This is a genomic window from Streptomyces sp. NPDC048639 (genome assembly GCF_043199075.1).
In the GTDB taxonomy this organism is placed as follows: Bacteria; Actinomycetota; Actinomycetes; order Streptomycetales; family Streptomycetaceae; genus Streptomyces.
The window spans coordinates 170,359-228,029 of sequence record NZ_JBICVP010000001.1 but is presented as its reverse complement, the minus strand read 5'-3'; the positions used below and the strand labels follow the sequence as shown (position 1 = coordinate 228,029).

Genomic DNA, 57,671 nt, shown 5'->3' with positions numbered 1-57,671 from the left:
CTCCAGATAGTCCTTGAGCTGTGCGCCCGTGATCAGCCGGGCCTCGAGGGTGTTCTCGAAGACGTACAGGCCGGCCACGTCCCGGATCGTCACCTCCCCGGAGGGGATCGACGCCGTACGCGAGAAGCAGGCGGCCTGCGAGATCACCGGCAGCTCGGCGTGCTCGGTCCCGGCCAGGGCCTTCTTCACCGTCTCCGCCTGGACGTGGTTGATGAAGTCGATGACCGGAACGTCCTTGTACGGGGCCTCGGTCGCGGCCATGGCGGCGGTGGAGGTGCCGATGACCTGGTTGACGTAGGCCACGACCTTCCGGTGCTCGTCGGTCAGCAGCCCGGTGATCTTCGGGTCTTCCGCGACGGCGTTGGAGTTGAGCACCTTGGCGGAGACCGACTCCACGGTCCAGGCCCCCCGCTTCCACACCAGGCCGAAGTCGAACAGGGTCAGCCGCTGGCCCCACTTGAGCGGTTCGGAGAGCACGACCTCCTTGCCGGTCTCCTTGTTGGTGACGCGGTACTCGGGGATCTCGGTGTGGGCATGGCCGACGAGGATCGCGTCGATGCCCGGGACCTGCTCGGCCACCAGCGCGGCCGCGTTCTCGATGTACGGGAGCTGGTCGCCGTAGGAGGAGGTGCCGCTGCTGCCGGAGTGGGCCGAGACGATCACCACGTCCGCGCCCATCGAGCGCAGCCGCGGCACATACTTCGCCGCCTGCTCCTCCAGACCGGGAAAGGACATCTTCCCCTGGACGTTGGCCTTGTCCCAGATCGCGATGCCGGGGTTGGTCAGACCCAGGATCGCCACCCGCACCGCATGGCCGCACGGAGTGCGGAACTTCTTGAAGACATAGGGCGGGAAGGCGGGGCGGAGCGTCTTGGCATCGAGTGCGTTGGCGCCCAGGAGCGGGAAGTCGCACTGTTCCTCGAACTTCCGCAGCACGGGGATGCCGTAGTTGAACTCGTGGTTGCCGAGGGCCGCGGCGTCGTAGCCGATGGCGTTCATGGCCTGGGCCATGGGATGGACGGGGCCGCCGGCGCCGGTGATCGGGTCGACCTTGGCGTAGTAGTACGAGAGCTGGGTGCCCTGGATGGTGTCGCCCGCGTCGATGAGGAGGGTGTTGCGGCGGCCCTTCTCTTCGCGGACCTGCTCGACGAGCGTGGAGATCTTGGCGAGGCCGACGTCGTTGCGGTCCTTGTCGTCGAACTCCTTGTCCGTGAAGTAGTCCCAGTTGAAGACATTGCCGTGCAGATCCGTGGTGCCCATGACCGTGAAGGAGTAGCGCGTGGAGGACCGCCCGCCGCTCTGTGCGTGAGCGGCCGGCGCGGACGCCGCTCCGGCGAGCGCCACGGCGGCACCGGTCGCCGCGCTGCGGCCCAGGAATTTCCTTCGGTCGAAGGGCATGGGGGGAACTCCTCAATGTTCGGCTGTGGTCGGTCGCGATCGGCGACGCGCGTAGATTCTGGCCCACGGGCGGGTATGCGCAACACCCTTGACCGGTATCCGTTCGATGACCGTGCACGGAGGGTCCGCCGCGCGCCGCGGCCTGAGAGAGTGGCCGCATGACGACAACACCGCAGCCAGCCCCGTACGGCACCCCCGAGGTCCCGCGCGTCGCCGTCCGCGGCGAGGCGCGGCTCGAAGTCGACGCCGAGATCGCCAGGATCGGCATCTCCGTCAGCGCCCGCGGCACCGACCGTCGCGCCGCGCTCGACGACCTGACGCGGCGCAACTCCGCCGTCCTCGAGCTCGTCAAGTCCTACGGGGAGGCGGTCGAGAAGCTGTCGACCGGCGCGTTCGTGATCACCCCGCAGCTGAACGACAAGGGGCGAGGGGAGCGTGTCCGGGCGTATCACGGCCGGGTGCACGTGGGGGCGACGCTCTGCGATTTCACGGCGCTCGGCGAGCTCGTGACCCGTCTCGGCGACCTCGAACTGACCAGCGTGGACGGCCCGTGGTGGGCGCTCCGCCCGGATTCACCCGCCCATCGCGACGCACGGCAACAGGCCGTACGGGAAGCGGTGCAGCGGGCACGCGAGTACGCGGGCGCGCTCGGCGCCGAGTTGACGGCGCTCGTCGAACTCGCCGACGAGGGCGCGGAGGGCGCGGCACCGCCCATGCCGGCGGCTCCGGGCGGCGCGAGGATGCGCGGCTACGCGGGAGGCGGCGCGGACTCCGCGGAGCCGCAGGCACTCGACCTGGAACCGCAGCGCCAGACGGTGTACGCCCGCGTCAACGCACGCTTTACGATGTCGCCGCCTCAGCTCTGACCTCACGCATGGGCCGGCCCCGGCTCGGACGGTGCACGAGCCGGGGCCGGAGGTGACGAGCCCTCGTGGACGCCGAATGCGGCCTACCGGTACTGCGAGCCGAAGTTCTTGGACTCGTCGGTGGCCGTGCACTGGGCGGTGGCGCGGCCGCCGGAGAGGGTGAGTACCAGGTTGTTGGGGTTGCCGCAGTTGTTGTTCTGGCGGCCTTCCTGGGCGGTGTTCTGCTGGAGCAGCTCCGCCGAGCTGCTTCCGCCGTCGGCCTCGGCGCCCCCGCCGGTCCCGGTGATGTGCGCGTTCACCGAGTTGTCGGTCGTCCCGCAGTTCACCTCGTAGCGGCCCCCGGTGACGGCGATCTCGCCCGCGTTGGGGTTGTTGCAGTTGTTGTTCTGCCGCCCTTCCTGGGCGGTGTTCTGCTGCAGCACGTCACCCGCGGTCGCGGATCCGCCGTTGGCCTCGGCCCCGCCGCCCTTGATCGCGACCTTGTGGTTGGACGAGCCGTCCTCGTTGGCGCAGCCACCCGAGGCCGAGCCCCCGCTCGTGCCGATAGCCGTGTCGTTGGGGTTGGCGCAGTTGTTGTTCTGGCGGCCTTCCTGGGCGGTGTTCTGCTGCAGCAGGCGGCCCCCTTCGCTGGAGCCGCCGTTGGCGTTGGCACCGGCGCCCTTGAAGAAGGTCTTGTCGTTGGCCGACGCGTCCGTGTTCGCGCAGTCGCCCCCGACCGAGTCGGAGCCCGCGCTCTGGGGGTTGGCGCAGTTGTTGTTCTGCCGCCCCTCCTGGGCCGTGTTCTGCTGGCGCACCTGGCCCACCTGGAGCCCTGCGCCGGAGCCGCCGTTGGCGCCGGCGCCACCGCCCTTGACGAAGGCTTGGTGATTGGCCGAGTCGTCGGCGTTCGCGCAACTGCCCCCCGGCGCGCTGCCGAAGGCGTTGGGGTTGGCGCAGTTGTTGTTCTGCCGGCCTGACTGGCCCGTGTTCTGCTGCCCGACGTCAAAGATCGTGCTGCCGCCGTTGGCTTCGACTCCGCCGCCCTTGGTCCACGTGCGCCTGTTCTCCGAGCCGTCCTCGTTCCCGCAGGCGCTCTCCGACGAACCCCCGCTGATGTCGATGTCGGAGAGGTTGGGGTTGCCGCAGTTGTTGTTCTGGCGGCCCTCCTGGGCCGTGTTCTGCTGGTCCATGCTCATCGCTGTCGAGGAGCCACCGTTGACGTCCGCAGGGCCGCCCTGAACGAACGCGCCGTGGTTGGACGAGTTGTTCGTGTCCTCGCACTCGGTTTCCCAACGGCCGCCGGAGACCGAGATGACGGAATCGTTGGGGTTGGCGCAGTTGTTGTTCTGCTGGCCGCGCTGCGCCGTGTTCTGCTGCGTCAGACCCGCGCCACTGCTGCCGCCCGCCACATTGGCGCCGCCGCTGCGGAACTCGGAGAGTTCGGTGAAGGAGCCGTCGGTGGTGACGCACCGCCCCTTCGCGCGCGCACCGGAGAGGTCCACCGAATCCGGGTCGCCGTTCTCGCTGGCGCAATGGTTGTTCTGACGGCCTTGCTGGGCCGTGTTCTGCTGGAACACGGCCCCCGTCGTGGACGTGCCACCCGATGCGTTCGCCCCAGGGGTGTCGGCGAATGCCGTCCCTGAGCCCAGGGAGGCGAGGCCGCCCACCGTAAGGGCCACCATGGTGGCGGTCGCCAGTTTCTGCACCTTCACTGCTGCCTCCGGGGGATGTGCTGGACGCCGTTTCAGTCATCCGATCAACGCCCCTGAACGGCAGGAGGCATGGTGGCCGTGGCCTAAATCCCCTGATCGGCGCAGCGCTTGCCGGACACGGACCGGCCCCGGCTCGGAAGGAATCACGAGCCGGGGCCGGAAGTGGCGGTCGACCGGGGAGAGCCCGTACGGCTACCGGTAGTCGGAGTCGATGTTCCTGGACTCGTCGGTGGCCGTGCACTGGGCGGTGGCGCGGCCGCCGGAGAGGGTGAAGGCCAGGTTGTTGGGGTTGCCGCAGTTGTTGTTCTGGCGGCCTTCCTGGGCGGTGTTCTGCTGGAGCTGTCGGCCGGCGCTCGCGCCCCCATCGGCCTGGGCGCCGCCGCTGGTCACGGAGGTCCGCACATCGGCGGAGTTGTCGGTCGTACCGCATGCGACGTGGAACCGTCCGCCGGTGACCTCGATGGATCCCGCGTTGTGGTTGGCGCAGTTGTTGTTCTGGCGCCCCTCCTGAGCGGTGTTCTGCTGGACGATGTCGCCCCCTGTGTTGCTGCCGCCGTTGGCCTCGGCGCCGCCACCCTTGACGAGGGTCCTGTGGCTGAACGAGTTGTCCTCGTGCGTGCAGTCGCCGTCCGCCGAACCCCCGCTGACGTCGAAGGGGAGAACGATGTTGGGGTTGTCGCAGTGGTTGTTCTGCCGTCCTTCCTGGGCTGTGTTCCGCTGGTAGGCGGCCCCTGTGTTGTCTCCGCCGCTGGCTTCGGCACCACGGCCCTTTACGGCGGTCCTGTGGTTGGTCGAGGCGTCCGCGTTCTCGCAGCCGCCCCCCAACGCGTCCTGGGAGTACTGGGGGTTGCCGCAGTTGTTGTTCTGGCGCCCCTCCTGGGCGGTGTTCTTCTGGATTGCCGTGAAGGCCGGGGTGGATCCGCTGCCGGCACGTGCGCCACCGCCTCGGCTCCAGGCATTCTCATTGGACGACTCGTCCCCATTCGCGCAGTTGCCTCCTGAGGCCGGCGTCAGGTGGGGGCTGGCGCAGTGGTTGTTCTGGCGGCCTTGCTGCGCGGTGTTCCGCTGGAACAGCTGGGCCCCTGTGGAGGAGCCCCCGTCGACTTCGGACCCGCCACCCTTGGACCAGGTCAGCTTGTTGTCCGACGCGTCCTCGTTCGTGCACGCCGCCTCGGACGAACTTCCACTGATTGCGACGGACGTGACCTGGGTGTTGTCACAGTCGTTGTTCTGGCGCCCTTCCTGGGCCGTGTTCTGCTGGCCCAGGTCCGACCCGGCCGATCCGCCGTTGGCGTCGGCGCCTCCGCCCTGGGCGAAGACCTTGTGGTTGGTCGAGTTGTCGGTGTCCTCGCACACGGATTCCAGTCGGCCACCGCTCACGATGAATTCCACTTGGTCGGGGTTGGAGCAGTTGTTGTTCTGCTGTCCCCGCTGCGCGGTGTTCTGCTGGATCAAGCCTGCTTCGGAGGAGCCGCCCACCGCGTTCGCGCCTCCGCCGCGGAATTCGGACAGCTCGGTGAAGGAGCCGTCGGTGGTGACGCATTTCCCCTTCACCCGCGCTCCTTGCAGATCCACAGGGTCGGAGTTGTTGGGGGAGGCGCAGTGGTTGTTCTGGCGTCCTTGCTGGGCGGTGTTCTGCTGGAGCGCGTCCGCCGCCGACGAGGAGCCACCGTAGGCGTTGGCGCCGCGAGTGTCGGCGAACGCCGTTCCCGAACCCAGGGAAGCGAGGCCCCCCACCGTGAGGGCCACCATGGTGGCGGTTGCCAGTCTCTGCACCTTCACTGCTGCCTCCGGGGGGAGTGTGTTCGGTCATCCCGACCAACGTCCTTGTACGGGAGGGGGCATGGTCGTGCCGGACGAATCCCCTGATCGGTGGAGCGCTTGGCGGGCATGGGCCGGCCCCGGCTCGGAAGGCATCACGAGCCGGGGCCGGGAGCGGTGGCCGCCGGGGGAGCGACGGGGTCGGCCTACCGGTAGTCGGAGTCGATGTTCCTGGACTCGTCGGTGGCCGTGCACTGGGCGGTGGCGCGGCCGCCGGAGAGGGTGAAGGCCAGGTTGTTGGGGTTGCCGCAGTTGTTGCTCTGCCTGCCCTCCTGCGCGGTGTTCTGCTGGAACAACTCCGCGGAACCGCTCCCGCCGTCGGCCTCGGCACCGCCGCCGATCTCCGTGGCGCGGAGGTTGGCGGAGTTGTCGGTCGTTCCGCAGTTCGTTCACTTCGTAGCGGCCGCCGGTGACCTCCTGGCGATCCTCTGCACCTTCACTGAATCCTCCTGGTCGAGCGCTGCGCTGCCCGATGGGACTGCGTGATCAACCTCACCAACACAACCCGGGCGAACCGGACATGGAGGGGGCGGGTGAATCGCCTGAAAAGCTCGCCGGGAGCCCCGGATGGCCCTTGTCCCAGGCGCAGGGCGAGTGCCGGTGCTCCAGGGGGCACTCCGCCCCCCCCGTGTCGACTCCGCGTGCCGGGGGCCGTCGTTCGTCACCGTCAACGGGTCCGCGCGCGGCCGGACATGGCGCCTGCCGTGCCGACTCTGACCGGCGCACCCTCGCGTCCCGGCCGCGTTTCCGGCCGGGAAAGCGGTTGCCGCCGCCCGCGGGTCGCGCCCACTGCCGTACGCGGCAGGGTGTCGCTGGTCACGGACAGGGGCCCCAGGGTTGGACAGAGCGGACGGGTGCTTTAGGTTAGGCTCGCCTAAGTGGCTGCTGGAATCCTGGCGGCCGGGCAGCCTGACCCTGGGGGATCCATGTCTCAGCCGCAGACAGCGCCCGCGCCGCCGACCGCGCCGCACGCCGTCCCGCAGCCCACGCCCTCTCTCCCCGCCGAGCCGGAGATCCGGGTGTTCGACGGCGCTGCCGTGGGCGCCGCCGCCGACCAGTGGGCGCGCGTCTACGAGGAGGTCTACGCCCAGGCGCTCGGTCTCCCCGACCACAGCGACCCGCCCATATCCGACCGTCTGCTGCGGCACTCCGCCCGCCCCGGCTTCGCCCTCGTGGCGGCGCTCGACGGCGATCACGTGGCCGGATTCCTCTACGGCTACACGCTGCCCCCCGACTCGCTCTGGTGGGAGGGCCTCACGCCCGACCCGGGCCCGGAGTTCACCCGCGAGTACCCGCGGCGCACCGTCGGTGTCTGCGAGTTGCTCGTCCACCCCCGGTGGCGCCGCTCGCGCGTTGCGCTGAGCATGTTCGAGACCTTCCTCGCCGGACGCACCGAGGAGCGCGCCGCCGGTCTGGTGGCCGACGACAACGGCGTCATGCTCGCCACGTACGCCAAGTACGGGTTCGAGATGGTCGGGCGGATGGAGCCGTACCCCGGCTGGCGTCCGCACGTCATGGTCGTTCGTCAACTGCGCTCGCACTGAGCCACCGTCAGCCCGCCCGTCCACCTCCGAGCCCCCGAGGCGAAGCCGTGTCCGTCCAGTTCCCGCCCTCCGCAGCCCCGCGATCCGCCTACCCGGTCGACGCGCTCCCCGAGCCCGTCCGCCGCCATCTGCTCGATCTCACGCAGCAGTCCGAGGCACCCGTGTCGGCATACGTGTACGACGGCGCCGTCGCCGCCGAACGGGCACGGGAACTGAGCGCCGCTCTCCCCGCCTGGGCGGTCGTCCACTACGCCGTGAAAGCCAACTCCTTCCCCGGCATCCTGAACGCCCTGGCCCCGCACGTGGACGGCTTCGAGGTCGCCTCGGTCGCCGAACTCGAACTCGCCCTGGCCGCGCTCCCCGACGCGAGCGGACGAGCCGGCGTGCCCGCGCCCGTCGTCGCCGCGGGCCCGGCCAAGTCCGTACCCGTCCTCACCGCCCTGGTGCGGGCCGGCGTCGAGGCCATCAACGCCGAGAGCCTCCTCGAACTGAGCCGCATCAGCCGGATCGCGGTCGCCGAGGGCGTCACCGCCCGCGTCGCGCTCCGCGTCAACCCGGCCGAGATCCCCGTCACCGGCTCGCTCCTGATGGGCGGTGCGCCCTCCCAGTTCGGAGTCGCCGAGCCCGATGTGCCGGGCGTGCTGCGCGAGGCACAGCGGCTTCCCGGCCTCGACCTCACCGGCTTCCACATCCACGCCGCGTCCAACAACCTCGACGCCGACTCCCAGGCCGCCTATCTGACGTGGTGCGTGGAGTGGAGTGTCCGCACGGCGCGGGAGAACGGCATCGACCTGCGCCATGTCGACATCGGCGGCGGCATAGGCGTCGCCTTCGAGGGGGAAAAGCCCTTCGACGTGGCCCGCTTCGGCGAACTGGCCGCCCGGGTCGAGCCGCCCGAGGGCGTCAAGGTCATTCTGGAGCCGGGCCGTTTCCTGGTCGCCGACTGCGGCTGGTACGCGGCCGAGGTGACCGATGTGAAGCACTCCTACGGCCAGTCGTTCGCCGTCCTGCGCGGCGGGATCAACCACTTCCAGCTCCCCACCTCCTGGGACATCGTGCACAACATCGCGGTCCTGCCCGTCGACCGCTGGACCGAGTCCTGTCCCCGCCCGGTCGCCGAGGACACCCGTGTGACCGTCGTCGGCGAGCTGTGCACTCCCGAGGACACGCTGCTGCGCGACGTGCGCGTGGACCGGGTGCGCGCCGGAGACCTCGTCGTCTTCCCGTACGCGGGGTCCTACGGTTGGGAGTTCGCCATGCACCGCTTCCTCGGCCACCCGGTCGCGGAGCGCCATCTCCTCTGAGCCGACGCACCCGACGCACCGAGCCCGACGCCCCGACGCACCGAGCCCGACGCACCCCGTGCCCCACGCATCCCACCGCGCGCCCCACTCGCCGCACCTCGCCCCCCACGGGCCCGTTCGCGACGCCGCGGCCCGCCACCTCCCCTCCTGCACCCGGAGCCCGATCCATGACCGTGCACACCCCTGCCCGCGCCGGTAGCGACCCGGCCGCCGCGGACCGTGCGGACGCGATCCTCGCCCGCCAGCGTGCCCGCGAGTCCTCCGCCCGCACGTACGCCCGCTCCTTCCCGATCGTCCCCGTCCGCGCCCAGGGCATGGTGATCGAGGCGACCGACGGACGCCGCTATCTCGACTGCCTGGCCGGTGCCGGCACTCTCGCCCTCGGCCACAACCACCCGGTGGTCATCGAGGCCGTCCGGCGCACCGTCGACAGCGGCGCCCCGCTGCACGTCCTGGACCTGGCGACGCCCGAAAAGGACGCGTTCACCGACGAGTTGTTCGCCACCCTGCCGCCCGCCTTCGCCGACCGCGCCCGCATCCACTTCTGCGGGCCCGCCGGGACCGACGCGGTCGAGGCGGCCCTGAAGCTGATGCAGACCGCCACCGGACGCCGCGGGCTGCTCGCCTTCACCGGCGCCTACCACGGCATGACGGCCGGTGCGCTGGCCGCCTCCGGCGGTGTCGGCGCCAAGGAGCCGGTGCCGGGCATCGCCGCCGATGTGACGCGGCTGCCCTACCCGTACGCGTACCGCTGCCCGTTCGGCACCGGCGGCGAGCGCACCGCCGAGCTGTCCGCCACCTACACCGAGCGGCTGCTCGACGACCCCAACGGCGGTGTCGTCCCGCCCGCCGCGATGATCCTCGAAGCCGTGCAGGGCGAGGGCGGAGCCGTCCCCGCACCGGACGCCTGGATGCGCGAGATGCGCCGGATCACCGCCGAGCGCGGCATCCCGCTCGTCGTCGACGAGGTGCAGACCGGTGTGGGACGCACCGGCGCCTTCTGGGCGATCGAGCACAGCGGGATCGTGCCCGACGCGATGGTGATGTCGAAGGCGATCGGCGGCACCCTCCCGCTCGCCGTCCTCGTCTACCACGAGGACTACGACGGCTGGCTCCCCGGCGCCCACACCGGCACCTTCCGCGGCAACACCCTTGCCATGGCGGCCGGTACGGCGACGCTGCGCCATGTCGCCCGCGAGGGGCTCGCCGAGCGCGCCGCCACGGTCGGTGCGCGCATGACGTCCCGGCTGGAGGGGCTGCGTGCCCAGCTGCCCGCGATCGGCGACGTCCGCGGGCGCGGCCTGATGATCGGCGTCGAACTCGTCGACCCGCAGGGCGAACCCGACGCGTGCGGCGCCCGCCCGTTCGCCCCCGAACTCGCCTCCCGAGTCCGCGCGGCGTGCCTCTCCCGCGGCCTCATCGTCGAACTCGGCGGCCGCCACGACTCCACCGTGCGGCTGCTGCCGCCGCTCGTCATCAGCGACGAGCAGGTGGAGGCGGTACTGGACCGGCTCGCCGACGCCATCGCCGAGGTGACGGCCCCTCAGCTCGCGGGACGGTCGGCATGACGGGCCGTACCGGCGCCCTGAGCGGGCCCGCCCCGGCAGGCGGCACGACCGCCGCAGCGTTCGCGGCGGGCGAGGCGCCCGCAGCGCCCGGAACGGCGACCCCGGCCGGTGTCGAGCGCATACAGGAACTCCTCGTGGAAGGGCCGGACTTGAACCAGCGTCACGGCGAGCCGTACAGCGCGGGAGAGCCGCACCCCGACCTGGCCGATGCCTTCGGTGCCTCCCTGCCGACGGCCCTCGCCCTGCTCGCCGAGAGCACCGGCACCGCGGTGCGGGGCCTGCCCGGCCAGACCCGCAACGGGTCCGCGCAGAGCGGCCGGAGGGCCGACGAGCGGGTTGCCGGCGAGGGGATCGTCGACGAGCGCAGCGTCGACGGGGGGATGGTCGACGAGCGGATTGCCGACGGGCGGATCGTCGAAGGGCCGTCCGCCGACGGCCTGCCCGCCGACGGAGCGCCCACTGACGTCGTCCCCACTGACGTCGTCCCCACCGACGGCGCGCCCGCCGAGGACCGTACGCCCGAGGGTGCCGCACGGCGCGCCGCCGCTCCGCTGTCCGGCGGTACGGGCGGCCCCGGCGCGCTGGAGCCGCTGCTGCGCACCGTGCTGGACGCCCTCACCGAGGGCGCGGCCCGTCGCGGCGGGCCGCTTCCCGCCGGGACACCGGGCGAGATCGCCGCCCGGGTCGCATGGGAATTCGCCGCCACGGCCGAGGACTTGGGCACGGGAACGCAGTCCGCCATGGACCCGCGTACCGGCGACCGGTTCGGCACGGACCCCGGTGCGGCCGGGCAGCCCCGCACCGATCTCCGCGCCGGCCTCAGCCCTGATCCCCGTACCGGCCCCCGTACGGACATCGAGCCCGGCGACTCCGCCCTGCACCGCCTCACCGCCCTCCTCGCCCACGGCACCACCGACCCCGCCGACCCCTCCTGCGCCGCGCATCTGCACTGCCCGCCGCTGGCCGTCGCCGTCGCCGCCGACCTCGCCGTCTCGGCGCTCAACCCCTCTCAGGACTCCTGGGACCAGGCACCCGCGGCCACCACACTGGAGACCCTCCTCCTGGAGGAACTGGCTGCGCTCGTCGGCTACGACCCGGCCGAAGCGGCCGGAGTCCTGACCTCCGGCGGGACCGAGTCCAACCTCATGGGCCTCATGCTCGCCCGGGACCGGGTCCTCGGCCGTGCGTCCGGGCAGCAGATCGAGATGCGCGGTGTGCCGGGCGCCACCGGCCCGCGCCCGCGGATCTTCGCCTCCGCCGCCGCCCACTTCTCCGTCCAGCGAGCCGCCGCCCTTCTCGGACTCGGCGAGGACGCCGTCGTCCCCGTCCCCGTCGACCACGAACTCCGCATCGACCCGCAGGCGTTGCGCACCGCCCTGCAGGACTGCGCCGACCGCGGCGAACTCCCGCTCGCCGTCGTCGCGACGGCCGGCACCACCGACACCGGGGCCGTCGACCCGCTGCGCACCTGCGCCGCCCTCGCGGCCGAGTACGGCGCCTGGCTCCACGTCGACGCCGCGTACGGCGGCGGCGCGCTGCTCTCCGACCGCCTCGCACCGCTCCTCGACGGCATCGCGCTCGCCGACTCCGTCTCCCTGGACTGGCACAAACTGGGCTGGCAGCCGGTCGCCGCGGGCGTCTTCCTCGTCCGGCAGGCCGAGACGTACGCCTCCCTCGCCCGCCGCGCCGTCTACCTCAACCCGCAGGACGACGAGGAGGCCGGTTATCCGAGCCTGCTGGGGCTGTCGCTGCGCACCACGCGGCGCGCCGACGCGTTCAAGATCGCTGTCACGCTGCGCACCCTGGGCCGCGAGGGCCTGGGCCGTCTGGTCGACGCCTGCCACGACCTGGCGCACGACGGCGCCAAGGCCGTCACCGCCCACCCGCGCCTGGAACTGCACGCCGAACCCGTCCTGACCGCCTTCCTGTTCCGCTACCTTCCCGCCGGTGCCGACCCCGCGCAGACCGACCGGGTCAACGCCGGACTGCGGCGCAGGCTGCTGCGCGAGGGACGGGCGGTCGTCGGCCGCACGGAACTGCCCGGTGACGGACCCGGGCGCGTACGCCTCAAGCTCACCCTGCTCAACCCGCACACCACGCCTGCCGACGTGGAGCGGCTGCTCCACGCCGTCGCGGCGGCGGGCCAGGCCGAGGAGGACGCGCTGTGACCCCGCCGGCCAATGCCCCGAGCAATGCCCCGAGCAACGCCCCCACCACCGGCGCCGCCGACCCGGTGGGCGGGCACCCGGACCTGCCGGACGCGGAAGCCCCCGCTACCGGCGCGGAACCGCTGGGCCGCGACCCGCTGGACACCCGGGCCCCCCTGGACCACCCCGACCCCCTGGACCACCCCGACCCCCTTCGCGCCGGTGACGCCGCCGCCACGGAGACTCTGCTGCGCGCCTACGTCCGCGAGACCGGCACCGAAGTCCCGCCCGCGGGCCAGGAGCTGCTGCTCGACTTCCCCGCCAGTGGGCTCCGCCTCGCCGTCCCGGTCCGCCACCGTTCCACCACCGGCTGGCACCGCTTCGGCGAACCCTCCGTCCACCCCGCGGACCCTGCACGACGGAACACCGCCGACACCGCCCTCGTCGCCGCGGCCGCGATACGCGAGACCACCGCCGGGCGGGGGCTCCCGCCCCACCTCGGCGGCGACGCCGTCGCGCGCGTCCTCGGCTCCGCGCGGCGCACCGGCGTGCACCTGGCGCGGCGGCGCGCCGAACGCGAGGACACGCACGGCCCCACGCCGTTCCTGGACGCCGAGCAGGCCCTCCTCCTCGGCCATCCGTTCCACCCCGCGCCCAAGAGCCGCGAAGAGGCGTCCGACGCCGAACTCGACGCGTACTCGCCCGAGTTGCGGGGCTCCATCCCGCTGCACTGGTTCGCCGCGCACCGCGACGTCGTCGTCGGCGAGAGTGCCGACGGGCGCCCCGTCGCCGACCTGCTGCGCCCGCTGGCCGCCGGGCTCGACCTGCCCGACGGCATGCTCCCCGTACCCGCACACCCGTGGCAGGCCCGCGAGATCCTCGCCCGGCCCGCCGTCGCCGCGCTCGCCGACGCCGGCCTGCTGCGCCCGCTCGGCCCCGCCGGACCGGCCTGGTACCCCACCTCGTCCGTACGGACCGTGCAGCGCCCCGACGCCGACGTGATGCTCAAACTCTCCCTCGGCATGCGCATCACCAACTCCCGCCGCAACAACCTGCGCAGCGAGATGCGCCTCGGCGTGCAGGCCGCACGCCTGCTGGCCGCCGGCCCCGCCGACTGGCTGCGCGCCGAACACCCCGAGTTCGGCATCCTGCGCGACTTCGCCTGGGTCTCCGTCGGCACCGACGGGCCCGAGACCGGCCTGGAGACCGCGATCCGCGACAACCCCTTCCGCGGCGGCCCCCGGGCCTCCGTCCACGAAGGGCTGTGCGTCGCGGGCCTGCTGGCCGAACGTACCGGCCCCGGCGACGGCACTCCGCCCCGCCACCGCTCCCTGCTCTCCGCCGCGGTCGAACGCGCCGCCCGCGCCGACGGCATCTCCACCGCCGAAGCCGCCGAGCACTGGCTCGTCCGCTACCTCGACGTCCTCGCCGTCCCCCTCATCCGCCTCCAGGCCCGCTACGGCATCGCCCTCGAACCGCACCACCAGAACACCCTCGTGGCACTCGGAAGCGACGGCCTCCCGACCGCCGGCTGGTACCGCGACAGCCAGGGCTACTACCTCGCCGCCTCCCGCGCCGCCGAGGCCGAAGCCCTGCTGCCCGGGGTCGCCGACGGGCTCGACCTCGTCTTCGACGACGCCTTCGTCGACGAACGCGTCGCCTACTACCTCGGCATCAACAACCTCCTCGGCCTCGTCGGAGCCTTCGGCGCCCTCGGCCTCGCCGACGAGACCCGCATGCTGCGCGTCCTGCACCGCGTCCTGGACCGGCTGCGCTCGGCCGAACCCGGAGCCAAGGGCCTGCTCGACCTGCTCCTCGACGCTCCCACCCTGCGCTGCAAGGGCAACTACCTGACATGCGTGGACGGACTCGACGAACTCGTCGGCGACGTCCACACCCAGTCCGTCTACATCGACCTTCCCAACCCCCTCGCGGAGGCACAGCCGTGACCGTGACCGAACAGCAGAACCCCTACGATCTCGTCGGCGTCGGCATCGGCCCCTTCAACCTCTCCCTGGCCGCCCTCAGCGACGGCGTACCCGGACTCCGCACCCTCTTCCTCGACAGCAAGCCCGCGTTCTCCTGGCACCCCGGCCTGCTCATGGACGGCACCGTCCTCCAAGTACCCTTCCTCGCCGACCTGGTCACCATGGCCGACCCGACGAGCCCCTGGTCGTACCTCAACTACCTGCGCAACCACGACCGGATGTTCCCGTTCTTCTTCTCCGAGCGCTTCCACATCCCGCGCCGCGAGTACGACCACTACTGCCGCTGGGTCGCCGAACACCTGCCGTCCTGCCGCTTCGACGCCGAGGTCACCTCGGTCGCATGGGACGACGAGGCAGGCAGCTTCGCCGTCACCCACCGCTCCGCGAAGGACGGCGGCACCACCCGCGTCCTCGCCCGCCAGGTCGTCCTCGGCGTCGGCACCGAACCCGTCGTCCCCGAGCCGCTCCGCCCGCTGCTGACGGAGCATCACACGGGCCGCGTCCTGCACAGCGCCGACTACCGCACCCACCGCGCCCGCCTCGCCGACGCCGACGACGTCACCGTCATCGGCGCCGGGCAGTCCGGCGCCGAAGTCGCCCTCGACCTCCTCCGCCACCAGGACGGACAGGGCCAGGACGGGCCGTACGTCCGCTGGCTCGCCCGCACCAACGCCTTCGCGCCCATGGAGTACTCCAAGATCGGACTGGAGCACTTCACCCCCGACTACATCCGCTACTTCCGGGGCCTGCCCGAGCGCGAGCGCGAGCGCCTCGTCAGCGAGCAGTGGCAGCTCTACAAGGGCGTCAGCGAGGAGACGCTCGGCGACATCCACGACGAGCTCTACGAGCGCACCATCGGCGGCACCGAACCCCGCGCCGCCCTCCACCCGGGCGTAGAGATCGTCGCCGCCGAGGCCGAGGACGACGGCTACGTCCTCACCTGCCACCACGCCCCCCAGTCCGCCACCTTCGACGTCCGCACTTCGGCCGTCGTCATGGCCACCGGCTACACGGCCCGGCGCCCCGCCTTCCTCGACACCCTCGCCGCCCTCGTCGACTGGGACGACCGCGGCCGCTACCAGGTCGACGGCGACTACCGCGTCGCCCTCGATCCGCGCGTCGCCGGCTCCCTCTACGTCCAGAACGCCGAGATGCACACCCACGGCGTCGGCGCCCCCGACCTCACCCTCGGCGCCTGGCGCGCCGCGACGATCCTCAACGCCGCCGCGGGCAGGACAGTGCTGCGCGTACCGGAACGGGCCGCCTGGACCACCTTCGGCGTCCCGCAGCAGACCGCCCCGGAGAACGCGCCCGCGGGAGGCGTATGGCGGGCCCCGGCCCAGCAGGGACGGCGCGCCGAAGCGGGTACGCCGCGGTGACACGCACAGAACCACCGCACGACGCGGCGAGGGGACGGGCCCCCGCGCGCCGCGCCAAGGCCGTGCTCATATCGGCGATAGGACTGCACCTCGTCGCCGAGACCGCGCTCACCCCGTTCCTGCCCCAACTGTTCGACCGGCTCTACGGCATCGACGACCCGGGCGCCACCGGGCTCTACCTGTGGATCTGCCGCATCGTCGGACTCGCCGCGCTGCCCCTGTGGGGGCTCGCGGCCCGGCGATGGCCGCTGCACCGCCTGGTCCTGGCCGGGCTCTGCGGCTCCGCGGTCCTCGACATCCTCCTCGGGCTCGCGCCCAGCTACGCCGCCTACACGGCCGTGTCGACCGCCGTCGTCGCCACCAACTGCGCGCTGCTGCTGGCCTATCCGGCGTTCATCGCCGAGCACGGCGACGCGGACACGGCGGGCGCGGAGCGGGCGCGTCTGGCCGGGATCTGCTCGATCGTCGTCGTCTTCCATCTGTCGACGGTGGTCGCCACCCTGGTGGGTGCCGGAGTCCTCGCCCTGCCCGAACCCCGTATCGGCATCTCGGCGTTCGCCGTCCTGGACGCGGTGCTGGCGGTGCTCACCTACCGGGTGCTCGGCAGGCAGGGGGCCGCTCCCGCCGCCGAGCGCGGCTCCTCCCTCGCCACCGCGCCCGGCGCGGGGCACGACGCCGTGGCGAGTGAAGTGGTCGCCGCCGCCCATCTCCCCGCCGATGCGGCGCCCGCGGCGGACGGCCGAGGCCCCGCATCCGCGGCCGGCAGGTCCGCCACCGCGACATCGGCCCGGGCCGCCGACGCCAACGCCACGGACGGCACCGAGGGCACCACCCGTACGACCCGCGGCACACGCCGCACCGGGCGGCTCGCCGTCCTCGCCTACGTCGCCCTGATCGGCATCGCGTTCGACTTCTCGGTCAATATCGCCCGCCCCTTCTTCACCGAGTTCGCCGACAGCCTCGGCACCGACGGGGCCGGATCCGCCGTGCTGTTCTTCCTGCCGAGCGTCGCGGCGCTGGCGGTCCTGCCCGCGGCACGCCGCTGCCACGACCTGCTCGGCGAACGACTGCTGCCCCTCTCGCTGGCGGTCGGCGCCGCCGGACTGGCCTGGCAGGCCATCAGCTCCTCCCTGACGGGGCTCGCCGCCGGGCGCCTGCTGTTCGGCATCGGCCTCGGCCTCGGCCAAGTCGCCGTCGAACTGCGGATGTTCCGCGCCACCGGCACCGAGGGCCCCGCCTTCACCGGCGTCGAAACCGCCCGCGCGGTCGGCCTCCTGGCCGCGCCCCTGGCGGCCACCGCCGCGGTCTCCCACGACCTCGCCCTGCCCCTGGCCCTGGCCGCCGGGGTACAGGTCGCCGGCATGGCCCTGGCCGCCAAGCGCCTGCGCCGGGCCGCCCCCGCACCGGCCGCTGCCCCGGCGAACCCGGCGCACCCGGCGCACCCGGCCCCCACGTCGGCCACGGCGAAGGACCCGGTACCGGCTGCGGCCGGAGGACGCACCCGGGCGCTCGCCTCCGCAGCACCCGCACCGGACCACGCCACCGCGGGGACCGCATCGGACCCCGCCCTCGTACCGCACGACACCGAACTGCGCGACGAACCGTACGACGACGAACTACGCGACGACGAACTACGCGACGAACCGCACGACGCCGAACCGCAGGACGCCGTCCCGTACCACGCCGAACCGCACGACACCGTACGTCCCACCGTCCCGGCCCTCGCCGGCGACCGCCACGCGGCCCCGCAGGACGGAGCCTTCGCCTCCGCCGCGTACTCCGAGGAGATCCACCGATGAACCCCACCACCCGCGACGCCTGGGCGCAGGCAGGCCACCGGCTGCTCGTCAAGGCGATCGAGGAGTTCGCCTACGAGGAACTCCTCGCCCCCGAGCCCGACACCGGCACCGCCGAACCCGACGCCTACCGCCTCGACTTCGGCGCGGGCGTCCACTGGACCTTCCGCGCCACCCGCGGCACCTTCGGCACCTGGCGCCTGACCGACGGCACCCTCCGCCGCACACCCGAAGCCGACGGCGAGGCCGGGCCCGAACGGTTCCTCCTCGACGCCCGCACCACCCTCGGCTGGGACGGCCCCACCACCGCCGAAGTGCTGCGCGAACTCACCGCCACCCGCCGCGCCGAAGCCGACGTCATCGCCCGTGCCCTCCCCGCCGCACGCCTCGCCGACCTGGACCACCTCGACCTCGAGGCTCACCAGGACGGCCACCCCTGCATGCTGCTCAACAAGGGCCGGCTCGGCTTCTCCGCCTCCGACGCCGCCGCCTACGCCCCCGAGGCCGCCGGATCCGTACGCCTCCGCTGGGCCGCCGTCCACCGCAGCCTCGCCGCCTACGCCGGCGTCCCCGGCCTCGACGCCGCGACCCTCCTCGCCGACGAACTCGACGACAGCACCCGCGAGACCTTCGCCGCCACCCTCGAAGAGGGCTGCACCGCAAGCGGACACAAGGCCGCGCACTACACCTGGCTGCCCGTCCACCCCTTCCACTGGGACGAGGCCGTCGCCACCCTCTTCGCCCCCTACCTCGCCGAAGGAACGATCATCCCCCTCGGCGAAGGCCCCGACCGCTACCGCCCCCTGCAGTCCATCCGCACCCTCGCCAACCTCGACCACCCCCACCGCCGCAACGTCAAGGTGCCCCTCCTCATCCGCAACACCCTCGTCTGGCGCGGCCTGTCCACCGCGCCCACCGAAGCCGCACCCGACATCAGCGCCTGGCTGCACTCCGTACGCGACCAGGACCCCTATTTGCGCGACGAACTCCGCTTCCACCCCCTCGGCGAAACAGCCGCCGTCTCCGTGCACCACCCGCTCTACGAGTCCGTCACCGACGCCCCGTACCGCTACCACGAACTCCTCGGCGCCGTCTGGCGCGAGCCCGTCGCCGCCCTGCTCCACGATGGAGAACAGGCCCGCACCATGGCCTCCCTGCTCAAGATCGGCTCCGACGGACGGGCCCTCGTCACCGAACTCGTCGAACGGTCCGGACTCGCCCCCCGCACCTGGCTGCAGAGCTTCCTCGCCGCCCTCCTCCCCGGACTCCTCCACTACCTCTACCGCTACGGCGTCGCCTACTGCCCCCACGGCGAGAACACCGTCATCCTCTACGACGCCACCGACACCCCCATCGGCATCGCCCTCAAGGACTTCGCCGAGGACGTCAACCTGCTCCCCGGCAGCCACCCCGAATACGCCGGCCTCACCCCCCGCGCCGACGCCGTCCTGCTGCGCTGGCCCGCCCACGAACTCGCCCACTCCCTCCTCAGCGCGATCTTCGCCGGCCACTTCCGCTTCTTCGCCCCCCTCGTCGAACGCCACCTCGGCGTCCCCGAGACCCAGTTCTGGACCGCCGTCCGCGCCGAGATCGAGCGCTACCACGCCCGCTTCCCCGAACTCGCCGACCGCTACGAGGCCTTCGGCCTCTTCGCCCCCGAGTTCGACCGCGTCGCCCTCAACCGCGAACAGCTCCTCGGCGGGGGCTTCCACGACCGCTCCGAACGCGACGAAGGCTTCGACGTCGTCCACGGCACCGTCCCCAACCCGCTCGCCACCGCCACCGCCCACCAGGAGCCGCAGATATGATCACCCACGCCCACCAGGCGTACGAGCGACTGCGCGCCGACGCCGACGCCGGGCGCATCGACGAGGTCATCGTCGCCGTGCCCGACATCCAGGGACGGCTCCAGGGCAGCAGACTCTCCGTCGACCACTTCCTCGGCGAAGCGGCCCGCGACGGCTTCGGCGCCTGCGTCTACCTCCTCGCCTCCGACGTCGAGATGGGCACAGGACCCGGCTACGCCATCGACGCGTGGAACTCCGGCTTCGGCGACTTCGTCCTCCGCGCCGACCCCTCCACCCTGCGCAACCTCCCCTGGGACGAAGGCACCGCACTCGTCCTCGCCGACACCGAATGGCCCGCCGGGACCGACACGACCGCGCGCCCCGTCGACATCGCACCCCGCCACGTCCTGCGCACCCAGCTCGACCGCCTCGCCGACCACGGCCTGGCCGCCTTCGCCGGCACCGAGCTGGAGTTCCTCGTCTTCACCGACACCTACCGCGAGGCCTGGGACCGCCGCTACCACGGCCTCGAACCGGCCACCCGGTACAACGTCGACTATGCGCTCCAGGGCCTCGGCACCCTCGAACCGGTCGTCCGCCGCATCCGCCGCGAAATGGTGCGCGCCGGCCTCACCATGGAGACCGCACGCGCCGAATGCCACCCCGGCCAGTACGAAATCGTCTTCCGCTACGACGAGGCGATGACCACCTGCGACCACCACGTCCTGTTCAAGAACGGCGCCAAGCAGATCGCCGCACAGGAAGGCGTCGCCCTCACCTTCATGCCCAAGTACGACGAGGGCGAAGGCAACTCCTGCCACATCCACCTCTCCCTCCGCGGCACCGACGGGACCGTCGTCCTCGCCGACCCCACCGCCGCGGACGGAATGTCGGACCTCATGCGCCACTTCGTCGCCGGACAGCTCGCCTGCCTGCCCGACTTCACCCTGCTCATGGCGCCCAACATCAACTCCTACAAGCGCCTCCAGCCCGGCGCGTTCGCCCCCACCGGCATCACCTGGGGACGGGACAACCGCACCTGCCCCATACGAGTCGTCGGCACCGGGGCCTCGCTGCGCATCGAGCACCGCGTACCGGGCGGCGACGCCAACCCGTACCTCGCCGTCGCGGCAGCCGTCGCCGCCGGACTCCACGGCATCGAGAACCGGCTTCCCCTGCCCGAACCGCACGCGGCCAACGCACTGGCCGACCCCGCCGTCCCGCGGCTGCCCACCACGCTCACCGAATCCCTGCACCGCTGGGAGAACAGCGAGACCGCGACCAAGGTCTTCGGCGAGACGGTGGTCGGCCACTACGCACAGGCCGCACGCACCGAACTGGCCGCGTTCGAAACCGCGGTGACGGACTGGGAGCGGGTACGCGGGTTCGAACGGCTGTGAGGCACTGACCCCCGGTCCCGCCCCGGTCCCGTGCCCCCGTCGCGTACCGCGGCGCACACAGCACGACGGCCCTGCCACGGAGATTCCGTGGCAGGGCCGTCGTGGTGCCGAAGGAGCAGCCGGGCCTCATTCGGCCGAGCCGGGCCTCACTCGGCCGCGTAGTTCTTCTCCATCGCGTCCAGCACCTTGGTGGCGCCGGTGTAGCCGATGCCGAGCATCCAGAGGTTGTCGTCGACCTTGAACGCCTTCTTGCTCTTCACGGCCCCGAGGTTCTTCCAGAGCGGACCGCCCGTGATGGACGTCTCCTTGGCCTTCTTCGGGTCACCGTAGGTGGAGTAGAAGATGACGTCCGCGTCCGCCTCGTCGATCTTCTCCGGGCTGACGTCCAGGGAGAACCCGGTCTTGTCCTGGTTGGCCGGACGGCCGACCTTCAAGTCCTTGAAGATCGAGCCGACGAACGTGTCGTTGAAGTAGAGCCGGGTGTCCGCGCCTTCGACGAAACGGACGAAGCCGACCTTGACCTGCCCCGCCTTCTCCGGCCCGCCCAGGGCCTTCGTCAGCCCGGCGATCTTGGTCTCGTAGGCGGAGGCGACCTTCTCGGCCTCGGCCTTCTTCCCCAGGGCGTCGGCGTGCAGCTCGAAGTTCTCCCGCCAGTTCGGGCCCGTGGTCTCCGAGAAGACCGTCGGCGCGATCTGCGACAACTCCTTGTAGCTCTTCTCGTCACGGACCTTGCTGCTCAGAATCAGGTCCGGCTTCAGTGCGTTGATGGCCTCGAGGTTCGGCTCACCGATGAGACCGACCTCCTTGATGCCCTTGATCTTCTCCTGGGGCAGATACGTGGACAGCGGCGCGCCGGCCACGACGGTCACCGCGCCCACCGGCTTGACGCCGAGGGTGACCGCCGAGTCCAGGGCGTCGGTGTCGAGTACCACGACGCGCTTGGGGCTGTCGGGCACCTCAACCTTGCCCATGGCCGTCGACACCGCGTGCTTGCCACCTCCGGAGGAGGACTGCTTGGCGTCGTCGTCCGAGGAACCGCACGCGGTTGCGGTGACGGCGAGCGCGGAGACGAGCGCCACGGCTGCGGCGCGACGATTGAGGGTTCCGGACATGAAAGGAGGCCTTTCGTACAAGAGAGCCCGGAATCCATTCCGGGCTCAGAACTTAGGTAAACCTAACCTTATGGGAGTTGGCTGACAAGTCTCGATCGCGTCACGGGCTCCCTCCTTCCTGCCGCCCGCTCATCGGAGCGTGCCCTTGCACGTTTCAACGCTTGTCAATACCCCTTCACGCAAAGCTCGTTGAGTCGCCCCGCAGGACCCCATCTTTACCCGTCGGTACGGCATAGGCTCGACCCATGCGCCGAGCAAAGATCGTTTGCACCTTGGGACCCGCCTCGGACTCGTACGGCCAGATCAAGGCACTCGTCGAGGCCGGAATGGACGTGGCCCGCTTCAACCTCAGCCACGGCACCTACGCCGACCACGAAGAGCGCTACCGCCATGTGCGCCAGGCCTCCGAAGAGACCGGCCACAACGTCGGGGTCCTCGCAGACCTTCAAGGCCCGAAGATCCGCCTCGGCCGATTCACCGAAGGCCCCGTACTCCTTGAACACGGCGACGACTTCACCATCACCGTCGAAGAGACAGAAGGCGACCGCCGGATCTGCGGCACCACCTACAAAGGACTCGCCACCGACGTCACTCGCGGCGAACGCATCCTCATCGACGACGGCCGCGTCACCCTCGAAGTCACCGCCGTCGACGGCCCCCACGTCCACACCACCGTCGTCGAAGGCGGCATGGTCTCCGACCACAAGGGCCTCAACCTCCCCGGCGTCGCCGTCTCCGTCCCCGCCCTCTCCGACAAGGACGTCGAAGACCTCCGCTGGGCCCTGCGCACCGGTGCGGACATCATCGCCCTCTCCTTCGTCCGCAGCGGCCGCGACATCGAGGAAGTCCACCGCATCATGGACGAGGAAGGCCGCCGCCTCCCCGTCCTCGCGAAGATCGAGAAGCCGCAGGCCGTCGACCACCTCGACAGCATCGTCGACGCCTTCGACGGCATCATGGTCGCCCGCGGCGACCTCGGCGTCGAAATGCCCCTCGAATCCGTACCGATGGTCCAGAAACGCGCCATCAAGCTCGCCAAGCGCAACGCCAAGCCGGTCATCGTCGCCACACAGATGCTCGACTCGATGATCGACGCCTCCCGCCCCACCCGCGCCGAGGCCTCCGACGTCGCCAACGCCGTGATGGACGGCACGGACGCGGTGATGCTCTCCGGCGAGACCAGCGTCGGCAAGTACCCGGTCGAAACCGTCCGGACGATGGGCCGCATCGTCGCCGCTGCCGAGGAGGACATGCTCGCCAAGGGCCTCCCGCCCCTGACCGAACGCAACAAACCCCGCACCCAGGCAGGCGCGGTGGCCCGCGCGGCCGCCGAGATGGGCGACTTCCTCGGCGCGAAGTTCCTCGTCGCCTTCACCCAGTCCGGCGACACCGTCCGCCGCCTGTCCCGCTACCGCTCCCCGATCCCGGTACTCGCCTTCACCCCCGAGCACGCGACCCGCTCCCAGCTCAACCTCACCTGGGGCGTGGAGACCTTCATCGGCCCGAGCGTCGACTCGACGGACGAAATGATCCAGCAGGTCGACGAACACCTGCTGAAGATCGGCCGCTGCCGGCAGGGCGACGTCGTCGTGATCACGGCCGGCTCCCCACCCGGCGTCCCCGGCATGACGAACCTGGTACGCGTCCACCACATCGGCGAGGACGACTACCAGAAGTAGCGCACGGCAGCGCACGGCACAGTGCGGTCTCAGTACTTCGGCCCGACATGCGCGTCCATGAGCGCGACGGACGCCCGCTTGGCGACGGAGATGTTGTACGGATCCGGGCCGCGCCGGGTGACTCTCCACTCGACGCCGACCCGGTCGAGGGCGTCGGTGCAGAGCCGCCGGATGTCGTCGGATTTGTTGGTGAAGAAGTACCGGGGATATTCGTAGCGCCTTTTCTCGCCCGCCACGGTCCGGGTCGCCCAGTTGGTGATTCGGCATCCGTCGGAATGAATCAACCCGCGAATGAATTCCCATGGATGGTCATCGACGAGTTCGCTCTGCCATGGGGCGAGTTCGATGCGCCGGTGGTGTTTCTTGCCGGGGCCGTGCTGAGGAAAGAGGCAGGGCCAATGCCTGCTGAAGTGCGTCACGGTGACGCAGCCCTGGTTCTGCACGACGTGCACGCGATGCGCCGGATGAACGCGCTGGATGGCATCACGGCATGCCTCGATGAGGCCGGGCCAAGCATCGGCGCAGGCGATGCGCAGGGCGTAACCACCGCGGGGCTGCGGGCTGATGCACCCGTCGCCGAGATAGAGGCCGAGGAGGTAGACGTACGCCTCGGCCTCTGCGGGAGGCTTCGGATGCGCGAGGCATCTGACGCATTCCGTTGTGGGGGAGAGCGGTTCGATCCTGGCCTGCCACCCGCGGATCGCAGATCTCGATATGCCGGTCTGCTTGCTCACGGAGTTGAGACTGCGGCCGTGGTGAACGAGGGCGAGGACGCGCTTGCGTGTTTCGAGGTCGTACATGCCGGTGAGCCTGGCGGGATGAAAGAACCCGCACCGAGGTTCGAAGGACGGTTCCCACGAAACGGTGAAGTCCAGCGATTATGCTGTGACCTTGGAAATGAAGGAAAAGTGCCCCGGGTCGGACTCGAACCGACACTGTATGGGTTTTGAATCCATTGCCTCATGCCAATTGGGCTACCGGGGCCAGATGAATCGAAGGTCGGAGGCCGCCCTTCGTGTTCCAACCTTACAGGAGCTAGGTAGGCTCATGGGGCACTACCTGCCCTGGAACGAGGAGTCCCGTGAGCGCCGCCGAGCCCGAGCAGCCCTTCGATGACGCGCCGTCGCACGTCCCGCCGCTGACCACCCGTGTCGTCATCGCCGAGGACGAGGCTCTCATCCGACTCGATCTCAAGGAGATGCTCGAGGAGGAGGGCTACACCGTCGTCGGCGAGGCCGGAGACGGTCAGACGGCCGTCGACCTCGCCCGTGAACACGATCCGGACCTGGTGATCCTCGATGTGAAGATGCCGATCCTCGACGGTATCTCCGCCGCCGAGAAGATCGCCGAGGAGCGCATCGCGCCCGTCCTGATGCTGACCGCCTTCTCGCAGCGCGAGCTCGTGGAGCGCGCGCGGGACGCCGGTGCGATGGCGTATCTGGTGAAGCCGTTCAGCAAGAGCGACGTCGTGCCCGCCATCGAGATGGCGGTCTCCCGCTTCACCGAGCTGAAGGCCCTTGAGCAGGAGGTCGCCGACCTCTCGCAGCGGCTGGAGACGCGCAAGCTGGTGGACCGGGCCAAGAGCATTCTGCAGACGCAGTACGGCCTGACCGAGCCCGCCGCGTTCCGGTGGATCCAGAAGACCTCGATGGACCGCCGGCTGTCGATGCAGCAGGTGGCGGAAGCCGTGATCGAGGACGCGGAGGAGAAGAAGCAGAAGGGGTAGCGGATCCCCGTACGGGGCGGTGGACTGCCGTGCGGGAGCGGTGCATTCCCGTACGGGAGCGGCGCCGCCCGTACACGAGCCGCCCGTACACGAGCCGTCCGTACGCGAGGGATGCCCACCCGTAGACGAGGGGCGCCCACCCGGTACGCGAAGGGGCCCGCACCGGACGAGATCGGTGCGGGCCCCTTCGCGTACGGCGCCCGTCCAGGCGCGCCGGTGGGCGTCAGTCCTCGCCCAGGTACGCCTTGCGGACCGACTCGTCGTGCAGCAGGTCCTGTCCCGTACCCGACAGCACGATCTTGCCGATCTCCATCACATGGCCCTGGTCGGCCAGGGACAGCGCCGCTTGGGCGTTCTGCTCGACGAGAAGGATCGTGGTGCCCTGGGACCTCAGTTCGGTGATGGTCGCCATGATCTTCTGCATCATGATCGGTGACAGGCCCATCGAGGGCTCGTCGAGCATGAGCAGCTTGGGGCGGGACATGAGCGCTCTGCCCATCGCCAGCATCTGCTGCTCGCCGCCGGACAGCGTGCCCGCTGCCTGGTTGCGACGCTCGCCGAGGATGGGGAAGAGCTCGTACGCCTTCTGCTGGTCGGCGCGTATGCCCTCGGTGTCCTTCCGCAGGAAGGCTCCGAGCTGGAGGTTCTCCGCGATCGACAGCCGGGGGAAGATGTGCCGACCCTCGGGGGAGTGGGCGAGGCCCAGCGCGACGATCTTGTGTGCGGGTGTGCCGTTGAGCGGTTTGCCGTCGAAGCGGACCGCGCCGCTCAGTGGCTTGAGGAGCCCGGAGAGGGTGCGCAGCGTGGTGGTCTTGCCTGCGCCGTTGGTCCCGATGAGGGTGACGACTTGGCCGGCCTCCACGCTGAACGAGATGCCTTTGACGGCTTCGATCTTGCCGTAGGCGACCCGCAGGTCCTCGACTTCGAGCAGAGCGGTCACTGGTCGCCCTCCTTGCTGATGTTCGTGCGGGGAGCGGCGGCCTCGTCGGCGTCCTCTGCGGTGGCGGTGGCGGTGTCGGTGTCGGTGGCGTTGCCGTCATGGGGTGCCGCCGGCGTGGCCGGTTGGTCGGTTCCCGCGGCGGCTTCGGCGGCCTCGACCTCGGCGAGTTCCTCGTCTCCCGGTGCGCCCTCGAAGGGTGTGCCGAGGTAGGCGGCGATGACGCGTTCGTCGCCCTGGACGACTTCGGAGGTGCCTTCGACGAGCTTCTGGCCCTGGACGAGTACGGCGACCCGGTCGCAGAGGTTGAAGATGAAGCGCATGTCGTGCTCGATGACGAGGACGGCGGTGCCCTGGTCGCGGACGGCGAAGACCAGTTCCTCGGTGGCCCGGGTCTCCTGGGGGTTCATGCCCGCGGTCGGCTCGTCGAGGAGGAGCAGGCCGGGGTCGCTGGCGAGGGCGCGGGCGATTTCGAGCTTGCGCTGTTCGCCGTAGGGGAGGTTGCGGGCGAGGTGGTCCTTCTTGGCGGCGAGGCCGGTGAACTCCAGGAGTTCCATGGCTCGTTCCTCGGAGGCCTTTTCCGCTTTCTTGAAGCCGGGGCCGCGCAGGAGGGCGGACCAGAGGCCTTCTTTGGTGCGGGTGTGGCGGCCGACGAGGACGTTTTCCATCACGGTCATGTTGGCGAAGAGCCGGATGTTCTGGAAGGTGCGTGCGATGCCGGCCTGGGTGACGAGGTGGGGCTTGGGCGGCAGGACCTTGTTCTTGTATCTGACGGTGCCTTCGGTGGGGACGTAGAGCCCGGTGAGGCAGTTGAAGAACGTGGTCTTGCCGGCGCCGTTGGGGCCGATCAGGCCGACGATCTCGCCGGTCCTGACTTCGAGGTCCACGGAGCGTACGGCGGTGAGGCCGCCGAAGCGCATGGTGACGCCGCTGGCGCTGAGTACGGGTACGGCGGTCTTGACCGGGTCGGTGCCGGTGGTGGTCGTGGTGGTCATGTCTCTCACGCCTCCGCCTTCGTGACGCCGACGGCTCCTGGGGGGAGGCGTTGTTCTGGCACGTCGAGCTGTCCGGTCTCGTGGAACTCGAGCTGCTTCCTGCGGTCGGCGATCAGGCCCTCGGGGCGGAAGCGCATCAGGAGGATGAGCGCGATGCCGAAGAAGAGGAGCTGGTAGTCGGAGAGGAATTGCAGCTTCGCGGGGATGAGGTAGAGGAGCGAGGCGCCGAGCAGGGGGCCGGTGATGGTGCCCATGCCGCCGAGGATGACGGCCGCCAGGAGGAAGGCGGAGCTGGGCGGTACGGGGCCTGCGAAGACGTACTGCTCGGGTACGACGGTGTACTGGACGTGGGCCTGTACGGTGCCGGCGACGCCGGCGAGGGTGGCGCCGAGGGCGAAGGCGATGAGCTTGACCTTGAAGCCGTTGATGCCCATGGCGGTGGCGGCGGTCTCGTCCTCGCGGATGGCGACCCAGGCGCGTCCGATGCGGGAGTTGCCTGCCCGGCTGAAGACGAGGACGACGAGGGCGGTGACCAGCAGCATCAGGAAGTAGTAGTTGGCGAAGCCGCCGATTTCCTGACCGAAGAGGACGTGGTCCTCGCCGAAGTCGAACCCGAGGATGGTGAGGTCGGGGATGTTGGGAATGCCGTTGGGTCCGTTGGTGATCCGCGGGCCGGAGTCGCCGTCGAGGTTGCCCATGGCGATGCGGAAGATCTCTCCGAAGCCGAGGGTGACGATGGCGAGGTAGTCGCCGCGCAGCCGCAGGGTCGGTGCGCCGATGACGACGCCGAAGATCAGGGACGCGAGGGCGCCGGCGAGGACCGCGGCCCAGAACGGGAACTGGATGTCGAGGACGGAGGCGGTCGATCCGGAGACGATGGCGGCGGTGTAGGCGCCGACGCCGAGGAAGGCGACGTATCCGAGGTCGAGGAGTCCGGCGAGTCCGACGACGACGTTCAGGCCGAGTGCGACGGTGGCGAAGACGAGGATGTTGACGGCGACCAGGGTGTACTGGTCGTTCGTCTGTGTGATGGGGAAGAGCGCCGCGGCGACGAATGCGGCGATGAGGGTGATGGATCGGTTCTTCGCCGTGATCTGGCTGAGGCGGGCGATGATCCCGGCCTTGAACAGGGCGGTCGCGGCGAATCCGGCGGTGAAGAGGTAGCCGGTGAACAGTTCGGCGTACTCGGTGTCGATGCCGTAGGTGAAGACGAACAGCGCGAGGCCGAAGGCGGCGACGACGACGAGGAGCTCGGCCCAGGAGGGGAGTTCCTTGGCGGGGGGCGCGATCCGGGTGTCGTCGGGCAGCAGGAAGGCCGTGACGACGGGGGCGGCCGAGGCGAGGGCGGCGATCCAGCCGCCGGGTTCGAGGTTGATCAGGCCGCCGAGTTCGACGGAGATGGCGATGGCGGTGAACCCGGTGGTGGTGAGCCCGCCGAGGGCGAGCAGCCGCAGGGCCTTGGTGCTGCCGGAGGGTACGAGCCAGCGCAGGCCGCGGACGCCGAGTGCAGCCATCGCGAAGAGGGCGACGAGGAGGCCCGCGACGAGGGTGAGGACCTGGAGGCCGCCGGGGTAGCCGTAGACGGTCAGGTTGCCGGGGAAGTCGGGGCTGTAGGCCCAGGCGAGGAACGTGCTGGCCGCGGTGACGACGCCGCCGGCGGCGGTGAGGACGCGGAGGTTCCTGGTGCGCGGGGAGTCGTCGCCGGTGGGAACGGTGGTGGTCTTGGTGGTGGTTTCGGTGCTCATCGGCCTCACGCCCGATCCGCCACGCGCTCTCCGAGCAGGCCTTGTGGCCGCACGAGGAGCACGAGGATGAGAAGAACAAATGCCCACACGTTCGCCCAGGCGCCGCCGCCGAGCTGTTCCATCCCGGGGATGTCCTGGATGTAGTGGATGGACATGGCTTCGGCGAGGCCGAGGACGACTCCGCCGAGCATGGCGCCGTAGATGTTGCCGATGCCGCCGAGGACGGCTGCGGTGAAGGCCTTGAGGCCGGCGATGAAGCCCATTTCGAACTGGACCTGGCCGAAGCGGAGTCCGTGGGCGACGGCCGCGACGGCGGCGAAGACCGCGCCGATGGCGAAGGCCATGACGATGATGCGGTCGGTGTTGATGCCCATGAGCTTGGCGGTGTCGGGGTCCTGAGCGGTGGCCTGCATGGCGCGGCCGGTGCGGCTCTTGGAGACGAAGATGCCGAGGGCGAGCATGCACAGGGGGGCGGCGATGAAGAGGAAGGCGTCGCCGCGCTGGATGTGCAGGTTGCCGAAGAGCTCGAACGACTTGCCTTCGAACTGGGGGAAGGGGCGGGCCTTCTTGGCGTCCGGGTAGAACGCCCAGATGAGCTGCTGGAGCGCGATGGACAGGCCGATGGCGGTGATCAGGGGGGCGAGTCGTGGCGCGCCGCGGAGCGGGCGGTAGGCGAAGCGTTCAGCCGCCACCGCCACGGCTATCGAGGCGAGTGCGCCGCCGACGAGCATGAGGGGCAGTGCCATCAACAGGCTGGTTCCGCTGGGGAGCAGGATGTAGATGGTGAGGGCGCCGAAGCCCCCGATCATGAAGATCTCGCCGTGGGCGAAGTTGATGAGCTGGACGATGCCGTAGACCATGGTGTACCCGATGGCGATCAAGCCGTAGAGGGTACCGAGGGCCAGGCCGTTGGCCAGCTGTTGCGGCAGTTCGTGCACCGCAGGGCCTCCGATGAGCGTGTCGGATGTGAGTCCGCGCGAGGGCGCTGTGTGCGCCCTCGCGCGGTGTGATTCAGGTGGACGGGGTCGGGCGGGGCGAGGTCAGTCCTTGAAGGTCTCGCTCTTGACGGCTTCCCAGGCGTTGCCCTTGACCGAGTAGACGGTGAGCTGCTTGTTGGTGGTGTCGCCGTACTCGTCGAAGGCGACCTTGCCGGTGACGCCGTCGAAGGAGACGCCCTTGAGGGCCTCGGTGACCTTGGCGCGCGAGTCCTCGGGGAGCTTGCCGTCGTTGTCCTCGACGACCTTCTTCACGGCCTGGATGATCGACCAGGCCGCGTCGTAGGAGTAGCCGCCGTAGGCCGCGTACGGGTCCTTGTAGCCGCCCGCCTCGTAGTCCTTGATGAAGTTCTTGGCGGAGTCGAGCTCCTCGACGGGGTAGCCGACGGAGGTGGCGAGGTCGCCGTCGTTCTTGGTGCCGGAGGCCTTGATGAACTCGGGGTCGTAGATGCCGTCGCCGCCCATGAGCGGGATTTCGGCGCCGGCGCCCTTGACCTGGTCGGAGAGCAGGCCGCCCTCGGGGTACTGGCCGCCGAAGTAGACGGAGTCGGCGCCGGAGTTCTTGACCTTGTCGGCGATGCTGGAGAAGTCGGTCTCCTTGACGGTCAGGTGGTCGGTGCCGACGACCTTTCCGCCGAGCCGCTTGAACTCCTTGGCGAAGATCGACGCGAGGCCCGCGCCGTAGGTCTGCTTGTCGTCGATGACGAAGACCTTCTTCTTCTTCGCGTCCTTGTAGTAGTACTGCGCGGCGAAGCGGCCCTGGATGACGTCCGTGGTGGCCGTGCGGAAGTAGGTCTCGAAGGGGCGCTTGAGGTCGCCCTTGGCCCAGTTGTCGCCCTGGCTGAGCGCCGGGTTGGTGTTGGCGGGGGAGACCTGGGCGAGGTCGGCCTTGGCGAAGACGCCCTGCATGGACTGGGCGACGCCGGAGTTCAGCGGGCCGACGACGCCGAGGACGTCGTCGTTGCCGGTGAGCTTGGTGGCGTTCTGCTGGCCGGAGGCGGGCACCGCCTGGTCGTCGAGGGCCTCGACCTTGAAGGTGACCCCGTCGACCTCCTTGTTCTTGTTCGCGGTCTTGGCGGCGAGGTCGGCCGAGTTCTTGATGCCCTGGCCGAGCGCGGAGAGCGAGCCGGTCAGCGGGGCGTCGACACCGATCACCACGGTGGTCCCGCCGCTGTCGCCGCCGCCGTCGCTGCTGTCGTCGCGCGATCCGCACGCGCTGAGGGTGAGGGCCCCTGCCGTGATCGCGGTGGTGAGTATGAGCAAGGAACGGTGTCTCACTGGTGTGTCCTCTCCCTGGCGCGGCTCCTCTGCTGAGGTGCCGATCGCGTGCCGGACGAGTCCGGGGGTCTATATGTGCCGAACTGTGAAAGTGCTGTGTGCATCCGGCTGCGCCGTGACTGGCGGTGACTCTAAGCGCGGGCGGCTGTCAGGGGCAGAGGGCCTGGCCATGATGTGACTGTCTTGTTATGCCGAACACCGTGTCCGGCTATCGGTGTAGCCTCAATAACCATTCATATTGGGCAAATATGGACAAGGCATCAGGTCCGTATGGGGAGAAGCTGCAGTTCCGCTAAGCAGTCCTGGGTGTCGCGGGTCACATCGGTCGGAATGCGGCGAACGGAGGTGCGCGCATTCCGTATGTGCAGGCCGAGTGAACATCGTCGACCGTGTCTTGCATGGCGCAGTCGTTACGGAGTGTTACGGCCGCGAGTTCCGCCGTTGTCCGCCGGGGAGCCCCGCTCGTCCCCGTCCGCCAGGCATCGCTGTCGCACCTGACGGTCCATCGCCTTCGCCGCGGCCACCACCTCGTCGAGGATGTCCCGCTGCACGGTCGACAGGCCCTTCTGCTCCCAGTCCAGCCCGGCGCCCCTGCCGTCCCGCAGCATGACATCGGCCCAGTACCCGACGATGGTGATGCACAGTTCCTGGGGTGAAGTGCTTTGCGGGGCAGGGGAGTTGGCCGCCCCCGATCCGGGGCCGGAGCCGGTGCAGCCCGTGAGGGGCGCGGCGGTCAGAAGCACCGCGAGCGCGCGGACGAGAGCCCGGCGCGCCCGGAGCCCGCGCGCCGGTCCGCGGGGGCGCACTCCTGTGCCGGACGGGACTCTCGCGTACGGCCGCGCCGTGTACGGCCCGTGTCCGCAGGGCCCCTCCGCATGCGGCCGTTCCGTGAACGGCCCTTCCGTTTGTGGCTCTTCCGCGTACGGCGTCCGCCCCATGCGGACCGACGCTAGCCCGCCGCGCCGTCCTCGGCCACCTCGCGGAGCAGACACGTCAGACGTGCCGTGCAGACGCGCTTGTCCCGCTCGTCGGTGATCACGATCTCGTACGTGGCGGTGGACCGGCCGCGGTGCACCGGCGTGGCCGCACCGGTCACCAGTCCCGAGCGGGCGCCGCGGTGGTGCGTGCAGTTGAGGTCCACCCCGACCGCGATCTTGCTGGGGCCGCCGTGCAGCATCGCGCCGATCGAGCCGAGCGTCTCGGCGAGCACGGCCGAGGCACCGCCGTGCAGCAGCCCGTACGGCTGGGTGTTGCCCTCCACCGGGAGGGTGCCCAGCACCCGCTCCGGCGCGGCCTCCACGATCCGGAGTCCCATCCGCTCGCCCAGGTCGCCGGCCGAGAACAGCGCGGGGAGATCGTGGCCGAGTCCGGCCCACTGGTCGAGGATCTCCTGCGGGAACTTCGTGCTGCTCTGCTCACCCATGGGGCCCGGCTCCGATCGGCGGTTCTCTGCACAACGCTGATGTTCGTTGCAGTGTGCACCGTACTGTCAGCCGGCCGCAGTGATCCCGGTCTCGGGCCCGGCCGCTCCGCCGGTCTCCAGCCGTACGACGACGGACTTGGAGGCGGGTGTGTTGCTGACATCGGCGGTGGCGTCCAGCGGCACCAGGACGTTGGTCTCCGGGTAGTACGCGGCCGCGCAGCCCCGCGCCGTCGGGTAGTGGACCACGCGGAAGCCGGCCGCCCGCCGCTCGGTGCCGTCCTCCCACTCGCTGACCACATCCGTGTACGAGCCGTCGGCCAGGCCCAGCCCCGCGGCGTCCTCGGGGTTGACCAGGACGACGCGGCGGCCGTTCCTGATGCCGCGGTAGCGGTCGTCCAGGCCGTAGATCGTGGTGTTGTACTGGTCGTGCGAACGCAGCGTCTGCAGCAGCAGCCGGCCTTCGGGCAGTTTCGGGTACTCCACGGGCGCCGCGCTGAAGTTGGCCTTGCCCGTGGCGGTGGGGAAGCGGCGGCTGTCGCGCGGGGCGTGGGGCAGCGTGAAGCCGCCGGGGCGGCTCACCTTCGCCTCGAAGTCCTCGAATCCGGGTACGACGCGGGAGATGCGGTCCCGGATCGCCGCGTAGTCCTTCTCGAACTCCTCCCACGGCGTACGGCTGGTCTCGCCCAGCACGCGCCGCGCCAGCCGGCAGACGATGGCGGGTTCGGACAGCAACTGCCCGCCCGCCGGCTCCAGCCGCCCGCGGGAGGCGTGCACCATGCCCATCGAGTCCTCGACGGTCACGAACTGCTCCCCGCCGCCCTGCAGGTCCCGCTCGGTCCGGCCCAGTGTGGGCAGGATCAGGGCGCGCGCCCCGGTGACCACGTGCGAGCGGTTGAGCTTGGTGGACACATGGACGGTCAGCCGGGCGCGGCGCACGGCCGCCTCGGTGACGTCGGTGTCGGGGGTGGCCGAGACGAAGTTGCCGCCCATGGCGAAGAAGACCTTGGCCCCGCCGTCGCGCAGCGCGCGGATGGACCGTACGACGTCGAGACCGTGCTCGCGCGGGGGCGCGAAGCCGAACTCCTTCTCCAGGGCGTCGAGGAAGGCGGGCGCGGGCCGTTCGAAGATGCCCATGGTGCGGTCGCCCTGCACATTGCTGTGCCCGCGCACGGGGCAGACGCCGGCGCCGGGGCGGCCGATGTTCCCGCGCAGCAGAAGGAAGTTGACGACCTCCTTGATGGTGGGCACGGAGTGCTTGTGCTGGGTGAGGCCCATCGCCCAGCAGACGACGATGCTCTTCGACTCCAGGACCATCCGCAGGGCCCGGTCGATGGCGTCACGGTCCAGGCCGGTGGCGCGCAGCGTCTCGTCCCAGTCCTGCGCGCGTGCCGCGGCCGCGAACTCCTCGAAGCCGTGGGTGTGCTCGGCGATGAACTCCTCGTCGATCGCGCTCCCGCTCGCGCCGGAGGCGCTGTCGGACGCTTCCAGGAGGAGCTGGTTGAGCATACGGAACAGGGCCTGGTCGCCGCCGAGCCGGATCTGGAGGAAGAGGTCGGTGAGGGCGGTGCCGCCGCCCGCCAGCCCGCGCGGGGTCTGCGGGTTCCTGAACCGCTCCATGCCGGCCTCGGGCAGCGGGTTGACCGTGATGATCCGCGCGCCGCCCTCCTTGGCCTTCTCCAGGGCCGAGAGCATCCGCGGGTGGTTGGTGCCCGGGTTCTGGCCGGCCACGATGATCAGGTCGGCGCGGTAGAGGTCCTCCAGCAGCACGCTGCCCTTGCCGACACCGAGGGTCTCGGTCAGCGCCGACCCCGACGACTCGTGGCACATGTTGGAGCAGTCGGGGAGGTTGTTGGTGCCGAACTCGCGGGCGAAGAGCTGGTAGAGGAACGCGGCCTCGTTGCTCGTACGGCCCGAGGTGTAGAAGACCGCCTCGTCGGGGGAGTCCAGGGCGCGCAGCTCCTCGGCGACGATGTCGAAGGCGCGCTCCCAGGGCAAGGGTTCGTAGTGGTCGGCGCCCTCGGGGAGGTACATGGGCTGGGTGATCCGGCCCTGCTGGCCCAGCCAGTAGCCGCTGCGGGTCGCGAGATCGGGGACGGAGTGCGCGGCGAAGAAGTCCGGGGTGACGCGGCGCAGCGTCGCCTCCTCGGCGACGGCCTTCGCGCCGTTCTCGCAGAACTCGGCCGCATGCCGCTTGTCGGGCTCGGGCCAGGCACAGCCGGGGCAGTCGAAGCCGTCCTTCTGATTGACCCGCAGGAGGGTGAGCGCGGTGCGCATCACGCCCATCTGCTGCTGGGCCGCGCGCAGGGTGTAGCCGATGGCGGGGAGGCCGGCGGCCTTGTTCTGCGGAGGTGCGACATCCGGTGCGTTCTGGGCGGGATCTCCCGCGGGGGGCTTGCCTGCCATGGTGCTGCCTCCTCTGCGCCGCGCCGCGCTCCTCGCCGGCAATCCTCGCACGCCGCAGGGGGCCGGCGCCGGGGGGCGTCGGCCCCGGATCCGTACGGGAGGCGTCCGGAGGGCTCGTGGGGGTCGCGTGCAGTTGCCGTCGGTGGGAGTGCGCGCGTGGGGGGAGTGCGCGCGTGGGGCGGGCGGGGACACGGGTGCGGGAGCGCGCGGGAGCAGGAGAGCGGGGGCACGGCCCACGGCGGTGTCAGTGTTCCGTGGCAGGATCGGGGGCGTGGCAGAGACAGCAACGAAGAAGACCGCACCGACCGCCCCCTCCGCAGGGTCGGCGACCCGCCCGCGCCTGATGCTCCTGGACGGCCATTCCCTGGCGTACCGGGCGTTCTTCGCCCTGCCCGCGGAGAACTTCAGCACCACCACGGGCCAGACGACGAACGCGATCTACGGCTTCGCGTCGATGCTGGCGAACACGCTGCGCGACGAGTCGCCCACGCATCTCGCGGTCGCCTTCGATGTCTCCCGCAAGACCTGGCGCTCGGAGGAGTTCGCCGACTACAAGGCCAACCGCTCCAAGGCGCCGGACGAGTTCAAGGGCCAGGTCGAGCTGATCGGCGAGCTGCTGGACGCGATGTGCGTGCCCCGCTTCGCCGTCGAGGGCTTCGAGGCGGACGACGTCATCGCCACGCTGGCCACCCAGGCCGAGGCGCTCGGCTGGGACGTGCTGATCGTCACCGGCGACCGGGACACCTTCCAGCTCGTCAGTGATCACGTCACCGTGCTCTACCCGACGAAGGGCGTCAGCGAGCTGACCCGCTTCACCCCGGAGAAGGTCGAGGAGAAGTACGGGCTCACTCCTGAGCAGTACCCGGACTTCGCCGCGCTGCGCGGCGACCCGTCCGACAACCTCCCCGGCATCCCGGGCGTGGGGGAGAAGACCGCGTCCAAGTGGATCAAGCAGTACGGCTCGTTCAAGGAGTTGGTGGAGCGGGTCGAGGAGGTCAAGGGCAAGGTCGGGCAGAACCTCCGTGATCATCTGGAGGCGGTCAAGCTCAACCGCCAGCTCACCGAGCTGGTCAAGGATGTGGAGTTGCCGAAGGGGCCCGAGGCGCTGGAGCGCAGCGGGTACAACCGGGAGGCGCTCTCCCTGATCCTGGACATGCTGGAGTTCCGCCACCAGAACTTCCGGGACCGGCTGATGGCCGCGGACCCGGTGGCCGCCCTGGCGGAAGAGGCACCTCCGGCGCCCGGCGTGGAGCTGGACGGCGAGGTTCTCGCCCCCGGCGCACTCGCCCCGTGGCTGGAGCGCCACGGTGAGCAGCCGATGGGCCTGGCCACGGTCGACGCCTGGGCGCTGGGCAGCGGCAGCGTCGGCGAGATCGCGCTCGCGCTCGGCTCGGGCACGGCCGCCTGGTTCGACCCGGCCGAGCTGGACGAGGCGGACGAGCGGGCCTTCGCCGGCTGGATCGCCGACCCTGCCCGGCCCAAGACCCTGCACAACGCCAAGGGTGTGATGCGGGTCTTCGCCGAGCACGGCTGGAAGGTCGCCGGCGTCACCATGGACACCGCCCTGGCCGCCTACCTGGTCAAGCCCGGCCGCCGCTCCTTCGCGCTGGACGCGCTGTCGGTGGAGTACCTGGGCCGTGAGCTGGCCCCGGCCGCGGACGACAGCGGCCAGCTCGCCTTCGGCACCGACGAGCAGGCCGAGAAGGACGCGCTGATGTCCCAGGCCCGGGCCGTACTGGACCTGGGCGAGGCGTTCGAGTCCCGGCTGCGGGACGTCGGCGCCGCCGGTCTGCTGCGCGACATCGAACTGCCGACCTCGGAGTTGCTCGCGCGCATGGAGCGGGCGGGGATCGCGGCGGACCGCGGCTGGCTGGAGCGCATGGAGCAGCAGTTCGCGGACGCGGTGCAGCAGGCGGTGAAGGAGGCGCACGCCGCCGTCGGCCACGAGTTCAACCTCGGTTCGCCCAAGCAGCTCCAGGAGGTGTTCTTCGGCGAACTGGGCCTGCCCAAGACCAAGAAGACCAAGACCGGCTACACCACGGACGCCGACGCGCTCGCCTGGCTGGCCACCCAGACCGAGCACGACCTTCCCGTGATCATGCTGCGCCACCGTGAGCAGGCGCGGCTGCGGTCCACCGTCGAGGGCCTGATCAAGACGGTGTCGCCCGGCGGCCGTATCCACACCACGTTCAACCAGACCGTGGCGGCGACCGGCCGGCTCTCCTCCACCGACCCCAACCTGCAGAACATCCCGGTCCGCACGGACGAGGGCCGGGCCATCCGGCGCGGCTTCGTCGTCGGCGAGGGATTCGAGTCGCTGCTGACCGCCGACTACAGCCAGATCGAGCTGCGCGTGATGGCCCATCTCTCCGAGGACGAGGGCCTGATCGAGGCGTTCACCTCCGGCGAGGACCTGCACGACACCGTCGCCTCCCAGGTCTTCTCCGTGGCCAGGAGCGATGTCGACCCCGAGATGCGCCGCAAGATCAAGGCGATGTCGTACGGGCTGGCGTACGGGCTGTCGGCGTTCGGCCTGTCCCAGCAGCTCAACATCTCGCCCGACGAGGCGCGCGGACTGATGGACACCTACTTCGAGCGCTTCGGCGGGGTCCGCGACTATCTGCGCCGCGCCGTCGACGAGGCGCGCGCCACCGGCTACACCGAGACCATGCTCGGCCGCCGCCGCTACCTCCCCGACCTCACCAGCGACAACCGCCAGCGCCGCGAGATGGCCGAGCGGATGGCGCTCAACGCCCCGATCCAGGGCACCGCGGCGGACATCGTGAAGATCGCGATGCTGCGCGTGGACGAGGCGCTGATCCGGGAGGGGCTCTCCTCGCGCATGCTCCTCCAGGTGCACGACGAAATCGTGCTGGAGGTGTCACCGGGCGAGCGGGACGCGGTCGAGGAGCTGGTGCGGCGGGAGATGATCGGCGCGGTCGAACTGCGGGCCCCGCTCGATGTGTCGGTGGGATTCGGACGGGACTGGGAGTCCGCCGCGCACTGACGCGTACGACCGGAGGGTCGGAGGGTCGGAGGGGCGGCGATACGGCTCGGCCCGACGGTCCTCCGGACCGCCTGCTTCGCCGCGGTGGAGGCAACCGGGCTCGCGGTGGCCACCGTTGTGACGCCCGGCGCCGGACCCGTCCTCATCGCCCTGTGCGCGCGGCGCCGGACCCGTCCTCATCGCCCTGTGCGCGCGGCGCCGGACCCGTCGTCCTCATCGCCCTGTGCGCGCGGCGCCGGACCCGTCGTCCTCATCGCCCTGTGCGCGCGGCGCCGGACCCGTCGTCCTCATCGCCCTGTGCGTGCGGCGCCGGACTCGTCTTCATCGCCCTGTGCGCCCGGCACTCCATGGCCGAACGTCTCGGTGGCGGTGCCGTCGCCGGGGTCTGCCGGTTCCCGGAAGGCCCCACCAGCCGTACCGCCTCCGGCCGTCAGCCCGTGCGGGGAAGCTCTACGCGGCGGCGGATCCGTACCGCCGCCGCGTACACCGGCAGTCCGAGCGCGAGTCCCGCGCCCGCCCCGAACATCGCCGTAGGAACGAAGTCCAGCGGCGTGGGGTCACCGGTGAGCGTCATGATCGCGTCGTAGGAGCGCAGACAGCGGTGCACGACACCCACGAGGAGCGCGAGCGCCAACAGGACGGCGGCGAGCAGCCGTTCACGAGCGGTCAGCCCCGGCACGGCCTCGGGCGCGGGTGTGTCCGGAGGCAGCCGCCGCACCGCCGTGACCAGAAAGGCGCCGATCGCCAGCAGTGCGAGCGCGGAACCGCCGTACTGCGCGTATGTGTAGAGCGGGAAGCCCGCCACGACGTCGCCCAGCGCCGGCAGAAGCCGCATACCCCAGCGGTCCAGGTGCGTGAACGCGTCCCACACGATGTGCGTCGCGGCGCCCAGCACCGCCGACACCCAGAACCGCAGCAGCAGCGGTACGACCCGCTCGCCCCGCCAGGACCGGCCCCGCACCAGCGCCCAGGCCCGCCCCTGCCAGGACGGCGGCAGGAGCGCAAGCAGCGGTTCGCGCAGCAGCAGCCATCCCGCGACGAGGACGGCCGCCACCAGCGCGTCCACGGTCGGCACTCCGGCCGGGGAGTGGGTGAAGTCCCCGAAGAGCATGGCGCCGGGAAGGACGGTGTCCGCGAAGTAGGTCATGTCCGGTGCGAACGAGCCCGCGACCAGCGCCGAGGCGACGAGTGGCCCCGCGCGCCCGTACCGTCCCGGCGGATGGCCGGAAGTACCGCAGCCGCATGGCTGATGGTGAACGGCAATGCTCCCCCTCGGTGTTCCCCGTCCCCGGTGAGCGCTCCACTGGCGCGCCCGGCCCCCGGTGACAGCGGCACTAGCCCGGATCATCGGCAGCCCGGCAGCCCGGCAGCCCGGCAGCCCGGCAGCCCGGCAGCCCGGCGCCCCGGGGCGACCGGCCGGCCCGGCCCTTGCTTCTTCGGACGCTCGGTCGCCGGTGATCGTTCCAGTCCGGGACGCGGGATCGGCGTTTTCCGGAATCCGCCGAACCGGACGCGCGAATGAGGTGAAATCTGGGCAGGAGCCGGTGACTCCTCGCCCGAAGGTGCCGTAGGGTCACCAGAGTTCGCGCCGGGGGACCCGCGGGCGCGACGCCGCAGACCGGGTCGGGGGCGACACCCCCGCCGCAGGCACAGGGGAGGACGCACGTATGGCAGCCCAGTTCGGACGGCGCATACGCAGGGGAGCCGCCACCACGGCCGTCGCGGCACTCGCGATGGCGGCGCTCACCGCCTCCCAGGCGCCCAGCCTGCTGGACTCCGAACGGCAGTCGGCGAGCGGCCCGTCGCCCGCGAGCGACACCCCCATCGACGGCGGTTCGCCGTACTACACCGATCTGCCGCCCCTCAACACCCCGGACAAGCCCGGCACTTCCGTCGAACTGCCGCGCAAGGGCAAGGCCGAGGCCGGCATCCCCGCGACCGTCGTCGACGCGTACAAGGAGGCCGAGGCCGCGCTCGCCGAGAGCAACCCCGGCTGCAACCTCCGCTGGGAACTGCTCGCCGCCATCGGCAAGGTCGAGTCCGGGCAGGCCCGCGGCGGCCGGGTCGACGCCGAGGGCACCACCCTCTCGCCGATCCTCGGCCCGCAGCTCAACGGCAACGGCTTCGCCGAGATCCGCGACACCGACGGCGGCGCGTACGACGGCGACACCACGCACGACCGGGCCGTCGGCCCGATGCAGTTCATCCCGTCCACCTGGGCCAACTGGGGCGCGGACGGCAACGGCGACGGCGAGAAGAACCCCGGGAACATCTACGACGCGGCGCTCGCCGCCGGACGCTACCTGTGCGCCGGCAGCCGCGACCTCTCCGACCGGGCCGACCTCGAGCGCGCGATCCTCGGCTACAACCGGTCCCAGGAATATCTGCGGACGGTCCTGTCCTGGTTCGAGTTCTACCGGAAGGGCACGCACCAGGTGCCCGACGGTACGGGCGTCATGCCCGTCGGCACCGGCCCCCGCGGCGAGGACGGCAAGGGCACCGGCAACGGCGGGAAGGACTCCGGGGGATCGAAGGGTTCCGGCAAGGGGCCGAAGGACTCCCCGTCGAAGGACGAGGGCAAGCCGAAGCCCCCGAAGGGGGAGGACGGCGAGAGCGGTACGCCGGACCCGGACAAGCCCGCCCCGGCCGAGACCGTCACCGGCTTCGCGTACGTCGGCCCGCGCGAGCTGACCGCCACCGCGGGAGGGGAGTTCGCCGACTCTCCCCGCGTACGGGCGCGGGACGCCGCGGGCAAGGCCGTGGCGGACGTCCGTGTGCAGTACGAGATCCGGGGCGCGACCGAGGCGCGCTTCCCCGGCAAGGCCACCCGCGTCACCGTCCGCACCGGCAGCGACGGCACGGCCGCCGCGCCGAAGCTGCTCGCGGGCGGCAAGGCGGGCGAGTTCACCGTTCGGGCCACGGTCGTCGGACGTACCTTGCCCGCCGTCGACTTCGCGGCGGCCGTCGAGGCCGCCCCGGTGCCGAAGGCGGACGCGCTCGCCCGCACGAGCGAGGAGCCGCTGAAGGCCGAGACCGGTGGCGAGTTCGCCGAAGAGGTGGAGATCAAGGCCACGTACCAGGGCGCGATCGCGGCGGGTGTGCCGGTGACAGCCGCCATGATCACCTCCGACCCCGACCACCCCGTCGTCAACGACAAGGGCCCCTACTTCAAGGACGAGGACGACAAGCCCGTCCGCACCCTGGAGGCCCTCACTACGGACGAGGACGGCGTGCTGAAGCTGCCGAAGATCTTCACCGACGAGCAGGCGGGCACCTTCCTCCTCCGTCTGACGACCGCCGACGGCACCACGCTGATCGTCGAGTTGACGGTCACCGCACCGGCGGCCCAGGGCCGGTAGCCGCCAGGGCACGGCTTCGGCCGGCGCCCTCTTCCGTCTCCCTCGCACCGCTCCTCGTGCCCGCCGGGCAGGGGGGCGGTGCGACGTGTTCTCTTCTGCGCCGCCCGTTGCTACGGTGCCCCAGCCCCGGGCATCCTGACGGCCCGTCAGGAAATCGCTCACGAAGCCGCCACGTCACGGGAGGCCGATCATGCGCGCTCTGGCAGCCGCCGCCATCGGACTGGGCGCGGCCCTCGCACTGGTCCTCACCGTGACGGCGATCGGTGCGCCCAGCGGTGAGACCTCCCCGAAGCCGCTGCTCACCACCGTCCCCGATCACCCGTAGACCGGCCCGCACACCCCGCGGCCCGCATGCGCAGCACGCCGCAGCCCGTTCCCGCACACACCGAGAGACGTCCCCGAGAGAACCCGTAGAGGCCCGAACACCCGCCAGAGGGAGGGACGCACCGCCATGAGCCGCGCCGTGCCTGCCCGGGACAACGGCCCCGGACCCCCGTCGGCCACCCGAGCCGGTCACCCCGGGCGACGCCGGAGCCGGGGCGGCATGCGCCGCAGAGCGAGCCTGGTCCTGCTCGCCCTCGCGGTGTTCCTCACCGCGCTGTCACCGCTGCTGCGCTGGTACGCCTTCCCGCGGCTGGTCAAGATCCCGGCGAACCAGTACCAGGACATGGTCCTGGAAGCGAAGGACGCCACCCTCCTCGACTACGGCACCATGAAGCCGAAGACGGTACCCAAGGTCACCATCGTCCAGACCCTCAAGGGCAACGTCGAGGCGTCCGAGAAGATCGAACGGACCGCGGGCCGCGACGTCGTGGTCTGGGACGGCCTGTCCTACGTGGTGGGGCCGGACGGCGCGATGGTCTCCGAGATCCCCGAGCGCTACATCTTCGATGCCCACACCCAGGAGCCGGTGCACGCGGACGGCGAACACGTCGACGGCGACCCGGTCCGGCGCGAGGGCATCGAGTTCAAGTGGCCCTTCCTGACCGAGAAGCGCGACTACACCTACTTCGACGCTCAGGCCCGCGTCTCCGCGCCCATCCACTACAAGGGCACCCGCACCTTCCGCGGGCTGGAGGTCTACTACTTCGAGCAGACCATCCCGTGGACCAGGGTCCCCATGCCGAAGAAGCTACCGGTGAAGGGCATCACGCCGGAGTCGGTCGCCAAGACCGGTACGACGCGCTGGTACACCACCAAACGCATGTTCTGGGTCGATCCGACCACCGGCGGTCCGGTCAACGGCCAGGAGATCCACAAGGAGGAGCTGCGCGGCGGGACCCTGCTCGGAGGCCGCGAGAAGGTCACCGCGTTCGCCGGGCATGTGAAGATGCGCGAGGACTACATCGACTCCACCGTCGAACTCGTCTCCTCGCAGCGGCAGTTGGTCCTGCTCATGACCCGCTATCTCCCCTGGGGCTTCGCGGGCCTGGGCGCGGGGCTGCTCGCACTCGCCCTGGTCCTGGAGGCACGGGGCCGCGGGCCGGCGGAACCGGGCGGCGCCGACCGGGCACGGGAACCGGCCGCGGCACGACCCTGAGCGAGGTCCGAACGGGCCCTGCGCGTACGCCCGTTCGGCCCCGCCGCTACCGGCTGCGCTGTCCGCATCATGACCGCGCCCGCCCCCGTCCGAGACCCCCGCAAGGGCGCTGCCCGCCCCCGTCCGAGACCCCCGCAAGGGCGCCGCATGCCCCCCGTCCGACACCCCGGCCGGGCCCCGCCCGTCCCCGCCCTACGACCGGTTCATCCGCGCCTTGGTGTGCCGCGTCGGCTCCGCGGACGCCGGATCCTCCGGCCACGGATGCTTCGGGTAGCGGCCGCGGAGCTCCGCCCGTACGGATCGGTAGCCGTCACGCCAGAACGACGCCAGGTCGGCGGTGACCGCGGCGGGCCGGCCGGCGGGGGAGAGCAGATGGACCAGCAGCGGCACCCGGCCGTCAGCGATCCGCGGCGTCTCCTGCAGCCCGAACACCTCCTGCAGCTTCACCGCGAGCACCGGCTGCCCGCCCTCGTAGTCGATCCGGATCCGGGAGCCGCTCGGCACCTCGATCCGCTCCGGCGCCAGCGTCTCGAAACGCGCCGCGTCGCCCGTCGCCCACGGCAGCAGCCGGGCCAGCGCCCTGCCCGCGTCGACGCGCTCCAGATCCGTGCGCCGTCGAGCGCGGTCCAGTTCCGGTCCCAGCCACGCGTCCGGATCCTCCAGCAGCGCCGCATCCGACACGTCCGGCCACGGAGCGCCCAACTCCCGGTGCAGAAAGCCCAGTCGCTGCCGCAGCTCGGACGCCTCCCGTGACCAGCGCAGCAACCCCGGACCCTCGCGCCGCAACCCCTCCAGCAGCGCGGCGCGCACCCGCGCAGGACCCGGCGAGCCCAGCGGGCGTACGAGGAGCTCGATCGCGCCGAGCCGCTCCACTCTCCGGGCCAGCACGTCCCGGCGCTCCTCGGACCAGAGCACTTCCTCGCCCGCGGAGAGCAGCGGCGCGGCCGCACGCCGCGCGGTCTCCTCGTCGGTCACGGCCGCCAGCCGTACGCGTGCCGAAGCCGATGCCACGGGCCGGTCGGCGACCGCGACGGCCAGCCATTCCGCCGTGCCGAGCCGCGACCCGTCGGTGAGTTCGGCACCTGTCCCGGAGGCCATGAGGTACGCCTGCCTGCCGCGGCCGCGCGCCACGCGCTCGGGGAACGCCAGCGCCACCACCAGCCCGGCGGCCGCGTCATCGGTCCGCTCCCGCCCGCCCGTTGCCGTCCCCCGGCCTTCCGCGGCCGCCGCGCCATCCCCGTCACCGTCCCCCGGCGTCATATGCGTTCCGCCGCGGCCGGTGTGCGCCGCGCGCAGAGCGGCTTCGAGGCGGCGGGCCTCCGCGCGCCAGCGGCCGGCGTACGCATCTCCGCCGCGTCGCGCGGTACGCCACGCAGCCACCAGGTCGTCCCCGTAGGCGCGCGGCGGCTCCTCCGACAGCAGGGCCACCACCTCCGCCGCGCGACGCGCACCCACCGCGTCGGCGCCGTCCACCAGCGCCCGGGCGAGCCTGGGGTGCACGCCCAGCCGGGCCAGCCGCGTACCCCGCGCCGTCACCCTCCCGTCCCCGTCCACGGCGCCGATCGCGCCCAGCACCTCCCGCGCGGCGGCCATCGCCCCGCCCGGCGGCGGGTCGAGCAGCGCAAGACCCGAAGCGTCCGGATCGCCCCAACTCGCCGCCTGGAGCGCGAAAGCGGTCAGATCCGCCACCATGATCTCCGGCGACGGCCACCGCGGGAGGCGTGCGTCCTCCTCCTCGGCCCAGCAGCGGTAGACCGCGCCGGGCGCCTCACGCCCTGCCCGGCCCGCACGCTGCCGGGAAGCCGCCTGCGAGGCGCGTACGGTCGTGAGCGCACTGAGGCCGCGCGCGTGGTCGGTGCGCGGCTCGCGCGCCAGCCCCGCGTCCACCACGACCCGTACGCCCGGCACCGTCAGGCTCGACTCGGCGACCGATGTCGCCAGCACCACGCGGCGCCCGCCCGCGCCACCGGCCAGTACGGCGTCCTGGACCTCCGCGGATGCGCGGCCGTGCACCTGCAGCACCTCGGCGCCGGACCCTGCCAGATGTCCCGCCACGCGTCCGATCTCCCCGACGCCCGGCAGGAAGCACAGGACGTCGCCGTCCCGTTCGCGCAGCGCCCGCCGCACCACGGCGGCGACGTGCTCCAGCAGCGCCGGATCCACCCGCATGCCGTGCGGGGGCCGTACGGGGCGGGCGGGAGGCGTCCACACCACCTCGACCGGATGGGCGGCGCCCGGCGCCTCGACCACCGGCGCCGTGCCCCCGGTCGTGTCCGCGGCGCCGTGGCCGCCGAGCAGCCGGGCCCAGCCCGCGGCGTCCGTCGTCGCCGACGCCGCGACGAGCCGCAGCTCCGGACGCAGCGTCTCGCGTACGTCGAGCAGGAAGGCGGCCGCCGTATCGGCGTCCAGATGCCGTTCGTGGCACTCGTCGAGGACGACGACATCGACACCGGCCAACTCCTGATCGCGCTGCAACCGCTGCAGCAGCACACCGGTCGTCACCACCTCGACGACCGTCCCGGGCCCGACGCGCCGCTCGCCCCGCACACTGAACCCGACCCGGCCGCCGACGCTCTCGCCGAGCAGCCACGCCATGCGCCGGGCGGCCGCACGCGCCGCGATGCGCCGCGGCTCGGCGACCACCACACGCCGTACGGGGCCGGACTCCCGGCCCGGTCCGCCGCCCAGCAGCCCGGCCAGGGCCAGCGGCACCAGCGTCGTCTTGCCCGTCCCGGGAGGTGCGCACAGCACCGCGGTGCCGTGCGACTCCAGGGCCCTCTCCAGCGCGGGCAGCGCCCCCCGGACCGGCAACTGCTCCAACGCGTCCGTCCGTATCACGCGCCCAGTCTCCCAGCGCCGCGCAGAGCCCTGCGCGGCGCTCCTTCCGCCGGTGAACCCACGCGGTACTGACGGAGGCGGTGACGAGAGCGGTACGAGGGTCGGTGCCCTACGCGGCCGCGCAGACGAAGATCGCCGTGCCCGGGATCAGATGCCCCCGCAGGGGCGACCAGCCGCCCCACTCCTGCCTGTTCCAGTCCGGCCACTCGGGCTCGACCAGGTCGACGAGGCGGAAGCCCGCGGCCACCACGTCCCGGACACGGTCGCCCACCGTCCTGTGGTGCTCCACGTACACGGCCCGCCCGGATTCGTCCTGTTCGACGTAGGGCGTCCTGTCGAAGTAGGAGGCCGCCACCGACAAGCCCTCCGGTCCCGGCTCGTCCGGGAACGCCCAGCGGATCGGGTGGGTCACCGAGAACACCCACCGGCCGCCGGGTCGCAGGACCCTGCGCACCTCGCGCATGACCCGCACCGGGTCGGCGACGAACGGGATCGCCCCGTACGCGGAGCACGCCAGGTCGAAGGAGCCGTCGGCGAAGGGCAGCGCACCCGCGTCGGCCTGGACGAGGGGGAACGCCCCCGTCGCGCGCGCCGCGCTCCGGCCCGCCGCCTCCGTCGTACCGCCCGCATCCTCGTGGAGGCGCAGTGCGTGCTGGAGCTGGCGGTACGAGAGGTCGAGCGCGACCGGACGCGCCCCCCGGGCGGCCAGCCAGCGGGAGCACTGCGCCGCGCCGGCCCCGATCTCCAGGACGTCCCGCCCCTTCAGGTCCTCCGCGGGGCCCAGCAGTCCGGCCTCCTCCTCGTCGAGCCCCTCCGGGCCCCAGACGAAGCGGTCGTCGCCGAGGAAGCCGCCGTGTTCCTGCTGGTAGTCGTCCGCATTGCGGTCCCACCAGCCCCGGTTGGCCCGGCTGCTCTCCGTGTTCTCCACGCCACGCCGAGTGGCCTCGGCTTCTTCCTCTTGGCTCATCGCGTTCGTCGTCGTAACCTTCGCTCGAACCTGTAGCTGCTGAGTGCAGTGCACTTTGTGCCGGATATGGGACTTGTGCCCTCTTGTGCCCTGGGTGCGCTCTTCGCGCATTGACCCTGCCCGGCCGCCCCCGTATGCTACAAGTTGCGCTGCGGGCCTGCGTACCTCAGACAGAGCAGGCTGCGCTCGCATCTGTTGTATGTCCCCTCGGTTGTCGAGGCGCCACAAGCCCTGTGAAGGACGGCGTCTCCTCGCTGTCCGGCTTCGGCGGTGCGATAACGGGCTCCCGGCGTGAGCAGTACCTACGACCTCAATGTCCGTACCGGAGCCCTTTCCCACATGACGAGCAGCACCGAGACCACCGCCACCACTCCGCAGGTAGCGGTCAACGACATCGGTAACGAGGAAGCATTCCTCGCCGCGATCGACGAGACGATCAAGTACTTCAACGACGGCGACATCGTCGACGGCGTCATCGTGAAGGTCGACCGGGACGAGGTCCTGCTCGACATCGGCTACAAGACCGAGGGCGTCATTCCCTCGCGTGAGCTGTCGATCAAGCACGACGTCGACCCCAACGAGGTCGTCGCCGTCGGCGACGAGATCGAGGCCCTGGTTCTCCAGAAGGAGGACAAGGAAGGCCGCCTCATCCTGTCCAAGAAGCGCGCTCAGTACGAGCGGGCCTGGGGCACGATCGAGAAGATCAAGGAAGAGGACGGCATCGTCACCGGTACCGTCATCGAGGTCGTCAAGGGTGGTCTCATCCTCGACATCGGCCTCCGTGGCTTCCTCCCCGCCTCGCTGGTGGAGATGCGCCGCGTCCGCGACCTTCAGCCCTACGTGGGCAAGGAGCTCGAGGCGAAGATCATCGAGCTGGACAAGAACCGCAACAACGTGGTCCTGTCCCGCCGTGCCTGGCTCGAGCAGACCCAGAGCGAGGTCCGCCAGACCTTCCTCACGACCCTCCAGAAGGGTCAGGTCCGCTCCGGCGTCGTCTCCTCGATCGTCAACTTCGGTGCGTTCGTGGACCTCGGCGGCGTCGACGGTCTCGTCCACGTCTCCGAGCTGTCCTGGAAGCACATCGACCACCCGTCCGAGGTCGTCGAGGTCGGCCAGGAGGTCACGGTCGAGGTCCTGGACGTCGACATGGACCGCGAGCGCGTCTCCCTGTCGCTCAAGGCGACCCAGGAGGACCCGTGGCAGCAGTTCGCCCGGACCCACCAGATCGGTCAGGTCGTCCCGGGTAAGGTCACCAAGCTCGTTCCGTTCGGTGCGTTCGTCCGCGTCGACGAGGGCATCGAGGGCCTGGTCCACATCTCCGAGCTGGCCGAGCGCCACGTGGAGATCCCGGAGCAGGTCGTCCAGGTCAATGACGAGATCTTCGTCAAGGTCATCGACATCGACCTCGAGCGCCGCCGCATCAGCCTCTCGCTGAAGCAGGCCAACGAGGCCTTCGGTGCCGAGCCGTCGGCGGTCGAGTTCGACCCGACCCTGTACGGCATGGCCGCGTCCTACGACGACCAGGGCAACTACATCTACCCCGAGGGCTTCGACCCGGAGGCCAACGACTGGCTGCCCGGCTACGAGAAGCAGCGGGAAGAGTGGGAGCACCAGTACGCCGAGGCGCAGACCCGCTTCGAGCAGCACCAGGCGCAGGTCGTCAAGTCCCGCGAGGCCGACGAGCAGGCCGCGGCCGAGGCCGGTCAGGCCGCCCCGCAGCAGGGTGGCGCCGGTGGTGGCGGCGGCGGTTCGTACTCCTCGGAGACCCAGGACAACTCCGGCGCGCTCGCGTCGGACGAGGCCCTGGCCGCTCTGCGCGAGAAGCTGGCCGGCGGCCAGAGCTGACCGCTCACCGCTGAGCACGAGCTGAACGCGAGGCCCGTCCCCTTCGGGGGGCGGGCCTCGTGCCGTGTCCGGGGCGCTTGCGCTCCCCGCGACCGGTGCACCCGGACTCCCGTTCCGCCCGACCGTCGCTGACGGTGCGTCACACCCCGCGCCGAAGATCACGCCCGTGGGCGGGGAATGCCCCTGCCCTCCTCGACGTTGATCAGGGCGAACACGAGGAGGCGCGGTTACGGTGCTTGATCCGCAGGAGCTGTACGCATGGGAGCCCAAGGGGCTCGCCGTGGCGGACATGGCGATCGCCCAGGACACGGCGGGATTGGTCATGCTCTACCACTTCGACGGTTACATCGACGCCGGGGACACCGGCGAGCAGATCGTGGAGCGGCTGCTCGACCAGCTTCCGCACCAGATCGTCGCCCGCTTCGACGTGGACCGCCTCATCGACTACCGCGCCCGGCGCCCTCTGCTGACCTTCCGCAGCGACCACTGGAGCGCGTACGACCGGCCGACGCTCGATGTGCACCTCGTGCAGGACACGACCGGCGCGCCCTTCCTGCTGCTCTCCGGACCCGAGCCGGACGGGGAATGGGAGCGTTTCGCCGTCGCGGTGCGGCAGATCGTCGAGCGCCTCGGCGTCCGGCTCTCCATGAACTTCCACGGCATCCCCATGGGCGTTCCGCACACCCGCCCGGTCGGTCTGACCCCGCACGGCAACCGCCTCGACCTGATGCCCGGCCACCGGGCCTTCTTCGACGAGGCGCAGGTGCCCGGAAGCGCCGAGGCGCTCGTGGAGTTCCGTCTCGCCGAGGCCGGTCACGACGTGCTGGGCGTCGCGGCCCACGTGCCGCACTACATCGCGCGCTCCCCGTACCCCGACTCGGCGCTCGCCGCGCTCGAGGCGATCACCGCGGCGACCGGGCTGGTGCTGCCCGGTGTGGTGCAGACCCTGCGGACGGACGCGCACCGCACACAGACCGAGATCGACCGGCAGATCGGGGAGGGCGACGAGGAGCTGGTGTCGCTCGTACAGGGGCTGGAGAACCAGTACGACGCGGTGGCCGGCGCCCAGACCCGCGGCAACCTCGTCGCCGAGCCCGTCCAGTTGCCGTCCGCGGAGGAACTGGGCCAGGAGTTCGAGCGCTTCCTTGCCGAGCGCGAGGGGAACGGCGACTGAGCGGCCGCCCCGGGCCTCGCGCCCCCGGGGCGACGGCGTGGGCGCGGTCCCGCTGAATTAGGCTGGCCGCATGCTGAAGGTGGGCCTGACCGGTGGCATCGGCGCGGGAAAGAGCGCGGTGTCACGGCTGCTGGCGTCGTACGGCGCGGTGATCGTGGACGCGGACAAGATCGCCAGGGAGGTCGTGGAGCCCGGGACACCCGGACTGGCGGCTGTCGTGGCCGAGTTCGGTCCGGAGATCCTGGCCGAGGACGGCACGCTGGACCGTCCCAAGCTCGGGAGCATCGTCTTCAACGACCCCGAGCGCCTGCGCGCGTTGAACGCGATCGTGCACCCGCTCGTCGGCGCCCGCTCGGCCGAACTGGAGGCATCGGCGCGCAAGGAGGACGCCATCGTGGTCCACGACGTGCCGCTGCTCGCCGAGAACGGCCTGGCCGGGCTGTACGACTTCGTGGTGGTCGTCGACGCCTCCACCGAGACCCGGCTCGACCGGCTGGTGCGGCTGCGCGGCATGGACGAGGGCGAGGCCCGTTCCCGCATGGCCGCTCAGGCCACGCGCGAGCAGCGGCTGGCCGTCGCCGACCTGGTGATCGACAACGACGGACCGCTGGACGCGCTGGAGCCCCAGGTCGGGAAGGTGTGGCAGGAGCTGCGGGAGCGCGCTGCGGCGGAGTGACGCGGCGCGACCGGCCCTGTGCGGTGCGCTGCACCCGGACGACCGGCGCCTCGCGCCGCACGCGAAGTCCCCTTCCGGGTGCGAAGTCCCCGTCCGGCGGCTTCCGTGCAGCGCCCGGGGGCGGGACCCTGGTGTGTCGGGGGAATGCTGTTCCGTACGGCGTTGTTGCCCCGACGGCAGCGGTACGAGCGATGGTCCCTGCGCTCGCCGCCGAGCAGCTCTGGAAGGAGCCGGCCGTGCCCGAGAGCACCCCCGCGACCCACGTCATCGACTTCCGCGCGGCGGAGCACCTGCTGGCCGCCCGCGACCCTCGGGGCGCGATCCAGCTCCTCGACAAGGTGATCGACGCCCACCCGGAGAGCGGCGCGGCGCGCCTGCTGCGAGCCCGCGCGTACTTCCTGGCCGCCCGACTCCGTGCGGCGGAGCGGGAGTTCCGGCACATCGTGGATCTCGAACCGGACAACGCGTTCGCCCACTTCGCCCTGGGCCGCACGCTCCAGCGCGCCAACCGCCCGGACGAGGCTCTGCGCCACTTCCGCCTGGCCGCGGCCCTGGATCCGCGCCCGGACTACGTCGAGGCGGCTCACTTCGACGACCGGGGCTGAGCGGGCACCGGCCCTCCTGAGCGAGAATCCGTGGGCACCGAGGTGACCGCGGTCCGGCACGACGCCGGCCCCGGACGCCCTGCCCGACGAGAGGCTCACGATGGAAATCTGGATCAACCCGGCGTGCTCCAAGTGCGCGTCCGCGCTGACGCTGCTGGACGCCGAAGGCGCCGCGTACGAGGTCCGGCACTATCTGGAGGAGCCGCCGGGCACGCAGGAGATCGAGGAGGTGCTGCGGCGCCTGGACATGGAGCCGTGGCACATCGCGCGCCTCGGCGAGCCTGTGGCCGCCGAGCTGGGCCTCGGCACCTGGGCGCGTGACGCCTCCACCCGCCCCCGCTGGATCGAGGCGCTCGCCGCCCACCCGATCCTGATCCAGCGCCCCATCATCACGGTCGACGACACCACGGCGGTGGTGGCCCGTACGGAGGACTCGGTCCGCTCGGTCCTTCCGTAGAACCCCGTGCCCACGGGCGCGGGCCCCGGTGCGACCGAGTCCGCGAGGGAGCTCACGCAGGTCGTGATCGTGTCGCAGAGGTGTGGCACGATGCTGGCGTGCCGAGACTGGGATCGGGAATTCCGCTGGTCGGGCGCGGCGTCGAGATGGACCGGCTGCGTGCGGCCCTGCGGCGTGCGGCGGGGGGTTCCTCCGGGGCGGTGCTGATCGCCGGGGAGGCCGGGGTCGGCAAGACCCGGCTCGTCGAGGAGCTGGCCGCGTACGCCCGTGACGCCGGGGCGGTCGTGCTCTCCGGCCGCTGCGTGGACGTCGGCGAGGCCGGACTGCCGTACCTTCCCTTTGTCGAGGCGCTCGCCCAGGTACGCGATCTCGGCGAGGAGGGCCGTCCGGCGCGGCCGGGGATGTCCATGCTGCTGCCCGGTCCCGCGGTGCCGCGGACCGAAGAGGCCGCCTCCGAGCCGCAGCGCTTCGCTCCGAACCACAGCAATGCGTACGGCATCGCGCCGCGGCGCGAGCAGGACATCGGGCAGCTCCAGCTCTTCGACGCGGTCCACGCCCAGCTCGCCGAACTCGCCGCCGAGCGCAGCGTCGTGCTGGTCGTCGAGGACCTGCACTGGGCGGACGGTTCGACCCGGGGGCTGCTCTCGTTCCTGCTGTCCCGGTCGCGCGCCCGGCGGCTTCTCGTCGTGGGCACCTACCGTACGGACGACCTGCACCGCCGGCACCCGCTGCGCCCGCTGCTCGCCGAACTCGCCCGTCTGCCCGCCGTGGAGCGGCTGGAGCTGGCGCCCTTCGACGCCGCGGACGCGCACGCCTTCGTCGCCGCGCTCGCCGAGGGGCGCGTCGAGGAGGAGACGATGGCGCGGGCCGCCGGGCAGTCGGAGGGCAACGCGTTCTTCGCGGAGGAGCTGCTCGCCGCGTTCACCGACGAGGGCGGCGCCGAGCGGTACGCGGGCGGCGCACGCGGCATCCCGTCCTCCCTCATGGACGTTCTGCTGACCCGGGTGGAGCGTCTCGGCGAACCGGCCCAACGCGTCATCCGCGTCGCCTCCGTGGCCGGGCGCAGAGTCCGGCACAGCACCCTCCGCGAGGTGTGCGAACTGGACGACGACCGGCTCGAGGAGGCCCTGCGCGAGGCCGTGCAGCACCATGTGTTCGTCGTCGGCGGCGCAGGTGGTGAGGGCGGTGAGGGCGAGCGCGAGACGTACGCCTTCCGCCACGCGCTGCTGCGCGAGGCCGTCTACGGGGACCTGCTGCCGGGGGAGCGGGTCCGCCTGCACGCCGCGTACGCCCGGTATCTGACGGGGCGGCAGGCAGCGCGGCGCGGAGCGGCCGCCGAGCTCGCCCACCACAGCCTGGAGAGCAACGCCCTGCCCGACGCGCTGGCCGCATCCGTACGGGCCGCCGAGGAGGCCACGAGCCTCGGCGCACCCGCCGACTCGCTGCGCCTCCTGGAGCAGGCGCTGCGCCTGTGGAGCGCGGTGGAGGCGGAGCGGCGCCCACCGGGCACCGACGAACTGACCCTGCTGCGCAAGGCGTCATGGGCGGCCGGCACGTCCGGTGAGCCGGAGCGGGCCGTCGCCTTCGCACGCTCCGGCGTTCAACTCGCCGACGAGCGAAGCGATCCGGAGGTCGCCGCCGAGGCGCGGCGCCGCCTGGCCCAGGCTCTGCTGGCGATCGAGGGCACCGAGGACGAGGCCCGTACGGTGATCGCGCGCGCCTGGGAAGGCGTCGCCGGGCTGCCGCCGAGCCGCACCCGCGCCTGGGTACTGGCCGTGCAGGCCCGTATTCTCCGTTTCGACCAGCGGGAATTCGCCCGCGAACAGGCCGAGTTGGCGGTACGCGACGCCCGCGCCGTCGGAGCCACCGGGGCAGCCGCCGACGCCCTGGCCACGCTCGCGATCCTCACCGAGCCCGAACACGGACCGGAGAGGAGCCGGGAACTGCTGACGGAGGCCCTGGAGGGCGCCGCGGATGCCGGGGCGATCACCGTCGAGCTCCGGACCCGGTACTACCTCGGCATCCACCACTACGAGCAGGGACGGCTGAAGGAGGCGGACGACGCCATCGACGCGGGGGTCCGACGCGCCTGCGCCAGCGGACTCACCTGGAGCGACTTCGGCCTGGAGCTGCGCGTGCTGCGGGTGCTGACCCGCTTCGCGGGCGGCGACTGGGACGCGGGCGAGGAGGCGGCCGAGCAGCCGAGCGGACGCGTTTCCGGCACCGTGTCCGCCCGTCTCGCCGCCGTCGGCCTCCATATCGCCGTCGCCCGGGGCCGGTTCGGGGACGCGGAGCAACTGATCACCGATCTGCGTACCGAGTGGTGCCGGGATCTGCAGATTCCGCTGATGGCCGGTTCGGTCGGCGCCGAACTGGCCTGCTGGCGCGGTCAGCCCGAGCTCGCCGTCGCACGGGTCCGCGAGACGCTGGACTGGGCGCGCAAGGTCGGCGGCCCGTGGCTGATGGCCGGGATCCGGCTCGGGGCCCTGGGCGTCAGCGCGTACGCCGATCTTGCCGGGAGCGCCATGGCCCGGGACGACACCGCCGCCGTGGAGCGGGCCGTGGCGGAGGGCGAGCGGTTCGTGGAACATGCGCGGCGTACGGCCGAGCACGGCACCCCGCGTACCGGCGTCCTCGGCCCCGAGGGGCGCGCCTGGCTCGCCCGGGCCGAGGCCGAGCTGACCCGCCTGCGGGGCGCGAGCTCCCCGGAGAACTGGCAGGCAGCGGTGGACGGGTTCGGCTACGGGGCCGTGTACGAGCAGGCGTTGTGCAGGTGGAGGCTCGGCGAGGCGCTCCTCGGGGCGGACCGCAGGGACGAGGCGATCGCCGTCCTCCGGGACGCGGACGCGGCGGCCGTAGGACTGGGAGCGGTACCGCTGCGCGAAGCCGTCGACCGACTGGCCCGCCGCGCACGGATTTCCCTCACCTCCGCCGGGGACAAGGCGGCGCCGGAGAGCGGCGACGCGGCGGCCGTCGTGCTCACGCCGCGCGAGCTGTCGGTGCTGCGCGTGGTGGCACTGGGCAGAACCAACCGGCAGGTGGGCGAGGAGTTGTTCATCAGCGAGAAGACGGTCAGCGCGCATCTGTCGCACATCATGGCGAAGCTGGGCGCCGGCCGGCGGGGCGAAGCGGTGGCCATCGCGTACGAGCGCGGGCTCCTGGACTGAAGGCACTGGGCTCACGGGTCTTCTCCCGCCGTGCGAGGCGGCAGCGGGACCGCGCAGGGTGTTCCTCAGCTGAGCCGGGCGCTGGACGACCGCGGCGTTCCGGCTTCGTCCCGGCGTAGGTCTGCCCCGGTGGACCTCCACCGGGCCCGGGCCTCGCCCGCCCTCCCTGGCAGCCGAGGCCCCCGGCCACCCGGCCCCCGGGCAACCCCGGCCACCCGGCCCCCGGGCAACCCCGGCCACCCTGGCCCCGGCCCCTGCCCTGGCAACACCCCGCCGCCCGGTCTGCCCGCCCCACGGCCTCCGGAGATGGCCTCCGAAGACGGCCCCGCCCAGGTCCCGACCGGCCCTGGCGCCCTTCACCCGCGCCGGGTGAAGTGAGCCGCCGCCCCCGTCGGCCACGCTCGGAGCAGGCCCCGCGGCCGGGCGCCCCCTGCCCGCGCCCGCGCGACCCCGCCGGGACCCGCTCCCCGTCCCGGTGATCGTGCTCGATCCGGCGATCGGAGAGGTGCCCATGACCGACCCGGACACGTTGTCGGTGAACACCATCCGCGGCCTGTGCATGGACGCCGTCCAGCGGGCCGACTCCGGGCACCCGGGTACGCCCATGGGCATCGCGCCCGTCGCGTACACGCTGTGGCAGCGCTTCCTGCGCTTCGACCCGGGCAACCCGATCTGGCCGAACCGCGACCGCTTCGTCCTCTCCGAGGGCCACGCCTCCACCCTGCTGTGGTCCCTGCTGCATCTGACCGGCGTCCGCGCGGTGGACCCCGACTACGAGGTGCTGGGCCGGCCCGCGGTCACCCTGGACGATCTGAAGTCCTTCCGCCGCCTCGACTCGCACTGCCCCGGCCACCCCGAGTACCGGTGGACGAGCGGCGTCGAGACCACCACAGGACCGCTCGGCCAGGGCGTGGCCACCTCCGTCGGCATGGCGATCGCCGGACAGTGGCTGGCCGCGCGCTACAACCGCGACGGCTTCCCGCTCTTCGACTTCGACGTCTACGCGCTCGCCGGCGACGGCTGCATGATGGAGGGCATCGCCTCGGAGGCCGCCTCACTCGCCGGCCACGAGCAACTCTCCCGCCTGTGCTGGATCTACGACTCGAACCGGGTCACCATCGAGGGCCGCACCGGCATCACCTTCACCGAGGACGTGGCCGCCCGCTTCCTGGCGTACGGCTGGAACGTGACGACCGTCGCCGACGCCAACGACCTCGACCAGGCCGCCCGCGCGTTCCACACGTTCAGGGCCGAGACCGAGCGCCCCACCCTCGTGCTGGTGCACAGCCACATCGGCTACGGCTCCCCGGTCGAGGACTCCCCGAAGGCCCATGGCGCCCCCTTCGGCCCCGAGGGCGTCCGCGCGACCAAGCGCTTCCTCGGGATGGACCCGGACGCCGACTTCGCAGTCCCCGACGGCGTACGCGACCACTTCGACCACGGCATCGGCGCTCGTGGCGAGGAGTTGCGCATCGAGTGGGAGAAGCGGTTCGAGGACTACCGGGCCGCGTACCCCTCTCTCGCCCGCGAGGTGGAGCTCATGCAGCGCCGCGAACTGCCCGACGGCTGGCAGGAGGCGCTGCCCGCCTTCCCGCCCGACCCCAAGGGCTTGGCCACCCGCGAGTCCTCCGGCCGGGTGCTCAACTCCCTTGCCGGGGTGGTGCCGTGGCTCCTCGGAGGCTCGGCGGACCTGTCGCCGTCGACCAAGACCCGGCTGACGTTCGAAGGAGCCGGGGACTTCGAGCCCGACGACCGGGCCGGGCGCAATCTGCACCTGGGCGTACGGGAACACGCGTCCGCGGCCGTCGCGAACGGCATGGCGCTGACCAAACTCCGCCCGTACTGGTCCGGGTTCCTGATCTTCTCCGACTACGCCAAGGCGGCCATCCGCCTGTCCGCGCTGATGGAGATCCCCACGGTCCACATCTTCACCCACGACTCCATCGGGGTCGGCGAGGACGGCCCCACCCACCAGCCCGTCGAGCAACTCGCGGGTCTCCGCGCGATGCCCGGGCTGCTGGTCTTCCGCCCGGCGGACGCGAACGAGGTCGCCGAGACCTGGCGCATCGTGGCCGCGCTGCGCCACGAGCCCGCCGCGCTGGTCCTCTCCCGGCAGGCCCTGCCGACACTGGACCGCTCGCGGCTGGGACCCGCGTCGGGCGTCGCCCGCGGTGCGTACGTCCTGGCCGACGTGGAGTCGGGAACACCCGAGGTCATCCTGCTCGCGACCGGTTCCGAGGTCGCGCTCGCCCTCGCCGCGCGCGAAGACCTGGCCGCCGAGGGCATCGGGGCCCGGGTGGTGAGCATGCCGTGCTGGGAGCTGTTCGACCGCCAGCCCCGGGAGTACCGCGATCAGGTGCTGCCGCCCGACGTACCGGCCCGGGTCGCCGTGGAGCAGGCGTCCACCTTCGGCTGGGACCGCTGGGTGGGCGACCGCGGTGCCGTCGTCGGCATGCACACCTACGGCGCCTCCGCGCCGCTGAAGCAACTGCTCACGAAGTTCGGGTTCACCCCTGAGCGGGTGTCCGCCGTCGCCCGCGCATGCCTGGCGGACGCCGGTGGCCATGCGCCGCAGCAGAAGGAAACGGAGGGCCGGTCATGACGACGGACACGCCCCTGCAGCTCGGCATGGTCGGGCTCGGCCGGATGGGCTCCAATCTGGTGCGCCGGCTCATGCGCGACGGACACCGCTGTGTCGTCTACGACCTCGACGCCAAGGCCGTCGAGGAACTGGAGGGCGAGGGCGCAGGCGCGGCCTCCTCGCTCCAGGACTTCGTGGGGAAGCTGGAGACGCCCAGGACCGTATGGCTGATGCTGCCCGCCGGCGCCGTCCAGCCCACCCTCGAACTCCTCGCGGGAATGCTCGACCGCGGGGACACGGTCATCGACGGCGGCAACTCGTACTACCGCGACGACATGGCCCGCGCCCGGCAACTCGCCCCGCACGGCATCCACTACGTCGACTGCGGGACGTCGGGCGGCGTCTGGGGGCTGGAGCGCGGCTATTGCCTGATGATCGGCGGCGAGGACGAGCCGGTCCGGCGCCTGGACCCG

General features: G+C 71.6%; 40 protein-coding genes, 1 tRNA gene and 2 pseudogenes (2 of these 43 only partly in view). 25 read left to right on the top strand and 18 right to left on the bottom strand.

From position 1 onward, the window contains the following. Nucleotides 1-1,398 carry the 5' portion of a bifunctional metallophosphatase/5'-nucleotidase gene (locus tag ACGFNH_RS00980; RefSeq protein WP_393650840.1) on the bottom strand. Its footprint begins 399 nt before the window's first position, so 1,398 of the gene's 1,797 nt are visible here — the first part of the coding sequence; it begins with the start codon at nt 1,396-1,398; the stop codon falls past the left edge of the window. 158 nt (nt 1,399-1,556) lie between these two features. Between ACGFNH_RS00980 and ACGFNH_RS00975 the strand changes: the two genes are divergently transcribed. Next, entirely contained in the window at nt 1,557-2,264 is a 708-nt protein-coding gene (locus ACGFNH_RS00975; protein WP_393650839.1) for an SIMPL domain-containing protein, read from the top strand. An 83-nt stretch (nt 2,265-2,347) separates the two neighbouring features. Here the strand turns inward: ACGFNH_RS00975 and ACGFNH_RS00970 are convergent, their stop codons facing one another. From ACGFNH_RS00970 to ACGFNH_RS00960, 3 genes are all read right to left on the bottom strand, one after another. Continuing rightward, entirely contained in the window at nt 2,348-3,955 is a 1,608-nt protein-coding gene (locus ACGFNH_RS00970) for a hypothetical protein (RefSeq protein WP_393650838.1), read from the bottom strand. Between the two features lie 192 nt (nt 3,956-4,147). Continuing rightward, complete coding sequence (locus ACGFNH_RS00965) at nt 4,148-5,737, bottom strand: hypothetical protein (RefSeq protein WP_393650837.1); 1,590 nt, start codon at nt 5,735-5,737, stop codon at nt 4,148-4,150. Between the two features lie 185 nt (nt 5,738-5,922). Then, on the bottom strand, nt 5,923-6,072 hold the full coding sequence (locus ACGFNH_RS00960) for a hypothetical protein (RefSeq protein ID WP_393650836.1): 150 nt from the start codon (nt 6,070-6,072) through the stop codon (nt 5,923-5,925). Between the two features lie 630 nt (nt 6,073-6,702). Here ACGFNH_RS00960 and ACGFNH_RS00955 point away from each other — a divergent pair. The 9 genes from ACGFNH_RS00955 to ACGFNH_RS00915 all read left to right on the top strand — a co-directional run bounded on the left by ACGFNH_RS00955 (nt 6,703) and on the right by ACGFNH_RS00915 (nt 20,689). Further along, on the top strand, nt 6,703-7,320 hold the full coding sequence (locus ACGFNH_RS00955; RefSeq protein ID WP_393650835.1) for a GNAT family N-acetyltransferase: 618 nt from the start codon (nt 6,703-6,705) through the stop codon (nt 7,318-7,320). 47 nt (nt 7,321-7,367) lie between these two features. Next, entirely contained in the window at nt 7,368-8,624 is a 1,257-nt protein-coding gene (locus ACGFNH_RS00950; RefSeq protein WP_393650834.1) for an alanine racemase, read from the top strand. 167 nt (nt 8,625-8,791) lie between these two features. Then, nucleotides 8,792-10,192 (top strand): diaminobutyrate--2-oxoglutarate transaminase, encoded by a 1,401-nt coding sequence (locus tag ACGFNH_RS00945; protein WP_393650833.1) that lies wholly within the window; start codon nt 8,792-8,794, stop codon nt 10,190-10,192. Then, complete coding sequence (locus tag ACGFNH_RS00940) at nt 10,189-12,360, top strand: pyridoxal phosphate-dependent decarboxylase family protein (RefSeq protein ID WP_393650832.1); 2,172 nt, start codon at nt 10,189-10,191, stop codon at nt 12,358-12,360. Before ACGFNH_RS00945 ends, ACGFNH_RS00940 begins: the two co-directional genes overlap by 4 nt. Further along, on the top strand, nt 12,357-14,288 hold the full coding sequence (locus ACGFNH_RS00935) for an IucA/IucC family protein (protein ID WP_393650831.1): 1,932 nt from the start codon (nt 12,357-12,359) through the stop codon (nt 14,286-14,288). Before ACGFNH_RS00940 ends, ACGFNH_RS00935 begins: the two co-directional genes overlap by 4 nt. Continuing rightward, a complete protein-coding gene (locus ACGFNH_RS00930; protein ID WP_393650830.1) occupies nt 14,285-15,706 on the top strand; it encodes a lysine N(6)-hydroxylase/L-ornithine N(5)-oxygenase family protein in 1,422 nt (473 codons plus the stop codon). The genes ACGFNH_RS00935 and ACGFNH_RS00930 overlap by 4 nt, the downstream gene beginning before the upstream one ends. Then, nucleotides 15,703-17,505, top strand: a complete 1,803-nt coding sequence (locus ACGFNH_RS00925; protein ID WP_393650829.1) for a hypothetical protein — start codon at nt 15,703-15,705, stop codon at nt 17,503-17,505. Before ACGFNH_RS00930 ends, ACGFNH_RS00925 begins: the two co-directional genes overlap by 4 nt. Continuing rightward, complete coding sequence (locus ACGFNH_RS00920) at nt 17,502-19,310, top strand: IucA/IucC family protein (RefSeq protein ID WP_393650828.1); 1,809 nt, start codon at nt 17,502-17,504, stop codon at nt 19,308-19,310. The genes ACGFNH_RS00925 and ACGFNH_RS00920 overlap by 4 nt, the downstream gene beginning before the upstream one ends. Next, nucleotides 19,307-20,689 (top strand): glutamine synthetase family protein, encoded by a 1,383-nt coding sequence (locus ACGFNH_RS00915; RefSeq protein WP_393650827.1) that lies wholly within the window; start codon nt 19,307-19,309, stop codon nt 20,687-20,689. Before ACGFNH_RS00920 ends, ACGFNH_RS00915 begins: the two co-directional genes overlap by 4 nt. A 146-nt stretch (nt 20,690-20,835) precedes the next feature. Here ACGFNH_RS00915 and ACGFNH_RS00910 read toward each other — a convergent pair whose 3' ends face one another. After that, nucleotides 20,836-21,801 carry an ABC transporter substrate-binding protein gene (locus ACGFNH_RS00910; RefSeq protein WP_393650826.1) on the bottom strand — a complete coding sequence of 322 codons (966 nt, stop codon included), beginning with the start codon at nt 21,799-21,801 and terminating at the stop codon, nt 20,836-20,838. A gap of 245 nt (nt 21,802-22,046) precedes the next feature. On the opposite strand from ACGFNH_RS00910, the gene pyk reads away from it, so the two are divergent. Beyond that, on the top strand, nt 22,047-23,480 hold the full coding sequence (gene pyk, locus ACGFNH_RS00905; RefSeq protein WP_393650825.1) for a pyruvate kinase: 1,434 nt from the start codon (nt 22,047-22,049) through the stop codon (nt 23,478-23,480). A gap of 29 nt (nt 23,481-23,509) precedes the next feature. Here the strand turns inward: pyk and ACGFNH_RS00900 are convergent, their stop codons facing one another. Together ACGFNH_RS00900 and ACGFNH_RS00895 are read right to left on the bottom strand one after the other, a co-directional pair. Further along, nucleotides 23,510-24,280: a transcriptional regulator gene (locus ACGFNH_RS00900; RefSeq protein WP_393650824.1), complete on the bottom strand. Its 771-nt coding sequence runs from the start codon at nt 24,278-24,280 to the stop codon at nt 23,510-23,512. Nucleotides 24,281-24,389: 109 nt separating this feature from the next. Beyond that, nucleotides 24,390-24,464, bottom strand: a tRNA-Leu gene (locus tag ACGFNH_RS00895). Nucleotides 24,465-24,561: 97 nt separating this feature from the next. Here ACGFNH_RS00895 and ACGFNH_RS00890 point away from each other — a divergent pair. After that, a complete protein-coding gene (locus ACGFNH_RS00890) occupies nt 24,562-25,206 on the top strand; it encodes an ANTAR domain-containing response regulator (RefSeq protein WP_393650823.1) in 645 nt (214 codons plus the stop codon). Between the two features lie 223 nt (nt 25,207-25,429). On the opposite strand, the gene ACGFNH_RS00885 is transcribed toward ACGFNH_RS00890, so the two are convergent. The 8 genes from ACGFNH_RS00885 to ACGFNH_RS00850 form a co-directional block, all read right to left on the bottom strand. Continuing rightward, nucleotides 25,430-26,146, bottom strand: a complete 717-nt coding sequence (locus tag ACGFNH_RS00885) for an ABC transporter ATP-binding protein (RefSeq protein ID WP_393650822.1) — start codon at nt 26,144-26,146, stop codon at nt 25,430-25,432. Further along, a complete protein-coding gene (locus tag ACGFNH_RS00880) occupies nt 26,143-27,138 on the bottom strand; it encodes an ABC transporter ATP-binding protein (RefSeq protein WP_393650821.1) in 996 nt (331 codons plus the stop codon). The genes ACGFNH_RS00885 and ACGFNH_RS00880 overlap by 4 nt, the downstream gene beginning before the upstream one ends. A gap of 5 nt (nt 27,139-27,143) precedes the next feature. Next, nucleotides 27,144-28,883 (bottom strand): branched-chain amino acid ABC transporter permease, encoded by a 1,740-nt coding sequence (locus ACGFNH_RS00875; protein WP_393650820.1) that lies wholly within the window; start codon nt 28,881-28,883, stop codon nt 27,144-27,146. A 5-nt stretch (nt 28,884-28,888) separates the two neighbouring features. After that, nucleotides 28,889-29,821: a branched-chain amino acid ABC transporter permease gene (locus ACGFNH_RS00870; protein ID WP_393650819.1), complete on the bottom strand. Its 933-nt coding sequence runs from the start codon at nt 29,819-29,821 to the stop codon at nt 28,889-28,891. Nucleotides 29,822-29,923: 102 nt separating this feature from the next. After that, entirely contained in the window at nt 29,924-31,156 is a 1,233-nt protein-coding gene (locus ACGFNH_RS00865; protein ID WP_393650818.1) for a branched-chain amino acid ABC transporter substrate-binding protein, read from the bottom strand. 410 nt (nt 31,157-31,566) lie between these two features. Beyond that, a complete protein-coding gene (locus ACGFNH_RS00860; protein ID WP_393650817.1) occupies nt 31,567-31,899 on the bottom strand; it encodes a hypothetical protein in 333 nt (110 codons plus the stop codon). 206 nt (nt 31,900-32,105) lie between these two features. Next, nucleotides 32,106-32,579, bottom strand: a complete 474-nt coding sequence (locus ACGFNH_RS00855; RefSeq protein ID WP_393650816.1) for a PaaI family thioesterase — start codon at nt 32,577-32,579, stop codon at nt 32,106-32,108. A gap of 66 nt (nt 32,580-32,645) precedes the next feature. Further along, nucleotides 32,646-34,982 (bottom strand): FdhF/YdeP family oxidoreductase, encoded by a 2,337-nt coding sequence (locus tag ACGFNH_RS00850; RefSeq protein WP_393650815.1) that lies wholly within the window; start codon nt 34,980-34,982, stop codon nt 32,646-32,648. 271 nt (nt 34,983-35,253) lie between these two features. Between ACGFNH_RS00850 and polA the strand changes: the two genes are divergently transcribed. Both polA and ACGFNH_RS00840 read left to right on the top strand, forming a co-directional pair. Then, nucleotides 35,254-37,989, top strand: a complete 2,736-nt coding sequence (gene polA / locus ACGFNH_RS00845; RefSeq protein WP_393650814.1) for a DNA polymerase I — start codon at nt 35,254-35,256, stop codon at nt 37,987-37,989. 45 nt (nt 37,990-38,034) lie between these two features. Further along, nucleotides 38,035-38,151: pseudogene (locus ACGFNH_RS00840) on the top strand (EamA family transporter); the annotation flags it as partial. 268 nt (nt 38,152-38,419) lie between these two features. Here the strand turns inward: ACGFNH_RS00840 and ACGFNH_RS00835 are convergent. Continuing rightward, a pseudogene (locus ACGFNH_RS00835) lies at nt 38,420-39,252 on the bottom strand (DUF4184 family protein). A gap of 404 nt (nt 39,253-39,656) precedes the next feature. Here ACGFNH_RS00835 and ACGFNH_RS00830 point away from each other — a divergent pair. The 3 genes from ACGFNH_RS00830 (at nt 39,657) to ACGFNH_RS00820 (ending at nt 42,888) form a co-directional block, all read left to right on the top strand. After that, nucleotides 39,657-41,348, top strand: a complete 1,692-nt coding sequence (locus ACGFNH_RS00830) for a lytic transglycosylase (RefSeq protein WP_393650813.1) — start codon at nt 39,657-39,659, stop codon at nt 41,346-41,348. Between the two features lie 190 nt (nt 41,349-41,538). Further along, nucleotides 41,539-41,673, top strand: coding sequence for an SPW_0924 family protein (locus ACGFNH_RS00825; RefSeq protein WP_393650812.1), 135 nt, complete (start codon nt 41,539-41,541; stop codon nt 41,671-41,673). 219 nt (nt 41,674-41,892) lie between these two features. After that, entirely contained in the window at nt 41,893-42,888 is a 996-nt protein-coding gene (locus ACGFNH_RS00820) for a DUF3068 domain-containing protein (protein ID WP_393650811.1), read from the top strand. Between the two features lie 192 nt (nt 42,889-43,080). Here the strand turns inward: ACGFNH_RS00820 and hrpB are convergent, their stop codons facing one another. After that, nucleotides 43,081-45,726 carry an ATP-dependent helicase HrpB gene (gene hrpB, locus ACGFNH_RS00815; protein WP_393650810.1) on the bottom strand — a complete coding sequence of 882 codons (2,646 nt, stop codon included), beginning with the start codon at nt 45,724-45,726 and terminating at the stop codon, nt 43,081-43,083. A 109-nt stretch (nt 45,727-45,835) separates the two neighbouring features. After that, the gene (locus ACGFNH_RS00810; RefSeq protein ID WP_393650809.1) at nt 45,836-46,693 is read right to left on the bottom strand and encodes a class I SAM-dependent methyltransferase; all 858 of its coding nucleotides are present in this window, start codon (nt 46,691-46,693) and stop codon (nt 45,836-45,838) included. A 339-nt stretch (nt 46,694-47,032) separates the two neighbouring features. On the opposite strand from ACGFNH_RS00810, the gene rpsA reads away from it, so the two are divergent. The 8 genes from rpsA to gnd form a co-directional block, all read left to right on the top strand. Further along, entirely contained in the window at nt 47,033-48,538 is a 1,506-nt protein-coding gene (rpsA, locus tag ACGFNH_RS00805) for a 30S ribosomal protein S1 (protein WP_393650808.1), read from the top strand. A 232-nt stretch (nt 48,539-48,770) separates the two neighbouring features. Further along, nucleotides 48,771-49,712 carry a PAC2 family protein gene (locus tag ACGFNH_RS00800; protein WP_393650807.1) on the top strand — a complete coding sequence of 314 codons (942 nt, stop codon included), beginning with the start codon at nt 48,771-48,773 and terminating at the stop codon, nt 49,710-49,712. Nucleotides 49,713-49,782: 70 nt separating this feature from the next. Further along, nucleotides 49,783-50,388, top strand: coding sequence for a dephospho-CoA kinase (gene coaE / locus ACGFNH_RS00795; RefSeq protein ID WP_393650806.1), 606 nt, complete (start codon nt 49,783-49,785; stop codon nt 50,386-50,388). Between the two features lie 236 nt (nt 50,389-50,624). After that, entirely contained in the window at nt 50,625-50,993 is a 369-nt protein-coding gene (locus ACGFNH_RS00790) for a tetratricopeptide repeat protein (RefSeq protein WP_393650805.1), read from the top strand. A 100-nt stretch (nt 50,994-51,093) separates the two neighbouring features. Then, on the top strand, nt 51,094-51,450 hold the full coding sequence (locus ACGFNH_RS00785; RefSeq protein WP_393650804.1) for an ArsC/Spx/MgsR family protein: 357 nt from the start codon (nt 51,094-51,096) through the stop codon (nt 51,448-51,450). A 98-nt stretch (nt 51,451-51,548) separates the two neighbouring features. Further along, nucleotides 51,549-54,617: a helix-turn-helix transcriptional regulator gene (locus ACGFNH_RS00780; RefSeq protein ID WP_393650803.1), complete on the top strand. Its 3,069-nt coding sequence runs from the start codon at nt 51,549-51,551 to the stop codon at nt 54,615-54,617. Nucleotides 54,618-55,128: 511 nt separating this feature from the next. Then, nucleotides 55,129-57,219 carry a transketolase gene (gene tkt, locus ACGFNH_RS00775; protein WP_393650802.1) on the top strand — a complete coding sequence of 697 codons (2,091 nt, stop codon included), beginning with the start codon at nt 55,129-55,131 and terminating at the stop codon, nt 57,217-57,219. Beyond that, on the top strand, nt 57,216-57,671 hold the 5' portion of the coding sequence (gene gnd / locus ACGFNH_RS00770; RefSeq protein ID WP_393650801.1) for a phosphogluconate dehydrogenase (NAD(+)-dependent, decarboxylating). Its footprint extends 576 nt past the window's final position; 456 of the gene's 1,032 nt are visible here — the first part of the coding sequence; it begins with the start codon at nt 57,216-57,218; the stop codon falls past the right edge of the window. Before tkt ends, gnd begins: the two co-directional genes overlap by 4 nt.

Excerpts from the sequence above, each read along its gene's own strand:
- ACGFNH_RS00975 (WP_393650839.1), top strand. The coding sequence starts at position 1,557 with ATGACGACAACACCGCAGCCAGCCCCGTACGGCACCCCCGAGGTCCCG.
- ACGFNH_RS00955 (WP_393650835.1), top strand. The coding sequence starts at position 6,703 with ATGTCTCAGCCGCAGACAGCGCCCGCGCCGCCGACCGCGCCGCACGCC.
- ACGFNH_RS00945 (WP_393650833.1), top strand. The coding sequence starts at position 8,792 with ATGACCGTGCACACCCCTGCCCGCGCCGGTAGCGACCCGGCCGCCGCG.
- ACGFNH_RS00940 (WP_393650832.1), top strand. The coding sequence starts at position 10,189 with ATGACGGGCCGTACCGGCGCCCTGAGCGGGCCCGCCCCGGCAGGCGGC.
- ACGFNH_RS00920 (WP_393650828.1), top strand. The coding sequence starts at position 17,502 with ATGAACCCCACCACCCGCGACGCCTGGGCGCAGGCAGGCCACCGGCTG.
- ACGFNH_RS00915 (WP_393650827.1), top strand. The coding sequence starts at position 19,307 with ATGATCACCCACGCCCACCAGGCGTACGAGCGACTGCGCGCCGACGCC.
- ACGFNH_RS00910 (WP_393650826.1), bottom strand. The coding sequence starts at position 21,801 with ATGTCCGGAACCCTCAATCGTCGCGCCGCAGCCGTGGCGCTCGTCTCC.
- pyk (WP_393650825.1), top strand. The coding sequence starts at position 22,047 with ATGCGCCGAGCAAAGATCGTTTGCACCTTGGGACCCGCCTCGGACTCG.
- ACGFNH_RS00900 (WP_393650824.1), bottom strand. The coding sequence starts at position 24,280 with ATGTACGACCTCGAAACACGCAAGCGCGTCCTCGCCCTCGTTCACCAC.
- ACGFNH_RS00880 (WP_393650821.1), bottom strand. The coding sequence starts at position 27,138 with ATGACCACCACGACCACCACCGGCACCGACCCGGTCAAGACCGCCGTA.
- ACGFNH_RS00875 (WP_393650820.1), bottom strand. The coding sequence starts at position 28,883 with ATGAGCACCGAAACCACCACCAAGACCACCACCGTTCCCACCGGCGAC.
- ACGFNH_RS00855 (WP_393650816.1), bottom strand. The coding sequence starts at position 32,579 with ATGGGTGAGCAGAGCAGCACGAAGTTCCCGCAGGAGATCCTCGACCAG.
- ACGFNH_RS00850 (WP_393650815.1), bottom strand. The coding sequence starts at position 34,982 with ATGGCAGGCAAGCCCCCCGCGGGAGATCCCGCCCAGAACGCACCGGAT.
- ACGFNH_RS00830 (WP_393650813.1), top strand. The coding sequence starts at position 39,657 with ATGGCAGCCCAGTTCGGACGGCGCATACGCAGGGGAGCCGCCACCACG.
- ACGFNH_RS00825 (WP_393650812.1), top strand. The coding sequence starts at position 41,539 with ATGCGCGCTCTGGCAGCCGCCGCCATCGGACTGGGCGCGGCCCTCGCA.
- ACGFNH_RS00820 (WP_393650811.1), top strand. The coding sequence starts at position 41,893 with ATGCGCCGCAGAGCGAGCCTGGTCCTGCTCGCCCTCGCGGTGTTCCTC.
- ACGFNH_RS00810 (WP_393650809.1), bottom strand. The coding sequence starts at position 46,693 with ATGAGCCAAGAGGAAGAAGCCGAGGCCACTCGGCGTGGCGTGGAGAAC.
- rpsA (WP_393650808.1), top strand. The coding sequence starts at position 47,033 with ATGACGAGCAGCACCGAGACCACCGCCACCACTCCGCAGGTAGCGGTC.
- coaE (WP_393650806.1), top strand. The coding sequence starts at position 49,783 with ATGCTGAAGGTGGGCCTGACCGGTGGCATCGGCGCGGGAAAGAGCGCG.
- ACGFNH_RS00785 (WP_393650804.1), top strand. The coding sequence starts at position 51,094 with ATGGAAATCTGGATCAACCCGGCGTGCTCCAAGTGCGCGTCCGCGCTG.
- tkt (WP_393650802.1), top strand. The coding sequence starts at position 55,129 with ATGACCGACCCGGACACGTTGTCGGTGAACACCATCCGCGGCCTGTGC.